This window comes from Pseudomonas sp. 22085, from assembly GCF_052045815.1.
In the GTDB taxonomy this organism is placed as follows: Bacteria; Pseudomonadota; Gammaproteobacteria; order Pseudomonadales; family Pseudomonadaceae; genus Aquipseudomonas; species Aquipseudomonas glycinae.
In genome coordinates, this window is record NZ_JBQEQA010000005.1 from 71298 (window position 1) to 128968 (window position 57671).

The 57671-nt window shown below is 62.5% G+C and carries 50 protein-coding genes and 1 tRNA gene (2 of these 51 cut by a window edge); 37 read left to right on the forward strand and 14 right to left on the reverse strand.

Features of this window, described 5'->3' with window-relative positions:
* The 5 genes from ACTJK7_RS07135 to ACTJK7_RS07155 form a co-directional block, all read right to left on the reverse strand.
* On the reverse strand, positions 1-192 hold the start of the coding sequence (locus tag ACTJK7_RS07135) for a hypothetical protein (protein WP_011331866.1). It extends 582 nt beyond the left edge of the window; 192 of the gene's 774 nt are visible here — the first part of the coding sequence; its start codon is at positions 190-192; the stop codon falls past the left edge of the window.
* Positions 189-1037, reverse strand: coding sequence for a DUF4123 domain-containing protein (locus ACTJK7_RS07140; protein WP_440780446.1), 849 nt, complete (start codon positions 1035-1037; stop codon positions 189-191). The genes ACTJK7_RS07135 and ACTJK7_RS07140 overlap by 4 nt, the downstream gene beginning before the upstream one ends.
* Positions 1034-3103 carry a type VI secretion system Vgr family protein gene (locus tag ACTJK7_RS07145; RefSeq protein WP_323151214.1) on the reverse strand — a complete coding sequence of 690 codons (2070 nt, stop codon included), beginning with the start codon at positions 3101-3103 and terminating at the stop codon, positions 1034-1036. The genes ACTJK7_RS07140 and ACTJK7_RS07145 overlap by 4 nt, the downstream gene beginning before the upstream one ends.
* A 161-nt stretch (positions 3104-3264) precedes the next feature.
* Positions 3265-3576, reverse strand: coding sequence for a DUF6916 family protein (locus ACTJK7_RS07150; RefSeq protein WP_011331869.1), 312 nt, complete (start codon positions 3574-3576; stop codon positions 3265-3267).
* Between the two features lie 56 nt (positions 3577-3632).
* Positions 3633-4220, reverse strand: coding sequence for a phage tail protein (locus tag ACTJK7_RS07155; RefSeq protein WP_011331870.1), 588 nt, complete (start codon positions 4218-4220; stop codon positions 3633-3635).
* A 240-nt stretch (positions 4221-4460) separates the two neighbouring features.
* On the opposite strand from ACTJK7_RS07155, the gene ACTJK7_RS07160 reads away from it, so the two are divergent.
* The 7 genes from ACTJK7_RS07160 (at position 4461) to ACTJK7_RS07190 (ending at position 17375) form a co-directional block, all read left to right on the forward strand.
* Positions 4461-6056, forward strand: coding sequence for a glycosyltransferase family 39 protein (locus ACTJK7_RS07160; protein ID WP_285357551.1), 1596 nt, complete (start codon positions 4461-4463; stop codon positions 6054-6056).
* Positions 6057-6193: 137 nt separating this feature from the next.
* Positions 6194-7039, forward strand: a complete 846-nt coding sequence (locus ACTJK7_RS07165; RefSeq protein ID WP_011331872.1) for a sulfotransferase family protein — start codon at positions 6194-6196, stop codon at positions 7037-7039.
* Between the two features lie 55 nt (positions 7040-7094).
* On the forward strand, positions 7095-13481 hold the full coding sequence (locus tag ACTJK7_RS07170) for an Ig-like domain-containing protein (RefSeq protein ID WP_440780447.1): 6387 nt from the start codon (positions 7095-7097) through the stop codon (positions 13479-13481).
* 46 nt (positions 13482-13527) lie between these two features.
* Positions 13528-15042 (forward strand): TolC family protein, encoded by a 1515-nt coding sequence (locus ACTJK7_RS07175; RefSeq protein ID WP_323150567.1) that lies wholly within the window; start codon positions 13528-13530, stop codon positions 15040-15042.
* Complete coding sequence (gene cysC, locus ACTJK7_RS07180; protein ID WP_108559004.1) at positions 15026-15631, forward strand: adenylyl-sulfate kinase; 606 nt, start codon at positions 15026-15028, stop codon at positions 15629-15631. The genes ACTJK7_RS07175 and cysC overlap by 17 nt, the downstream gene beginning before the upstream one ends.
* Positions 15628-16413 carry an aspartyl/asparaginyl beta-hydroxylase domain-containing protein gene (locus tag ACTJK7_RS07185; protein WP_064382672.1) on the forward strand — a complete coding sequence of 262 codons (786 nt, stop codon included), beginning with the start codon at positions 15628-15630 and terminating at the stop codon, positions 16411-16413. Before cysC ends, ACTJK7_RS07185 begins: the two co-directional genes overlap by 4 nt.
* Positions 16401-17375, forward strand: a complete 975-nt coding sequence (locus tag ACTJK7_RS07190; protein WP_108559006.1) for a sulfotransferase family protein — start codon at positions 16401-16403, stop codon at positions 17373-17375. Before ACTJK7_RS07185 ends, ACTJK7_RS07190 begins: the two co-directional genes overlap by 13 nt.
* Here the strand turns inward: ACTJK7_RS07190 and ACTJK7_RS07195 are convergent.
* Together ACTJK7_RS07195 and ACTJK7_RS07200 are read right to left on the reverse strand one after the other, a co-directional pair.
* Complete coding sequence (locus tag ACTJK7_RS07195) at positions 17341-18099, reverse strand: slipin family protein (RefSeq protein ID WP_007957673.1); 759 nt, start codon at positions 18097-18099, stop codon at positions 17341-17343. The two genes, ACTJK7_RS07190 and ACTJK7_RS07195, sit on opposite strands and share 35 nt — an antisense overlap.
* A 2-nt stretch (positions 18100-18101) precedes the next feature.
* Positions 18102-18629: an NfeD family protein gene (locus ACTJK7_RS07200; RefSeq protein WP_108559008.1), complete on the reverse strand. Its 528-nt coding sequence runs from the start codon at positions 18627-18629 to the stop codon at positions 18102-18104.
* 196 nt (positions 18630-18825) lie between these two features.
* On the opposite strand from ACTJK7_RS07200, the gene ACTJK7_RS07205 reads away from it, so the two are divergent.
* From ACTJK7_RS07205 to pgaD, 13 genes are all read left to right on the forward strand, one after another.
* Positions 18826-19287 carry an aminoacyl-tRNA deacylase gene (locus ACTJK7_RS07205; RefSeq protein WP_007957669.1) on the forward strand — a complete coding sequence of 154 codons (462 nt, stop codon included), beginning with the start codon at positions 18826-18828 and terminating at the stop codon, positions 19285-19287.
* 129 nt (positions 19288-19416) lie between these two features.
* Complete coding sequence (locus ACTJK7_RS07210) at positions 19417-19662, forward strand: DUF2789 domain-containing protein (protein WP_440780449.1); 246 nt, start codon at positions 19417-19419, stop codon at positions 19660-19662.
* 213 nt (positions 19663-19875) lie between these two features.
* Entirely contained in the window at positions 19876-20304 is a 429-nt protein-coding gene (locus ACTJK7_RS07215; protein ID WP_011331882.1) for a MarR family winged helix-turn-helix transcriptional regulator, read from the forward strand.
* On the forward strand, positions 20301-22364 hold the full coding sequence (locus tag ACTJK7_RS07220) for an FUSC family protein (RefSeq protein ID WP_102687449.1): 2064 nt from the start codon (positions 20301-20303) through the stop codon (positions 22362-22364). The genes ACTJK7_RS07215 and ACTJK7_RS07220 overlap by 4 nt, the downstream gene beginning before the upstream one ends.
* Entirely contained in the window at positions 22361-22570 is a 210-nt protein-coding gene (locus tag ACTJK7_RS07225; protein ID WP_007957657.1) for a DUF1656 domain-containing protein, read from the forward strand. The genes ACTJK7_RS07220 and ACTJK7_RS07225 overlap by 4 nt, the downstream gene beginning before the upstream one ends.
* Complete coding sequence (locus ACTJK7_RS07230; protein WP_085667626.1) at positions 22567-23454, forward strand: efflux RND transporter periplasmic adaptor subunit; 888 nt, start codon at positions 22567-22569, stop codon at positions 23452-23454. Before ACTJK7_RS07225 ends, ACTJK7_RS07230 begins: the two co-directional genes overlap by 4 nt.
* Positions 23451-24893 carry an efflux transporter outer membrane subunit gene (locus ACTJK7_RS07235; protein ID WP_440780451.1) on the forward strand — a complete coding sequence of 481 codons (1443 nt, stop codon included), beginning with the start codon at positions 23451-23453 and terminating at the stop codon, positions 24891-24893. Before ACTJK7_RS07230 ends, ACTJK7_RS07235 begins: the two co-directional genes overlap by 4 nt.
* 93 nt (positions 24894-24986) lie before the next feature.
* Positions 24987-25622: a hypothetical protein gene (locus tag ACTJK7_RS07240; protein WP_011331886.1), complete on the forward strand. Its 636-nt coding sequence runs from the start codon at positions 24987-24989 to the stop codon at positions 25620-25622.
* Positions 25623-25821: 199 nt separating this feature from the next.
* Positions 25822-27327, forward strand: coding sequence for a YdgA family protein (locus ACTJK7_RS07245; RefSeq protein WP_440780452.1), 1506 nt, complete (start codon positions 25822-25824; stop codon positions 27325-27327).
* Between the two features lie 256 nt (positions 27328-27583).
* Positions 27584-30064 (forward strand): poly-beta-1,6 N-acetyl-D-glucosamine export porin PgaA, encoded by a 2481-nt coding sequence (gene pgaA / locus ACTJK7_RS07250; protein WP_440780453.1) that lies wholly within the window; start codon positions 27584-27586, stop codon positions 30062-30064.
* 12 nt (positions 30065-30076) lie between these two features.
* The gene (gene pgaB, locus ACTJK7_RS07255) at positions 30077-32074 is read left to right on the forward strand and encodes a poly-beta-1,6-N-acetyl-D-glucosamine N-deacetylase PgaB (RefSeq protein ID WP_323150570.1); all 1998 of its coding nucleotides are present in this window, start codon (positions 30077-30079) and stop codon (positions 32072-32074) included.
* 1 nt (position 32075) lies between these two features.
* The gene (gene pgaC / locus ACTJK7_RS07260) at positions 32076-33431 is read left to right on the forward strand and encodes a poly-beta-1,6-N-acetyl-D-glucosamine synthase (RefSeq protein ID WP_197870248.1); all 1356 of its coding nucleotides are present in this window, start codon (positions 32076-32078) and stop codon (positions 33429-33431) included.
* The gene (gene pgaD, locus ACTJK7_RS07265; RefSeq protein ID WP_440780454.1) at positions 33428-33961 is read left to right on the forward strand and encodes a poly-beta-1,6-N-acetyl-D-glucosamine biosynthesis protein PgaD; all 534 of its coding nucleotides are present in this window, start codon (positions 33428-33430) and stop codon (positions 33959-33961) included. The genes pgaC and pgaD overlap by 4 nt, the downstream gene beginning before the upstream one ends.
* Here the strand turns inward: pgaD and ACTJK7_RS07270 are convergent.
* Positions 33954-35483, reverse strand: a complete 1530-nt coding sequence (locus ACTJK7_RS07270; protein WP_440780456.1) for an FAD-dependent oxidoreductase — start codon at positions 35481-35483, stop codon at positions 33954-33956. The genes pgaD and ACTJK7_RS07270 overlap by 8 nt on opposite strands.
* A 139-nt stretch (positions 35484-35622) precedes the next feature.
* Here ACTJK7_RS07270 and ACTJK7_RS07275 point away from each other — a divergent pair, with 139 nt between their 5' ends.
* The 5 genes from ACTJK7_RS07275 to ACTJK7_RS07295 all read left to right on the forward strand — a co-directional run bounded on the left by ACTJK7_RS07275 (position 35623) and on the right by ACTJK7_RS07295 (position 39474).
* A complete protein-coding gene (locus tag ACTJK7_RS07275) occupies positions 35623-36183 on the forward strand; it encodes a YbhB/YbcL family Raf kinase inhibitor-like protein (RefSeq protein WP_102687455.1) in 561 nt (186 codons plus the stop codon).
* Positions 36184-36270: 87 nt separating this feature from the next.
* Positions 36271-37962: a vWA domain-containing protein gene (locus tag ACTJK7_RS07280; protein WP_440780458.1), complete on the forward strand. Its 1692-nt coding sequence runs from the start codon at positions 36271-36273 to the stop codon at positions 37960-37962.
* Positions 37963-37991: 29 nt separating this feature from the next.
* Entirely contained in the window at positions 37992-38573 is a 582-nt protein-coding gene (locus ACTJK7_RS07285; RefSeq protein WP_223290703.1) for an RNA polymerase sigma factor, read from the forward strand.
* Complete coding sequence (locus ACTJK7_RS07290) at positions 38570-39184, forward strand: hypothetical protein (protein ID WP_064382690.1); 615 nt, start codon at positions 38570-38572, stop codon at positions 39182-39184. The genes ACTJK7_RS07285 and ACTJK7_RS07290 overlap by 4 nt, the downstream gene beginning before the upstream one ends.
* Positions 39185-39204: 20 nt before the next feature.
* Positions 39205-39474, forward strand: coding sequence for a hypothetical protein (locus ACTJK7_RS07295; RefSeq protein ID WP_223290656.1), 270 nt, complete (start codon positions 39205-39207; stop codon positions 39472-39474).
* Positions 39475-39541: 67 nt separating this feature from the next.
* Here ACTJK7_RS07295 and ACTJK7_RS07300 read toward each other — a convergent pair.
* A tRNA-Arg gene (locus ACTJK7_RS07300) sits at positions 39542-39618 on the reverse strand.
* Positions 39619-40061: 443 nt separating this feature from the next.
* Between ACTJK7_RS07300 and gabD the strand changes: the two genes are divergently transcribed.
* The 3 genes from gabD to ACTJK7_RS07315 all read left to right on the forward strand — a co-directional run bounded on the left by gabD (position 40062) and on the right by ACTJK7_RS07315 (position 44320).
* Entirely contained in the window at positions 40062-41504 is a 1443-nt protein-coding gene (gene gabD / locus ACTJK7_RS07305) for an NADP-dependent succinate-semialdehyde dehydrogenase (RefSeq protein ID WP_064382691.1), read from the forward strand.
* A gap of 186 nt (positions 41505-41690) precedes the next feature.
* Positions 41691-42968 carry a 4-aminobutyrate--2-oxoglutarate transaminase gene (gene gabT, locus ACTJK7_RS07310; protein ID WP_007957613.1) on the forward strand — a complete coding sequence of 426 codons (1278 nt, stop codon included), beginning with the start codon at positions 41691-41693 and terminating at the stop codon, positions 42966-42968.
* Between the two features lie 140 nt (positions 42969-43108).
* Positions 43109-44320, forward strand: a complete 1212-nt coding sequence (locus ACTJK7_RS07315) for a response regulator (RefSeq protein WP_011331900.1) — start codon at positions 43109-43111, stop codon at positions 44318-44320.
* 136 nt (positions 44321-44456) lie between these two features.
* Here the strand turns inward: ACTJK7_RS07315 and ACTJK7_RS07320 are convergent, their stop codons facing one another.
* Positions 44457-45446 (reverse strand): GGDEF domain-containing protein, encoded by a 990-nt coding sequence (locus ACTJK7_RS07320; protein ID WP_440780460.1) that lies wholly within the window; start codon positions 45444-45446, stop codon positions 44457-44459.
* Between the two features lie 146 nt (positions 45447-45592).
* Positions 45593-46777, reverse strand: coding sequence for a delta-9 fatty acid desaturase DesA (gene desA, locus ACTJK7_RS07325; RefSeq protein ID WP_108559029.1), 1185 nt, complete (start codon positions 46775-46777; stop codon positions 45593-45595).
* 146 nt (positions 46778-46923) lie between these two features.
* On the opposite strand from desA, the gene dibA reads away from it, so the two are divergent.
* The 6 genes from dibA to ACTJK7_RS07355 all read left to right on the forward strand — a co-directional run bounded on the left by dibA (position 46924) and on the right by ACTJK7_RS07355 (position 53131).
* Positions 46924-48843: a phosphodiesterase DibA gene (dibA, locus tag ACTJK7_RS07330; protein WP_064382694.1), complete on the forward strand. Its 1920-nt coding sequence runs from the start codon at positions 46924-46926 to the stop codon at positions 48841-48843.
* Between the two features lie 190 nt (positions 48844-49033).
* Complete coding sequence (oscA, locus tag ACTJK7_RS07335; protein WP_007952821.1) at positions 49034-49216, forward strand: sulfur starvation response protein OscA; 183 nt, start codon at positions 49034-49036, stop codon at positions 49214-49216.
* A 132-nt stretch (positions 49217-49348) separates the two neighbouring features.
* Positions 49349-50362 (forward strand): sulfate ABC transporter substrate-binding protein, encoded by a 1014-nt coding sequence (locus tag ACTJK7_RS07340; protein WP_011331904.1) that lies wholly within the window; start codon positions 49349-49351, stop codon positions 50360-50362.
* 71 nt (positions 50363-50433) lie between these two features.
* Positions 50434-51252 carry a sulfate ABC transporter permease subunit CysT gene (cysT, locus tag ACTJK7_RS07345; protein ID WP_007952818.1) on the forward strand — a complete coding sequence of 273 codons (819 nt, stop codon included), beginning with the start codon at positions 50434-50436 and terminating at the stop codon, positions 51250-51252.
* Between the two features lie 13 nt (positions 51253-51265).
* Positions 51266-52138: a sulfate ABC transporter permease subunit CysW gene (gene cysW, locus ACTJK7_RS07350; RefSeq protein WP_011331905.1), complete on the forward strand. Its 873-nt coding sequence runs from the start codon at positions 51266-51268 to the stop codon at positions 52136-52138.
* Positions 52139-52141: 3 nt separating this feature from the next.
* Entirely contained in the window at positions 52142-53131 is a 990-nt protein-coding gene (locus tag ACTJK7_RS07355) for a sulfate/molybdate ABC transporter ATP-binding protein (RefSeq protein ID WP_064382696.1), read from the forward strand.
* A 123-nt stretch (positions 53132-53254) separates the two neighbouring features.
* On the opposite strand, the gene ACTJK7_RS07360 is transcribed toward ACTJK7_RS07355, so the two are convergent.
* Positions 53255-53779 carry an Mpo1 family 2-hydroxy fatty acid dioxygenase gene (locus tag ACTJK7_RS07360; protein ID WP_236197136.1) on the reverse strand — a complete coding sequence of 175 codons (525 nt, stop codon included), beginning with the start codon at positions 53777-53779 and terminating at the stop codon, positions 53255-53257.
* A gap of 85 nt (positions 53780-53864) precedes the next feature.
* Here ACTJK7_RS07360 and ACTJK7_RS07365 point away from each other — a divergent pair, with 85 nt between their 5' ends.
* The gene (locus ACTJK7_RS07365) at positions 53865-54548 is read left to right on the forward strand and encodes a Crp/Fnr family transcriptional regulator (protein ID WP_323150574.1); all 684 of its coding nucleotides are present in this window, start codon (positions 53865-53867) and stop codon (positions 54546-54548) included.
* Positions 54549-54671: 123 nt separating this feature from the next.
* Here ACTJK7_RS07365 and uraH read toward each other — a convergent pair whose 3' ends face one another.
* Both uraH and ACTJK7_RS07375 read right to left on the reverse strand, forming a co-directional pair.
* The gene (gene uraH, locus ACTJK7_RS07370; RefSeq protein WP_108559034.1) at positions 54672-55082 is read right to left on the reverse strand and encodes a hydroxyisourate hydrolase; all 411 of its coding nucleotides are present in this window, start codon (positions 55080-55082) and stop codon (positions 54672-54674) included.
* 16 nt (positions 55083-55098) lie between these two features.
* Positions 55099-55581 (reverse strand): GlcG/HbpS family heme-binding protein, encoded by a 483-nt coding sequence (locus ACTJK7_RS07375; RefSeq protein WP_323150575.1) that lies wholly within the window; start codon positions 55579-55581, stop codon positions 55099-55101.
* Positions 55582-55717: 136 nt separating this feature from the next.
* Here ACTJK7_RS07375 and ACTJK7_RS07380 point away from each other — a divergent pair, with 136 nt between their 5' ends.
* Both ACTJK7_RS07380 and ACTJK7_RS07385 read left to right on the forward strand, forming a co-directional pair.
* Entirely contained in the window at positions 55718-56398 is a 681-nt protein-coding gene (locus tag ACTJK7_RS07380; RefSeq protein WP_039772967.1) for a heavy metal response regulator transcription factor, read from the forward strand.
* Positions 56388-57671 carry the 5' portion of a heavy metal sensor histidine kinase gene (locus ACTJK7_RS07385; protein ID WP_440780462.1) on the forward strand. It continues 105 nt past the right edge of the window, so only the first 1284 of its 1389 coding nucleotides appear in the window; the start codon lies at positions 56388-56390; its stop codon lies beyond the right edge, outside the window. Before ACTJK7_RS07380 ends, ACTJK7_RS07385 begins: the two co-directional genes overlap by 11 nt.

Consider the following 57671-nt stretch of genomic DNA (forward strand, 5'->3'; position numbering starts at 1 on the left):
CGGGGCAAGGTTGTCGCGTCTCTCGAGGGTGCAGGTCTTACCTTTTTCGGGTGCGTAATAAACCGCTGCGACGTAGGCAAACCCCGGTGGTAGATCGGCTGTGAATTTGAAGGTGTTGGGCGGTTTGCCCTGGCAACCCCCCAGTGCCGCGAAGGCGCTGATCAGGACGATGCTCTTGAGCTGAATCTTCATGAAGGCATCTCCCCGCTCCAGCTCTTCGAAAGCAGGTAAACCCGATCAAAGTGTTCATCCGGCGTTTCGTCCGGTCGGGGTTGCCAGTGAGGCACGAGGGTCGGGGTGTGCAGGCTCTGGATCAGCAGAAATTCCAGCCGCTCCGGCGCCAGCCAGCCCCAGGCCTGGGCCTGAGCCAGTCGCTCACGTAGCCAGATGTGCGGATCCTGCGTGCACGCCAATCCGGCGTAGGCCTGCACATGCTCGGCCAGCAGAAAGCGGTGGGCGTTGGCCAGCCGGATTTCCATGGCTTGCTCGTCGGGCATCGGCAGGTGCAGCCAAGGCGGCGAGTCCGGCAGCGGGTAAGTGCCGGGCGCAGGATTGTCAGTGCTCTGCCAGTGCGAACCCTGCCAGTAAGACACACTGATCGCCGGCCCGAGATACGCCGGTAGCGCCTCGGACGGCAGATGCTCCAGCGCTCGGGCCAGTACCCGGTTGTCGTGAAAGCGGTACAGCGCCTGATGCGGACGGGTGCCGACGAGCAGCCGCTCCTGCCAGTGCCTGACCCATGCGTTCAGTTCGCCCTGGCCCAGGCTGGCGAGCCAGCCCCAATGGCTGTCGGGCCTGTCGAGCAGGGCGTCGAGGCGACGGTCGTCGGGCTGGTCGAAGGTGAACAGGAACGGGCCGGTGTCCGCCAGTTCGGCGACCACGGTTTCACCGTAGACACTGGCGTACTGTTCGTAACGGCTGCTCTTCAGCCAGCGCTGGCGCATGTCGCGTTCGTTCTGCGAGTCGAGCACCAGGCACAGGAGACGATCGGCATGGTGCTGTTCAAACAGCCAGCGTTGTACAACCGGGTCGGTCATGCAGCGGCCTCCGCAATGGCGCACTCGCCCGCGCGGCAGGCTTCGCAGATCGGGCAGAAATCCGCGCCCAGGCTTTTGCTCGCGGCCATCAATGCCTGTTGTGAGGGCGCCACCAGTGGCGGCAAGGGCGCGGGCGCCGACAAGTCTTCAATGTCTTCGGGCTGCAACAATCGGGCGCGCAGGAACGGTATGGGCACGCCGCCGATCAGCAGGTCGCTGCTCCCGAAAAGACCGCCGTGATCGAGCACGAAATGCTCGCCACCGACTTTCAGGCTGATGCTCTTTCCGGCCTCCAGCACCAAATGATCCCCGGCACTGAAACAGAGCTGCCGCCCGACTTCCATCGTCAGTGATTGCCCGATCCGGGTGTGACTGCTGTCGCTGACGTGCAGATGATCGCTGGCCTTGAGATGGGTCTTGCGATGACCGGTGAGGGTGCGGTGTTCTTCTGCGTGCAGCAGGCTGACGCTGTTGCCACGGATGCTTTCCCGACGTTCGTTGCCGACCTCCAGGTGACTGTCGTGCTCGATCTTCTGCTGCAGATCACGCTGGGCGCGCAGATAGATCAGCTCCTGACCGGCGCGGTCTTCGATCATCAGCTCATTGAAGCCATTGCTGTCGGGCGTGCTGCGGGACCGGAACACGCTGCGGGTCTTGTGCGCCGGCAATTCATAGGGCACCGGGTTGGCGCTGTTGGCCAGGCAACCGCTGATCACCGGATGGTCGGGATCACCGTTGAGAAACGTCACCAGCACCTCCATGCCCACGCGCGGAATGATCACGCTGCCATGGGCGTTGCCGGCCCAGTTCGTGGTGGTCCGCAACCAGCAACTGCTCTTGTCGTTGTGCCGGCCTTCGCGGTCCCAGAAAAACTGCACCTTGACCCGGCCATAGGCGTCGCAATGGATATCTTCGCCTTCCGGGCCGGTAACCACGGCAGTCTGAGTACAGCCGATGGAAGGTTTGTCGTAGCGCAATGACGGGCGATAGATCGCATCCCATGGCGTGACTTCGAAATGGTTCCGATAGCCCTGGACGAAGTCGCTTTGATCCTTCACGGCGATGTCGCTACCGCTTTCTTCAAGTACTTGAGGCTGCTTGCCTTCATGACGGATTCCGGTCAGCAGCCAGAGGTCATTTAACGCGGGGTCGGGGTGTTCTGACAGCGACAGAAAATGCCCCGACACCAGCGCTGGTTCGTCGCTGTCGCCTTCGCCCGTGAGCTCATCGCTGCGATGGCGTTCCAGAGCCCGCCGGGTCAGCAGTTTGCCGTGCTCACGGTTGAGGACCCGGTCCGGATACAGGTAGTCCTCCAGATCAGGCTGGCGGGGTTCGTTCGGTATTCGCGCCTCGGACTCCAGCACGAGGTGCGCCTTTTTGAAATCGTAGGCGCGCCGACGGGTGCGATTGGTGCGGGTATTTCGCCCACACTCGAAACGGTGAATCACCGGCCTGTCGGCCACCATCGCGTTGCGCTTTTTGAATGGTGTCGGCCGGGCCAGTCTGGGAAATACGGTCTGATCATCGCCAAATACCAGCAGGTGCCTGTCGAGGCTGTGGCGAAAGTGATAGTGCAGGCCGTCTTCCTGGCACAGGCGCTGGATGAAATGCAGATCGGACTCGTTGTATTGAACGCAATATTCGCGATCCGGCAGGGCCTGGCCGATCTGAAACAGATAGCCATCTGCGTGGATGCCATGTTCCTGAAGAATTTGCCCGATGATTTGCGCAATGCTCAGGTTCTGAAAAATCCGCTGATTGAAACGATGGCCCAGGTTCGCCAGGCATGGCGCGAGGGTCAGGTGGTATTGGGTCAACCGGTGCCCGATATCGCCCCGGCCAATGTGCTGGATCTGTCCATGGACGCCATGCCCGTTGTCATCGAAGGCCAGAAAGGCCTGCCGGTGCATGAGGTCGGGAAGATCGATGTCCGGTCTCGAGCTGACCAGTTTGACGTTGAAGCAATATGGCTGGCTGATGGATTCGGTGCCGGTGAAGGACAGCACCTGCAGATCGTGATCGAGGTCGTCGGTATTGAGGCGCAAACGAGCATTGGCATTGAACATCCGTTGTTCCTTGTCCTGTGACAGATTCGGAACAACGCTAACAAGATGGCCAGCGAATTTATGTCGGACGTTTCCCAAGAAAATGGGTTTAAAAACACAGCCTACAAGGACTGCGGCCTAATCCTACTGACATGTCCTACGTGGTTTTACACTTTGTCGAATCAGTTGAAGGAAATGCAGAAATAACCCAACTGCGGATCCCGTCCCAGCGCCGGCACCCGCGACACGAAGATGTCCTCTACCCGACCGAGTTCCGGCAGGTCCAGCGCGCACAAACCGTCGACAAACTCGGTCGGTACCAGGCTGTTGAATTCCAGGCAGAAGGGCATGCGTTCGCTGTAGCGGGTTTTCGCCGCGGGAACCTCATCAAGGTATTCGATCCGAATCGGCAAGGCCGTGCCATCGGGCAGGTAAAGCGTGCGTTGCTGTCCCAGCAACGGCTGGACATGTTGGATCTGCACCGCTTGCAGCATGGTTTGACTCCAGTGAAAAAAGAACGGCCGGGGGCCATCAAGCCCCCGGCGTTTACTCAGTTGCGCGACGGGAACAGACCGTTCAGGGCAATGCTGAAGTTAAGGACCAGGGCCGGGTTCAGGATCGGCAGTGGCTGGCTGCCGCCGGTGGAGGAAATGTCCCCGGTGACGGTGGTGGTCACACCCTTGAGCGGTACCGGTGTGGCACCTTGGGCGTCGGAATAGATATTCGCCGAACCAGGGCCGCCGCCGGACGCGCCGATGTACGAATTGGTGGCGGTGGGCACAGTCGCCGGATTGCTGGCGGGTACTGCCAGCGAAAGGGCGGTGTTGGCCGTCAGGCCGGTCATGGCGTGGGTGTGGTTGGGCATGTTGGCGATGGTGGCGGTGACGTTTTCGGTGCCGTACACCTGACCGATGACGCGCGGCGTCAGGCCCAGTCCGGTGCCTTGTGCGACGGGCACGCGACCTTGCAGGTTGGGCAGTTGAAAGTTGGTCGTGCCATTGCCGCCGTAGTAAGTGCCCAGCAAGGCGAACAGCGCCTGGTATTGCGAGATGCCCAGGATTTGCCCGTTGCACAAGGCCCAGCCACTCGGGGCGAAGTTGAAGGCGAACGGTTGAATCGTACCCATAAAGACTTCCATGGTTCCTCATCCTTCTGTTGTGTGGTCGGCGCGCCGCGCGGTCGCCCTTGTTGTCGGGCCGGTCGAAACGTTGTGCTGACTCCTTCCTTTTGCGCGGGCAGGTCACGCCACGCCGTAGCGTAGACCCGGATCGACGGACTTGCCGGACGTCGTCGTGGCCGCGCGTCGACTTCGGTGCTGGCCTACAGTGTTGGCAGTTGATGACGCAATTGTGTTCGCAAAAACGCTGAGGGGAGGTTGATGGAGGTCCTTCGCGAGACACCGCTGGGAGATACTCAGGATCCGTTCGCCGCACCGAATGCCGGTGTCCGGCGCCTGTTGCGCTGGGCGCGCGAGCACTGGTTGATACCGATCCTGCTGCTGGCCACGGCGGTGCGCTTTTATGATCTGACCGCTGCCGCGATCTGGGGCGATGAAGGTTCGAGCCTGCTGCTGGCGCGCTATTCGCCGGGCGTGATCTGGACGCATGCCGCGTTCGATGTGCATCCGCCGCTGTACTTCATGTTGCTGCACGGCTGGATCGGGTTGTTCGGCGACGGCCTCTTGGCCATTCGCAGTTTCAGTGCGCTGGCCGGCATCGCCACGGTCGGACTCGGCGTGAGCCTGGTCGACCGGCTGGCCACTCGCCGCGCGGCGATCATCGCCGGGGTGTTGCTGGCGCTGTTGCCGACGGCGGTACGCTACAGCCAGGAAGTGCGCATGTACGCGTTGCTTGGCTTGCTCCTGATCGGTGCGACGCTGGTGCTGGTCAAGTGGATCCGGCGCCCGCAGCGTCACCGCTATCTGCTGATCTACGCGCTGCTGATGACGGCGGCGTTGTACACCCACTACTTCGCCGTGCTGGCGGCGCTGAGCCATTGGCTGTATCTGGGGCTGATCCGCCTGTTGCCGGGTTATCGCCTGAAGCATCTCCAGCGCAAGGACTGGTGGCTGGCCAATCTCGCCATCGTCGTGCTCTACCTGCCGTGGCTACCGAACCTGATCGACCTGCTGCAACACATGGACGCGCTCAAGGCCGGCGGCGATGTAGGCTGGGAAGATCCGGTGACCCTGTCTTCGCTGCCGTCGATGATCTGGCTCTGGTTGATTCAGGACGAGGGCGAACATCTCCCGTTGCTGCTGTTCGGCGGTGTGCCCCTGGCTTTGCTGGTGCTGGCGGGGGTCGCCGTTGCCCGTGATCGCAGCGTGAACCATGGCAGCGTGCTGCTGGCGGTCTACACCGGCATGCCGTTGTTGCTGGTGTTCGCCGTGTCTTTCATTACGCCGGTGTTCATCGAGCGTTACCTGACTGCCTACGCGCTGGGGCTGCCGATGCTGGCGGCGCTGGGCATCGACCGGCTCTGCAGCAGCGTGCGCGTGCTGGCGATGGCGGTGCTGCTGTCGCTGGTCGGGGTCGAGATGATCGGGGTGAACAACAACGCCACGGTCGACCGCAACGACCAGTTCAACGTCATGGTCGATTACGTCAACCGCCACTTCGCCAGCGGCGACCGCATCGTCACCAGCGACATGCTCTGGTACCTCAGTTACGTCTATTACAACCGCACTGAGGCTCAAGTCCGGCTGTTTACGCCGCCCACTGCCGAGGGACGCTCGACTCGCCCGAACCATTACGGTTTCGGCACGCTGGTGTCCGATGAGGTTTACCTTGATCGGTTGGGCGACCTGCCGAAGGACAGTGCCCGGGTCTGGTTGATCGGCGATCAGGACGTGGATGTACCCGATCCATTCCTGCCCTTGCCAGCGGCCTGGCACTTGCGGGATCAGGTGCAGGCGGGTGGTGCGAAAGCGCGACTTTTTTCGTTGCAGACGCCCAATGGAGCGGGAGAAAACTGACTTAAACGCTTCACCATTTTATTCGCGATAAATACGAAGTTTTTAAGTCCGTTTTGCTCTTTTCTGATATCAAAACACTACTAGTCGAATGGGTATTGTTGGATTACGCTCATCAGACAAAAGGACTTACAAATACGGTGAAGGGATTGCAGCAGTTCCACTTTATCTCCGGCTTGCCGCGCTCAGGTTCTACCCTCCTTTCTGCAATCCTCCTGCAGAACCCGCGTTTTCATGCCGGCATGACCAGTCCGGTCGGCGCGCTGTTCTCCGGTGTCCTTGAACAATGCAGTGCCGGCAGCGAATTCGGCGCGGTGATCGATACCGACATGCGCCGCCGCCTGTTGCGCGGCCTGTTCGATTCCTACTACGCCGACAAGGCCGACAAACCGGTGGTGTTCGACACCAACCGCCAGTGGTCTGCGCGACTGCCGGCCATCAACGATTTGTTCCCACAAGCCAAGGTCATCGCCTGTGTGCGCAACGTCGCCTGGGTGATGGACAGCCTCGAGCGGCTGTACCGCGCCAATCCTTTTGAAAACACCAAGCTGTTCGGCGATGCGGTCGAGCGCAACACCGTCTACAGCCGCTGCGAAACCCTGGCCCAGCGCAATCGCCTGGTGGGTTTTGCCTGGGCGGCGCTCAAGGAAGCCTATTACGGCGAGCACGCCGATTCGCTGTTGATCGTCGATTATGACCTGCTGACCCAGGCCCCGGAGCGGGTGCTGCGGCTGGTCTACGACTTCATCGGCGAACCCTGGTTCGAGCACGATTTCGAGCACCTGGCCTATGACGCGCCGGAGTTCGACCAGGCCTTGGGCGTGGCCGGCCTGCACAAGGTCAAACCCAAGGTCGCCCTGCAGTCGCGGCGCACGATCCTGCCGCCGGACCTGTTCAAGCAATACGCCGATCTGTCCTTCTGGCTCGATGGCTCAGCCAGCGCTGCCAATGTCATTCGTATGAAGTCCGACGCCGCGATCAGCTGATCGCGGCGTTTTTCATTGATGCGTCAACAACTGTGTTCGAGTCCGGGTGAGCAACATGTGGTGGAGCAAGCAGAAGTCGCGGGTTACCGAAGGCCAACGGACGCTGGCGGCGCCCATGATCATGTCGCTCGAACCGCGCATGCTGTTCGACGGCGCCGTCGCGGCCACCGTCGCCGACACCGCCGCCCAGGCTGACAGCCATGCCACCGCCGATGCCGCGAAAGCACCGGCCGCCGACCACCCGAGCGCCAGCAAGGACACCCATGGCCAGGCCGACGCCACGCCCGCTGCCAGCCCGGTCGCGGTGCCGGGGCAGAGCGTGGTGTTCGTCGATTCCCGGGTCAAGGATACCGACAGCCTGCTCAAGGGCGTGGCCCCCGGCACCCAAGTGGTCAAGCTCGATGCGGGCAAGGACGGTTTGCAGCAGATCGCCGATTACCTCGATCAGCATCAGGGCGTGAGCTCGGTGCAGATCATCGCCCACGGAAACGCCGGTGACCTGTGGCTGGGCAACAGTTATCTGTCGGCCGACAACGTCGCCCAGCGCAGCGCGATCCTGGCGGAAATCGGCAAGGACATGAACGCTGGCGGCGACATCCTGATCTACGGCTGCTACACCGCCGAAGGGGATCGTGGCCTGAGCTTCGTCGACTCGCTGGCGCAATTGACCGGCCGCGATGTGGCCGCGTCGAACAACCGCACCGGGATAGGCGGCGACTGGGACCTGGAGATCGCCACCGGCACCATCGAAAGCGCCAACGTGCTGTCGACCCAGGCGATGAGCGAATACCAGTGGGGCCTGGCCACCTGGACCGCCACCAACAATGCCAACACCGGGGTCGGCTCGCTGCGCGCAGCGCTGGCGTCGGCGCAGAACGGCGACATCGTGACCTTCAGCTCCGGGATGACGGTGCAGCTCACCTCGGAATTGCTGATCAACAAGAACGTCACCGTCGATGGTGACCTGAACAACGACGGGGTTGCCGACGTCACGCTCGATGGCCAATACCGGACCCGAGTGGTGGAAATAACCTCCGGCAGCACGGTGACCCTGGATGGTCTGGTCATTACCCGTGGCCTGGTTTCGGGCAACGGCGGTAATGGCGGCTACGGCGCAACCGGCGCCATGGGCGGCGGGATCTTCAACGCCGGCATCCTGACCCTGAACAACGTCTCGGTCACCGGCAACGCGGCGGCCGGTGGCGGCGGTGGCGGTGGTGTCACCGGTGCGTTCTACGGCGGTGCCGGTGGTGGTGGCGGTGGTCTTGGCGGTCAGGGCGGTGGTCATGGCGGTACGGCCGGGCCGGGCACCGGTACGCTGGGCGGCCAGGCCGGCAGCGCTGGTGTCGGCGGCTACGGCGGTGGCTACGACGCGACGCACATGGGCGGGCGCGGCGGCTCGACCACTGGCGGCGCGGGCGGTGTGGGCGTGTCCTATTACAGCAACGGCGGCAATGGCGGCACGGCCAGCAACGGTACGATTTCCATCGGTGGCGGCGGTGGCGGCGCCGGTTGGGACAAGGTCGGCGGCGCCGGCGGCAATGCCGCCGGTGGCATTTACAACGCTTCCACCGGCACGCTGAAAATCGTCGGCACCTCGGTCATCAGCAACAACATCGGCGCGGGTGGCGGTGGCGGTGGTGGCAGTGGCCAGGGTAGCAATAACCTGAACGGCGGCGACGGCGGACGAGGTGTCGGCGCGATCTGGAACCAGGGCGGCACGGTACTGATCACCGCCGCCAACTTCAGCGCCATCAGCGGCAACGCGGCCGGCAGCGGCTCCGGTGGTGCAGAACTGGGTGGCGGCGTGACGGGCTCTGTACCACTGGCCTTCGCGGCGATCTATAACAACGGCGGCACGCTCAACACCGCTTACGTAGAGCCGCCGACCGCGACCATCGTGATGGCCGACACGGCCCTGAAAATCGGCGAAACCTCGCTGGTGACCATTACCTTCAGCCGAGCGGTCACCGGCTTCACCAACGCCGACCTGACGATTGCCAACGGCACGCTGACAGCGGTCAGCAGCAGCGATGGCGGCCTGACCTGGACGGCGACCTTCACGCCGACCAACAACATCACCGACAGCACCAACCTGATCACCCTCGACAACACCGGGGTGACCGCGATCAACGACGGCGTGGCGGGTGTCGGTACGACCAACTCCGTCAACTACGCCATCGACACCGCGCGGCCGACCGTGACCATCGTGATGTCCGATACGGCGTTGAAGATCGGCGATACGTCGCTGGTGACTTTCACCTTCAGTGAAGCGGTGACCGGTTTCACCAACGCCGATCTGTCTATCGCCAACGGCACGTTGAGCGCAGTGAGCAGCAGCGACGGCGGCATCACCTGGACCGGAACGTTCACCCCGACCGCCAGCATCAGCGATACCACCAACCTGATTACCCTGGACAACACCGGTATCGCCGACCTTGCCGGTAACGCCGGCACCGGCACCACCGATTCGGTCAATTATGCGATCGATACCGTGCGGCCGACGGCAACCATTGTGGTGTCCGACACCAATCTGGCGGCCGGTGAAACCTCGCTGGTGACCATCACTTTCAGCGAAGCCGTCAGCGGTTTCACCACCGCCGACCTGACCGTGGCCAACGGCACCCTGAGCGGTTTGAGCAGCAGTGACGGCGGCATCACCTGGACCGCCACGCTGACGCCGACCACCAACATTACCGACAGCACCAACCTGGTCACCCTGGATAACACCGGGGTTGTCGATCTCGCCGGCAACGCCGGCAGTGGCACCACCAACTCCAACAACTTTGCGATCGACACCGCGCGTCCGACCGCGACCATTGTGGTCGCAGACACCGCGCTGAAAATCGGCGAAACCTCGCTGGTGACCATCACCTTCAGCGAAGCGGTGACCGGTTTCACCAACGCCGACCTGACCATTGCCAACGGCACGCTGACTGCCGTGAGCAGCAGCGACGGCGGCATTACCTGGACCGCGACGTTCACGCCGACCGCCAGCATCACCGACGCGACCAACCTGATCACGCTGAACAACACCGGCATCGCTGATCTGAACGGCAACGCCGGCAGCGGGACCACCGACTCCAACAACTACGCCATCGATACCGTGCGCCCGACCGCGACCATCGTGGTGGCCGACAACAACCTGCGGATCGGTGAAACCTCGCTGGTGACCATCACATTCAGTGAAGCGGTCGGCGGTTTCACCAATGCCGATCTGACGATTGCCAACGGCACCTTGAGCGCAGTCAGCAGCAGCGACGGCGGCATCACCTGGACGGCGACGTTCACCCCGAGCGCCAGCATCAGCGATACCACCAACCTGATCACCCTGGACAACACCGGCATCGTCGACCTGGCGGGCAACGCCGGTAGCGGCACCACCGATTCGAACAATTATGCGATCGATACGGTGCGGCCCACCGCGACCATCGTGGTGGCCGACAGCAATCTCACTGCCGGTGAAACCTCGCTGGTGACCATCACCTTCAGCGAAGCGGTCAGCGGTTTCACCAACGCCGACCTGACGATTGCCAACGGTACGCTGACCGCCGTGAGCAGCAGTGACGGCGGCATCACCTGGACGGCGACGTTCACGCCGAACGTGGGCGTCAATGACGCGACCAACCTGATCACCCTGGCCAATACCGGCATCGCCGACCTTTCGGGCAACACCGGCAGCGGCACGACCAACTCCAACAACTACACCATCGACACCGTGGTGCCGACCGCGACCATCATCGTGGCGGACTCCAGCCTGAAAATCGGCGAAACCTCGCTGGTGACCATCACCTTCAGTGAGGCCGTGACCGGTTTCACCAACGCCGACCTGACCATCGCCAACGGCACGCTCAGCGCGGTCAGCAGCAGCGACGGCGGCATTACCTGGACGGCCACGTTCACGCCGACCACCAACATCACCGACGCCACCAACCTGATCACGCTGGACAACACTGGCGTGCAGAACCTGTCGGGCAATGCCGGCAGCGGCACCACCGATTCGAACAACTATTCAATCGACACGGTGCGTCCGACCGCCACCATCGTGGTCGCCGACACAGCACTCGGCGTCGGCCAGACGAGCCTGGTGACCATCACCTTCAGCGAAGCCGTGACCGGTTTCACCAACGCTGACCTGACGATCGCCAACGGTACGCTGAGCGCGGTCAGCAGCAGCGACGGCGGCATCACCTGGACGGCGACGTTCACGCCGGCGGCGGGCATCACCGATACCACCAACCTGATCACCCTGGATAACACCGGCATCACCGACCTGGCAGGCAACGCCGGCAGCGGCACCACCGATTCCAACAACTATGCGGTCGACAGTCAGCGTCCGACGGCGACCATCGTCATGAGCGACATTGACCTGCGTCCCGGCGAAACCGCGCTGGTGACCATCACCTTCAGCGAGGCGGTGACCGGTTTCGACAACTCCGACCTGAGCGTCGCCAACGGCACCCTGAGCAATGTCTCGTCGAGCGACGGCGGCCTCACCTGGACGGCCACCTTCACGCCGAACATCGGTGTCAGCGACCTGACCAACCTGATTGTCCTGAACAACACCGGTACCACCGACCTGGCCGGCAACACCGGCACTGGCACCACCAACTCGGCCAATTACCAAGTGCAGACCCAGGTGCCGACTGCCACCATCGTGGTAGCCGACCCTGCGCTCAAGGCCGGGGAAACCTCGCTGGTGACCATCACTTTCAGCGAAGCGGTCAGTGGGTTCGACAACAGTGACCTGACCATCGCCAACGGCACGCTGAGCAACGTCAGCAGCAGTGACGGCGGCATCACCTGGACCGCGACGTTCACCCCGACTGCCAATGTCACTGACGCCACCAACCTGATCAGCCTGAACAATGCCGGAGTGACCAACGTCTCAGGCAACAGCGGTATCGGCACCACCGATTCCAACAACTTCGCCATCGACACCGCGCGGCCAACCGCCACCATTGTGGTTGCCGATAACCGCCTCGGTATCGGTGAAACCACCACCGTGACCTTCACCTTCAACGAAGCGGTGATCGGGTTCGATCTGGGGGACATCAGCGTCGCCAATGGTTCGTTGTCAAACCTGACCAGCAGCGACGGCGGCGTGACCTGGACCGCAACCTTCACGCCGACAGCCAACGTCAACGATCCGACCAACCTGATCCTGATCGACACTGGCGGCGTCCAGGACCTGGCCGGCAACCTCGGGGCGAGCATCGCCATCTCCAACAACTACATTCTCGACGCGACCCGGCCGACGGTGAACATCGTGGTCGCCAATCCGAATCTGGGCATCGGTCAGAGCACCACGGTGACCTTCACCTTCAGCGAGGCGGTGAGCAATTTCGACCTGTCCGACCTTAGCGTGACCAACGGTGACCTCAGCAACCTGACCAGCAGTGACGGCGGCAAGACCTGGACCGCGACTTTCACGCCGACCGCGAATGTCACCGACCCGAGCAACTTCATCGCGCTGGACACCAGCAACGTCACCGACCTTGCGGGCAACGCCGGCAGCACGGTGGCGGTGTCGAACAACTACGCCCTCGACAGCGAACGGCCGACCGCCACGGTGGTGATCGCCAATCCGAACCTGGGCGTCGGTCAGACTTCGCAGGTGACCATCACCTTCAACGAAGCGGTCAGCGGTTTCGACCTGTCGGACCTCAGCGTGGCCAACGGCACTCTGTCCAACCTGAGCAGCAGCGACGGTGGCAAGACCTGGACCGCGACCCTGACGCCGAACGCCAACGTCAACAGCGCCAGCAATGCGATCAGCATCAACACGGCCGGGGTCAGCGACCTGTCGGGCAACAGCGGCAGCAGCGTCAGCAGTTCCGGCAATTACGTGATCAACACGGTGCCTGTGCCTCCTGTGACACCGACTACTCCGTTGATCGTGGTGACACCGGATCCGGAGTTCCGCAGCAGCGATCCGGTCGCGCCGCCGCCACCGCCGAACGTTCCGCTGCAGCCGATCGTCTTCACCGCGCCCACTGGCGACCTCGGTTCACCGCTGACTTTCGCGCCGTTGTTCGAGCAACGGGTGATCGGCAACGGCATCCGTCCACTGGGGGATATTTTCATCAATCGCGGTGCGCTGAGCCCGAGCTTCATTGCCCAGGTGTTCACCAGCAGTGACAACGGCGGTGACGGCTCCGGTCATGGCTTCCTCGGGTTTGGCGGTGGCGATGGCGGGGTGTTTGGCAGCAGCACGCTGTCGAGTCTGTTCAATCAGGACAGCAGCGCCGAGCGTGATTCGCTGAATGCCTTCGGCAGCCAGTCGATCAAGGGCGGCGATATTTCCCAGGGCCTGCGCGGTGTGTTCGGCGCGCCGACCCTTGGCCAGCAACTGCAACAGATCAAGGACAGCGAGCAGCACCGGGTCGACAACCTGGCGGCGGCGCTGCAACAGGTCGGCATCAGCGAAATGCCGGCCTGACCAACATTACAACTCAATATATGTGGGACCTAGGGGCGATCCAGGGATGAAGAAAAGTCAGAAGTTGTTCGGCGCCAGCCTGCTGGCGCTGGCGATCAGCGGATGTGCAGTGACCAGTGAACCGATCGAGCGCAGTGTCAGCGAACAAAGGGCCCGGGCCGACCTGCAAAGCATGTACAAGGGCCAGGAACCGCTGAGCGGGCCGCTGACCCTGCACCAGGCGATGGCCCGCGCGGTGAAATACAACCTCGAAGGCCGCCTGAAAATCATGGAGGAAGCGCTGGCCAAGCGGCAGCTCGACCTCGCCAGTTTCGACATGCTGCCGCGCATGGCGCTGGACGCCGGTTACGTCGGGCGTAACAACGTCAGCGCCTCCAGCAGCCAGAGTGTGCGTACCGGCACTCAGTCTCTGGAACCGTCGACCTCACAGGACCGCGACCGTGACGTCGCCGACCTGACCATGGTCTGGAACGTCCTCGATTTCGGTGTCAGCTACATCAGCGCCAAGCAGCAGGGCGACCAGCGCCTGATCGTTCAGGAGCGCCGACGCAAGGTGATCAACACCATCGTTCAGGACGTGCGCTCGGCCTATTGGCGGGCGATGGCCGCCGAACGTCTGCTCAAGCAGATCGACAGCCTGATGGCGCGAGTCGACACCGCCCGTCGTAACAGCGAAAGCATGAGCGAACAGCGCATCGGTGATCCGGTGCAGTCGCTCGGTTATCAGCGTTCGCTGATCGAAGCGACCCGGCAACTGGAAGAACAACGCCGCGCGCTGTCGCTGGCGAAAACCGAACTGGCGACCCTGATCAACCTGCCGCTGGGCACCAACCTGACCCTGGCCACCGATGACGGTTACCGGATCCCGGAACTCAAGGTCGATCTGAGCAAACTCGAGCAGGAAGCCCTGACCAGCCGTCCGGAACTGCGCGAGCAGGATTACCAGACCCGGATCAGCGCCGCCGAAACCCGCAAGGCCATGCTGCGTCTGCTGCCGGGTCTGGAGTTCTCCGCCGGCGGGCATTACGACAGCAACTCGTTCCTGGTCGAGCAGGGCTGGGCCGACTACGGCGTCAAAGTCACCTGGAACCTGTTCAACGTGATCTCTGCCCCGGCGGCTATCGATGTGGCGAAGGCCGGTGAAGAAGTGGCTGCCGCGCGGCGTCAGGCGATGTCGATTGCAGTGCTGGCGCAGCTCTACGTGGCCAACGCCAACTATCAGGAGGCGCTGCGCCAGTTCAAGACCAACCAGCAACTGTCGGACATCGACGGGCAAATCGTCGGTCAGTTGCGCAACCGTCGTCAGGCCGACGGCATTGGTGAGCTGGACCTGATTCAGGGCGAACTCAACACCTTGCAGGCCGATCTGCGTCGCGACCTGTCCTACGCCGATCTGCGCAATGCTTACGGCCAGATCTTCGCCAGCGCCGGCCTCGATCCGCTGCCGGACCAGGTGCAGTCGACCGAAGTGCAGTCGATCGCCACCGCGCTGGCCAACCGCGAAGCCGCGTGGGCGTCAGGGGATATTTCGCTGCCGGTGGCCCATGCCTCCGCGCAGTGACGTATTGGCGCCGACCGCCAGCATCAGCCGTGCCCAACGCGAGGCCCGCAACGGCCATCGCGGCACGGCAATGCTGCTGACCGGCTTGCCGGCGGCGGGCAAATCGACCCTTGCCCAGGCGTTGCATGCCGAGTTGTTCAGTCGTGGTCTGCAAAGTGTGGTGCTCGATGGCGATGGCCTGCGCGTCGGGCTCAACCGTGACTTGGGTTTTACTGATGCCGACCGCCTGGAAAACATCCGCCGCGCCAGTGAGCTGGCGGCGTTGCTGGTGGAGAACGGGCAGATCGTGATTCTGGCGATGATCGCGCCGTTGGCGGAACTGCGCGAAGTGTTTGCCCGCCGTTTGGGCGAGGACTATTGCGAGGTCTGGTGCAGCGCCGCGCTGGCGGTGTGCGAGCAGCGCGATCCGAAAGGGCATTACGCCCGGGCCCGGCGTGGCGAACTCGCCGGGTTCACCGGCGTGTCGGCGTCTTACGAGGCGCCGGCCCAGGCTTCGCTGGTGCTCGACACCGGCACGCTGACGGTCGAAGCCTGTCTGGACCGGTTGCTGACCTGGCTCGGCGAATCCGCGGTGTTGCCCAAGGCATGAGCCGGCCGGCGTTCTCGCGATTGCCGCTGACCGCGGATCTGCCATTGCTGTTGCAGGCGCTGGCGGCGATTGACGACGCTGCCTGGCGCGGTCATTTCAACACCGCTTATTTCGCCGGCGACTGGAGCGGCGTGGCGCTGATTTCTGCCGCCGATGCGCTGACCGAACTGTCCCCCGGCAGTGCCGAACCCGTAAAGCGCAATCCTTGGCTGAATGACCGTCGCTGGCAGCAGGCCCTGCGGGATCTGCCACTGGACATCGTCAGTGCGCGGCTGTTGCGACTGGGGCCGGGCGGGCAGATTCATGAACATCGCGACTACGACCTTGAGGGCGTGGACGCCGATTTGCGCCTGCACATTCCGCTGCTCAGTCCGCCTGCCGTGGACTTCTGGCTCGACGGCCAGCGGATGCCGATGAGGGCCGGGGAATGCTGGTTTCTTGATCTTGCCCGGCCGCATCGGGTCGACAATCGCGACCGCACGGCACGGATTCATCTGGTGCTCGATTGCCGCCCCTCGCCCTGGCTGGAGCAGATGATTGCCAACGGTTTGCCGAGCACTCCGCTGCCTGATGCCACGGAAACAGCGCTTCAGCGCTTTCAACGATTGCTTGTCACAGAACCGCTGTTGTCCGCCGCGTTGCAGGCATTGCAGGACCGCGAAGCATTCACCGACCAGACACTGACGCTGGCTGCTGAACGCGGTCTGCATTTTTCCCGGGAAGAACTGCTGGCGGCGATGCGCAACGGTCGTCGGTCATGGAACGAACAATGGCGCCTGTGAATTTCGACGGCTGGTTGCCGATCCGCGTCTGGAAAACCGCCGGGCAATGGCAGGTCGACTGGTGCTGGTTTGGCGACACGCCGCTGCATCAGCCGTTTTTTCGTGAGGCTGTCGAAGACGCGTTGCACCTGCCGTTCAATCAGGCGTTTCGCCGGCAAACACCTTTGTCGGCGCTCATGGATTGGCAAACGCTCAGTCCGGGGCTGCTGCCGAGCGCGTTCATCCTGCACGCCTCGCGGTGTGGCTCGACGCTGATCAGTCAGATGCTCGCCCGGCTCGATGATCACATCGTGGTCTCGGAGCCGCCTCCCCTTGATGCCTTGTTGCGCAGCGATCTGCCGGACGAAGAGCGCCGCGCGGCCATCGTCGGACTGCTCTCGGCGTACGGTCAGCGTCGGCGCGGCACGGAGCAGCGACTGGTGATCAAACTCGACGCCTGGAACATCGGCGAATGGCCGCTGCTGCGCGAGTGTTTTGCCGATACGCCGTGGCTGTTTGTCTATCGCGATCCACTGGAAATCGCCGTCTCGCACCTGCGTCGCCCCGGCCTGCACATGGTGCCGGGTGCGCTCGGCGATTGTGTGCTGGACGACGATTTGCCGTTCGAGGGCCGCGAGGACTTCATCGCCCGGCGCCTGGGGCGTCTGCTGGAGGCCGGGTGCGTGCATTGTCGTGAGTCTGCCGGGCTGGCGGTCAATTACAGCGAATTGCCCGACGCGATGAGCGGGCGGCTGGCGCGGTTTTTCGGGCTCAGCGCCACGCAGTGTGAACAGGCGCTGACAGCGACGGCGCAGCACGCGAAGCAGCCGTCACAACCCTTTGTCGTCGATGGCGAACACAAACGCCGGGAGGCATCGGCGCTGTTGCAGGCACGGATCGAAGATTGCGCCCGTGCGCCCTATGCCGCGCTGGAACGCTTGCGCGCGCTTACGATTTCGCCGACAGATCCGCCATCCCCTTGAGCAGTTCGATCGGCAACGGAAAGACGATGGTCGAGCTCTTGTCGCCGGCGATCGAACTCAAGGTCTGCATGTAGCGCAGTTGCATGGCGCCGGGCTGGCGACCAAGCATTTCGGCAGCCTGCATAAGTTTTTCCGAGGCCTGCAATTCGCCTTCGGCGTGGATCACCTTGGCTCGCCGCTCCCGCTCGGCTTCGGCCTGTTTGGCGATGGCGCGCACCATCGATTCGTTGAGGTCGACGTGCTTGATTTCGACGTTGGCGACCTTGATCCCCCAGGCGTCGGTCTGGGCGTCGAGCACTTGCTGGATGTCGATGTTCAGGCGTTCGCGTTCGGCCAGCAGTTCGTCCAGCTCATGTTTGCCGAGCACCGCGCGCAGGGTGGTCTGGGCCAGTTGGCTGGTGGCCATGAGGAAGTCCTCGACCTGGATGATCGCTTTCTGCGGGTCGAGCACGCGAAAGTACAGCACCGCGTTGACCTTGACCGAAACGTTGTCGCGGGTGATCACATCCTGCGGCGGCACGTCGAGGACGATGGTGCGCAGATCGACCCGGACCATTTGCTGCACCACCGGGATCAGTAGGATCAGCCCTGGCCCCTTGACCTGCCAGAAGCGCCCGAGCTGGAACACCACCCCGCGTTCGTATTCGCGCAGGATGCGGAACGTCGAGCCGGCCAGGGCGATCAGCAACAGCAGCAGCGCGACAAAACCGATTTGCAGACCCATGATCACTCTCCGAGCGGTGCCGCGTCAGTCGCGGCCACTTGCAGCAACAGACCCTTGCGCCCGACCACCCGCACCGGTTGCCCGGTGTGCAGCGGCGTGGCGCTCAGCACCTGCCAGCGTTCTCCCTGCAACTGCACCCAGCCGTTGCGGCTGTCTTCCGGTTGCACCACGGTCACCGCCGTGACACTGCCGAGCAGGCCGGCATCGCCGCTGACCGGGTGGCGCGGTCGGGTTTTCAGGGCGCGGATCAACAGTGCGATCAGCAACAGTGCACTGACCAGCCCGAGGCCGATCATCATCGGTACCGGCAGTTCGGCGTTGCTCAGGATCAGCGCGCCGATCACGAACATGACGATGCCGCCGAGGCCGATCACCCCGTAGTTGGGCAGCGCGGCTTCGGCGATCAGAAACGTGATGCCCAAGGTGATCAGCCACAGACCAACCGGGCTGGCGGCGGTAAACGGGTTGTCCGCCGCAATCACCGATCCACTCAGCAGCAACAGGGCAAGCGCACAGCAACGGATGTTCACGTGACCCTCCGCGAGAGTCAGGACTTGTTCTTACAGTCTAGTTGAGGCTGCGGCTGGATGAATTTTGATCAATTTTCCCGCCCCGCCAGTGGGCGGATTTCCCGGTGCTCGTGGCTTGCCGGACTAGACTTTGAAGGACAGCCACAGCGTTTCATTACCGTCCGCCGCGCAGCGTCGGCGGGCACCGAGGTGCATCATGCGTATGGCCAAGAAAGTGCAGAGCAGCCTCAACCGGGCGCAATGCGAATATGACATCGTCACCCACCCGCACTCGTCCAGCAGCCTGGAAACGGCGCGGGTCTCCGGGATTGCCGCAGAGCGGGTGGCCAAATCGGTGATCCTGGACGACCGTCACGGGCACTACCTGATGGCGGTGCTGCCCGCCAGCCGCCACCTGGACTTGAGCAAGGTGCGCAGCAGCGGCGAATGGCAGATCACCCGCGAAAGCAATCTGGCGCACATTTTCGACGACTGCGAACGCGGTGCCGTACCGCCACTGGGCGACTCCTACGGCCTGGACATGGTCATCGACCCGCTGCTGACCCGGCAGAAAGACATCTACCTGGAAGCCGGCAACCACAACAACCTGCTGCACATGAGCATGCCCGAGTTCCTGAAAATGGTGCCGCATGCGCAGGTGCGGGAGTTGAGTCAGTAGCTTTTTTAGCGTCTGTGCCGACGCCAATCGCGAGCAAGCTCGCTCCCACAGGTTCTGCGCTAGACCTGGGGGAGCGGGCCTGCTCGCGAAAAATCTTTCACACCCTATAAATCTCGCAGGAGTTCCGACATGGAAAACCCGACGCACAGCCTCCCATCCCTGTTCAAGCAACTCGGCCTGGACAGCGACCCGGTCAGCATCGACCAGTTCATCGCCACCCATTCCCCGCTCAAACCCGAACTGCACCTGTGTGACGCGTTTTTCTGGAGCAAGAGCCAGGCGGATTTCCTGCGGGACGAGATTCTCGATGATGCAGATTGGGCGGAGGTGGTGGATCAGTTGGATGTGATGTTGAGGAAGGGGCGGGGAATGTAAAAAAAATGATCGAAAAGACCGAAATGTAAAAAAAATTTGTGAGTTGTAAAAAAATCAGCGCAAAAGTCAGGTTGAGATAGTTTTTCTGAATTCGCCTTCGGACATGAATTTGTTTCAAAACTTGACTGAATTTCCCCACCAATGCGATATTGATAGTTAGCAAACTAACAGTGTGTGCATTCCCTCGTGCCGAATAACCTCGACGCTCTCCAGATGAACATCAGCAGTGCCATGGTGGTGGCCGCCAGGCATTGGCGGAAGATCTGCCAGACCACGCTGGTCAATTATGGAATTTCCGAAGCCTGCGCCGTCCCGTTGTTGATGATCGGGCGGCTGGGCGAGGGTGTGCGCCAGGTGCAGGTGGCGCAGGCAGCAGGGATGGAGTCGCCGTCGCTGGTGCGCCTGCTCGATCAGTTGTGTCACGCCGGTTTTGTCTGCCGCACCGAAGATGCCCAGGACCGTCGCGCCAAATGCCTGAGCCTGACCGACACCGGCCGTGAGCTGGTGCAAGCGGTGGAGGCGCAACTGGTGCGTCTGCGTCATGAAGTGCTCGAAGGCATCGACCAGCGCGATCTGGAGGCTACGCTTCGAGTACTGAGAGCTTTCGAGGCGGCCACTCCGCCAACGGTGATCAATCCGTGAACGGGTTCTTTTCCGGCATGCCCCCCGCGCGGGACTGGTTCTACGGGATCCGCACGTTCGCGGCCTCGATGACCGCGCTGTACATCGCCTTGCTCATGCAGATGCCGCGTCCGTACTGGGCGATGGCCACGGTGTACATCGTTTCCAGCCCTTTCCTCGGGCCGACCAGTTCCAAGGCGTTGTATCGGGCGATCGGCACGTTTCTCGGTGCTGCGGCGGCGGTGCTGTTCGTGCCGATGTTCGTCCAGAGCCCGTATGTGCTGGTGGTGGTCATCGCCTTGTGGACGGGGATTTTGCTGTTCCTGTCCCTGCACCTGCGCACCGCCAACAACTACGCGCTGATGCTGGCAGGCTACACCTTGCCGCTGATCGCCCTGCCGGTGGTGGATAACCCGCTGGCGGTGTGGGACGTGGCCGAGTCGCGGACCGAGGAAATCTTTCTCGGCATCGCCGTGGCGGCGGTGGTCGGCGCGATGTTCTGGCCACGGCGCCTGGCACCGGTGTTCAACGATGCCGTGGGCAAGTGGTTCGCCGACGCCACAACTTACAGTCTGAAATTCCTCAGCCGCGACGTGCAGCCCGAAGAGGTTGCAGCCCTGCGCATGGCGATGGTCGGCAGTTTCAACAGCCTGGAGTTGATGATCGGCCAGTTGCCGCACGAAGGTGCGCGGCCGCAAACCGTACGCAACACCAAGGAACTGCGCGGGCGGATGATTCACCTGCTGCCGGTGATCGATGCCCTTGAAGATTCACTTTACGCCCTCGAACGGCGCACGCCGGAACTGGTGGAAAAATTCGCCCCGCTGCTCACCGCGACTCGTGAATGGCTCGGCCACAAAGACGCCGATCTGGAACGCTGGCAAGCCCTGCGGGATCAGCTCGAAGCGCTGCAACCGAGCGCCGAAGCCCTGGAAGATCGCAAACAGTTGCTGTTTTCCAACGCGCTGTATCGCCTCGGCGAATTCATCGATCTGTGGCAGGACTGCCGCAGTCTGCAGGACGCGATCCTGTGCGAGCGCCAGGACAGCTGGCGCGCGGTCTATCGCCACTGGCGCCTCGGTCGCCTGACGCCATTCATCGACCGCGGGCTGATGCTGTATTCGGTGGCCTCGACCATTCTGGCCATCATCGTTGCCTCGGTGTTGTGGATCCTGCTGGGCTGGACCGACGGCGGCAGCGCGGTGATTCTGGCGGCGGTCTCGTGCAGCTTCTTCGCCTCGATGGACGACCCGGCGCCGCAGATCTACCGGTTCTTCTTCTGGACCGGGATGTCGGTGCTGTTCGCCAGCCTGTACCTGTTTCTGGTGCTGCCGAACCTGCATGACTTTCCGATGCTGGTGCTGGCGTTCGCGGTGCCGTTCATCTGTGTCGGCACCCTGACGGTGCAGCCACGCTTCTACCTCGGCATGCTGCTGACGCTGGTCAACACCTCGTCGTTCATCAGCATTTCCGGTGCTTACGACGCGGACTTCTTTGCCTTCGTCAATTCCAACCTGGCGGGCCCGATTGGGTTGTTGTTCGCGTTTATCTGGACCCTGATCGCCCGGCCGTTCGGCGCCGAACTGGCGGCCAAGCGCCTGACCCGTTTCAGCTGGAAAGACATCGTCAGCATGACCGAACCGGCCAACCTCGCCGAACACCGACAGCTTGGCGTGCAACTGCTCGACCGCCTGATGCAGCACCTGCCGCGTCTGGCGCTGACCGGGCAGGACACCGGCATCGCCATGCGCGAAGTGCGCGTGGGGCTGAACCTGCTCGACCTGCTCGCCTACACGCCGCGAGTGACGGGCGCGCCGAACGCACTGCTCAAGCAAGTGGTGGCAGAGGTCGGTGAATATTTCCGGGCCTGCCTCAAGGCCGGCGAACGCCTGCCGGCACCGAGCGCCTTGCTGATGACCATGGATCGCACCCGACGCGCGCTCAACGGCCACGGCGATGAAGAAACCCGGCTCAACCTGTTGCATGCCTTGAGCGGTTTGCGCCTGGCGCTGTTGCCCGGTGTGGAATTCGTTTCCAACGCAGAGCCCGAAGAACCGCTGCCCGAAGGAGCGCCCCTATGATCGGTGATCTGGATATCAGCGGCATTTTCCTGCCGACCCTGCTGGTGTTGATGGGCATCACTTATGTGCTGTTTGTGTTGGTACACGGCGTGCTCACACGCCTGCATTTCTACCGTCTGGTCTGGCACCGGGCATTGTTCAACGTGGCTCTCTACGCCGTGATGCTGTACGGCGTGGATTCACTCAGTCGATACCTGATGACATGAAAAAACCGTTTCTGACCCTCGGTCGCGTCGTCCTGACGCTGCTGATCGTGACTTTCGCCGTCGTCGTGGTCTGGCGCATGGTGATGTATTACATGTTCGCGCCCTGGACCCGCGACGGCCACATTCGCGCCGACATCGTGCAGATCGCCCCGGACGTGTCCGGGCTGATCCAGCAGGTCGAAGTGAAGGACAACCAGTTGGTGAAACGCGGCCAGGTGCTGTTCAGCATCGACCAGGACCGTTTCAAACTGGCGCTGCGCCAGGCTAAGGCCGCGGTAGCCGATCGCGAAGAAACCCTGGCTCAGGCGCAGCGTGAAGCCAAGCGTAACCGAGGTCTGGGCAATCTGGTGCCGGCCGAACAGCTGGAAGAAAGCCTGTCGAAAGTGGCCCGCGCGCAATCGGCCCTGGCCGAAGCGCTGGTGGCGGTGGACAGCGCTCAGCTCAACCTCGACCGCTCGGTGATCCGCAGTCCGGTGGACGGCTACGTCAACGACCGTGCGCCGCGCTCGCAGGAGTTCGTCACCGCCGGGCGTCCGGTGTTGTCGGTGGTCGACAGCAATTCGTTCCACATCGACGGCTATTTCGAAGAGACCAAACTCGACGGCATCCACATCGGGCAGTCGGTGGATATCCGCGTGATCGGCGACCGCGCTCGCCTGCGCGGGCACGTCGAAAGCATCGTCGCCGGTATCGAAGACCGTGACCGTTCGAGCGGCAGCAACCTGCTGCCCAACGTCAATCCGGCGTTCAGCTGGGTGCGCCTGGCGCAACGGATTCCGGTGCGCATTGCCTTCGACGACGTGCCGGATGACTTCCGCATGATCGCCGGGCGTACCGCCACCGTGTCGATCATCGACGATCAACCGCAGGAGCCCGCGCAATGAGCAGGGCTTTGATTATCGTCGGGCTGGGCGTGATGCTGTCGGCCTGCTCGATGGTCGGGCCGGATTATCACGTGCCCGAAGACGCGGCGATCCAGCGCAAGGATTTCCAGGGCGACCTGGCGGTGGCCGGCAAACCGGTGGTGTCGGCCCCGGTGCCGGCGGACTGGTGGCGGCTGTATCAGGATCCGCGTCTGGATCAACTGGTGCAGCAGGCCATGGCGTCCAACACCGATCTGCGGGTGGCGGCGGCGAACCTGTCGCGGGCCCGGGCGCAGGTCGATGAAGCCGAGGCGGCCGGTGGCTGGAGTGGCGGCGTGAAGATGGGCGCGCAACGCTTGCAGGAATCCGGCGAGGCGTTCCTGCTGCCGGAAAAAGTGCCGGTGGCCAACATCGGTGATATCGGTATCAGCGCGTCCTACCAGTTCGATCTGTGGGGCACGCTGCAACGCGGGATCGAAGCGGCCAAAGCCAACGCCGATGCGACTCAGGCCGCTGCCGACACGGCGCGCATCACCCTGGTCGCTGACGTGGTGCGGGCCTACACCCAGGTCTGCGCGGCGAACGAGGAGCGGGAAATCGCCCAGCATTCTCTCGACCTGCAATCCCAGAGCACCACCCTGATCCAGCGCCTGCGCGATGCCGGCCGTGGCGACGAAATCCAGGTCACCCGTTCGCAGACCCAATTCAAATCCTTGCGCGCCGACATGCCGCGTTATGAGGCGGCGCGTCAGGCCGGGTTGTTCCGGCTGTCGATGCTGCTGGCCAAGCCTGTCGATCAACTGCCGGCCGGCACCGCGACCTGTGCCGAGCTGCCGAAAATCGCCCAACTGGTGCCGGTCGGGGATGGCGCCGCGCTGCTCAAGCGTCGGCCGGACATCCGCCAGGCCGAGCGGCGTCTGGCGGCCGCGACCGCCGGGATCGGCATCGCCACCGGCGAGCTGTACCCGGACATCAGTTTCGGCGCGACCATCGGCACCGTCGGTATTCTCGACAACCTTGGCAAACCGTCCACCAACCGCTGGGGCTTCGGTCCGTCGCTGAGCTGGAGTGTGCCGACCAACGGCGCCCGGGCCCGGATCCGCGAAGCCGAAGCCACGACCCAGGGCGCACTGGCGCATTTCGACGGTGTAGTGCTGAATGCCATCCGCGAAACCCAGACCGGCCTGTCCCAGTATTCCGCACTGCTGCAACGCCGCGATGCGCTGGCCGATGCCGAGCAGTCGGCGAAACTGGCGGCGGACCAGACGCACCGCTTCTTCCAGGCCGGCCGCGAGTCGTTCCTCGCCGATCTGCAAGCCACCCGCACCTACACCGACGTCACCGCGCAACTGGCCGCCGCCAACACCCAGGTTGCCATGAGCCAGATCGATTTGTTCCTCGCCCTGGGCGGCGGTTGGGAAAGCGGACGAACGCAAGCCTCGAGCGCCAGCAAACCCTGAGGCCGTTGCTATGCTTTGAAGTATTGAAAGGGCGCCCCGAACCAGGCGCCTTTTCAGTGCACATCGCTAGCGCAGGTCTAGGGGAAACCAATAATGAAAAACCCTTACGCTCTTGGCTTCTGGTGCGCCCTGGTAGCCCTGGTGCTGCTGTCGGCCACCTATTTCTACGGCATCATGCTGGCTCATCAGATTGACAAGGCAATGGTCTTCCTCGACAGCACCGTGGCGTTGATCGCGGTCATGGCGATCGTGGTCGTGGCGTCGGCCCTGGTGCAGACCCAACGACTCAAGAAACGTCAGCTCGAGCAAAGCAAGACACTGCTGCTGATCTGGGACACCAAAGTTGCGCTGCGCAAAGTCGAAACCGTATTCGACCGCTACTTCTGGGGCGGCTACTGGCAGCCGGGGCGTACCTTCGCCGAAGTCATGGGCGAGCTCACCGGCACGCCGCTGGAAAAAAGCCTCGAAGCCCTGAAAAAACAATGTCTGGCCCTCGACCGGCAAGTCGCCGGCGACGGCTGGCACTGGCTCAACAACGCCCGTGAACTCTCGGACGTCGCCACCGCCATGGCCCGCGAGCGTTATCAACTGGACTTCTGCGACCCGCGCAGCGACGGGCCGGGCGGGGCGGTGATCGACCGGGATTTCGAAGTGCTGGTGTACACCTGGACCGCACGGCTGAAAAGCTTCGACCATCAGCTGGACGAGATCGAGGTTCAATACTCCTGAGCCCGAAAAGATCGCCGAACCCGGCGATCTTTTTGTTTGTCCATGTCATGTCGACACTCTTTAACCTTTAAACATTGGGCCGCGTTGCACTGCCAGTGCTAATCTCCACCGCTAAATTCAGCGGAGTCGCGCCACGGCCCGGTCACGGGTTCAGGGAAGACGACCACACTTTCAGCCACGGAAATCGATCAGGTCATTCATGAATAAATCAGCAGGCGTGCTTCTCGGAATTGTTGTGGCCATTGGCGCCATCAGCGTAGGCGGGGCCTGGTACACCGGCACCAAAATCGAAGGCGTGCTGAACAATGCCGTCGCCAATGCCAACAGCGAGTTGCAGACCGCCATGGCCGGCTCCAACGGCAGTGCATCGCTGGAGCTGGTGTCGCTGGAGCGCAACACCTTCAGCAGCACCGCGCACTATCGCCTAAAGGGCGAGGGTGAAATGTTCGGCGAAGCACCGGTCGAGCTGCTGTTCGTCGACCACATCGAACACGGCCCGCTGCCGTTCTCGCGTCTGGTGTCGCTGAAATGGCTGCCGGTCATGGCCACCAGTCACTTCGAGCTGGAAAAGACCCCGATCACCGAAAAATGGTTTGCCGCCACCAAGGGCGCCGCGCCGCTCAAAGGCGTGGTCAACATCGGCTACGACCAGTCCACCACCGGCAACCTCGAACTGCTGCCACTGGAAACTGCGCTGGATGACAAGTCGAAGCTGAAGTTTTCCGGCCTGAACATGGACATTTCCGCCAGCGCCCAGGCCCAGAAGGTCAAGGCCGACGGCTACATGGACAGCCTGCACCTGACCACGGTCGCCGAAGACCAGACGCCGGTGCAGATCGAACTCAATGGCCTGACCCTGGCCAGCAATCTCGCCAAGAGCACTTACGGCTACTACACCGGCGAAAACACCCTGGAACTGACCAGCAGCAAGACCACCTTCGGCGCCAAGCAGTCGGTGCTGGGTGTGAAGAACTTCGAAATGAAGAACCGTACCGAAGAGAACGGCAGCAACGCCTCCGGCCGTGCCGACTACAAGGTCGCTGAAGTGACCCTCAACGACAAGAAGATCGGATCGGCCAATCTGGCCATGAGCCTGAAAAACCTCGACATTCCGTCGGCCATGTCGCTGATGCAGATCTACCAGACCAAGCTGCAGCCTTACGAGAAAGCCGCCGCCGAAGCTGCCGCCGCCGGCCAGCCGGCACCGGAGCTGAACCTGACCGAGGCCGAGTCCACCCAGGTCAAGGCCGACCTGCAGAAACTGCTGGCGGCCGGGCCGCAATTGGCGCTGGAAGACTTGTCGCTGAAAACCGCCAACGGCGAAAGCAGGGCGAATCTGGTGCTCGACCTGACCAAACCTGCGTCGATGGACCTGCCACCGGATCAATTGGGCAAACAGTTGATCGCGCTGCTGGACATCAATGTGCTGGTGTCCAAGCCGATGCTGGTCGATCTGCTCAGTGTGCAGGCGCAAATCGATGGTCAGACCGATGCCAAGGCCATCGTTGACCAGGCCAGCGCGGGTGCCGACATGTTCGCCGGCATGGCCGTCGGTTCGCAGCTGGCGACCCTGGATGGCACCAACGTTGTCACCAAGCTGCATTACGCCGCCAATCAGGTGGAATTCAACGGCCAGAAGATGACCGTCGAGCAGTTCGTGGGCTTCCTGATGAGCAAGTTCGGCAGTATCGAACAGCCTCAGTAAACGCCCCGCGCTTCACCGAAACGCCCGGCCTCTGCACCCGCAGACGCCGGGCGTTTTGCTGCCTGGCATCCGGCTGAACGGTTAGCCGGGGCCCGTCATCGTCACGAATCTGAACAATTATTGTGTTCTGAATATTGATCTGCACATGCGTGCAAGACTGCTTGGATAGCTTGGCCAGGTGAGTCGATCTGGCCTTCGTTACGAATTTGGCAAAGGGGGCACTGCTACCCGGCTGGCCATGTAAGGATGCTGACGAATGCCGCGTATTGATGGTCCTGTATTACATCGTGGTTTACGCCCATTGTTTCGAGTCGCGTTGTGCAGCCAGTTGCTCTGGCCCGTGCTCGCGTTCGGCGACACAGCCTACGATCAAATGGTGCTCGACGCCCGGGCCGGGCATTACACCCCTGCTTTGACGGTGCTGCGTCAGGTGCCTGCGGCCCAGGCCACCACCGGGCAGGTCAGCGATCACCTGCAAATCGCCGGTTGGGCGGGGCTCGACGCCGAAGTGGTTCAGGTCTACGAAGCTCAGGGCCGCAACCGGGTGCTACCCGTTCAGGCGCTGACCGCCACCGCCCGGGCCTATCGCAACCTCAAGCGCTGGGATCAGGCGATCCAGGTCTACAACAAGGCTCTGGCGCTGGAGCCGGACAACGCCGACCTGCAACTCGGTCTGGCGCTGACCCAGGCCGACTCCAGCAAGCCCGACGAAGGGGTGATCCGCGCCCGCTCCCTGGTCGCCGCCAAACCCGATGACCCTTCCCGCCGACTGGCGCTGGGCTACGCCCTGAATCGCGCCGGCAAGCCCTACGACGCGCTGTTCGAATACGACCAGGCCTTTATTCGCGCCGGCAACAAACCGGAAGTGGCCCGCGAATACGTGGTCGCCCTGCAAAAGGCGCGTCTGCCGGAGCCGGCGCTGCGTCTTGCCAGACAGCGTCCGGGGTTGATCGATCCCGTCACCTTGCGGCGTCTGGAAGGCGATCTGGCCGCCGAACGCGTGCGACTCGCCGAACTGGCCACCCGCAGTGAAAAAGAACGCTACGTGATCGCCGACCGCGCCCTGGCCGACTACGACCAGTTGCTCGCCACCTGGACCCCGGACGCCAGCGCCCACGACGACGTGACCCGCTGGCGCATCGACCGCATGGGCGCACTCAAGGCCCGGGCGCGTACCGCCGAAGTGATAAGCGAATACCAGAAGCTGCAAGGTGAAGGCGTAAAGATCCCGACCTACGCCCAGCGCTGGGTGGCGGCGTCCTATCTGGATCAGCGCCAGCCGGAAATTGCCACCGATCTTTACCGTCAGGTACTGGCGGCACCGGACGCCGATGTCGGCGACCGACTCGAAGACACCACGGCGCTGTATTACTCGCTGCTGGAAAGCGACCGTGCCGAAGAGGCACGCAAGGTCGCCGAAGATCAGGCCAAGGCGCAGAAGCCGCGTGTCGAACTCAAGGGCTTGCCGATCGGCAACCCCAACGACGAATGGATGGACGCCCAGCAACTGGCGGCACAGGCCGGCACCTATGGCTCCGACCTGCCTCACGGCGAAGAGCGCTTGCAGACTCTGGTGGATCAGGCACCGGGCAACATCGGCCTGCGCCTGGCCCAGGCCGATCTGTACCTGGCCCGCAACTGGCCGCGCCGCGCGGAAAGCCAGCTCAAGGAAACCGAGAGCACCGCACCGCGCGACATGGGCCTGGAAGTGGCGCAGGCCCGTACCGCGATGGACTTGCAGGAATGGCGGCAAATGGATGCGCTGACCGATGATGTGGTGGCGCGCTTCCCCGACAACCGTCAGGTCCAGCGTCTGGCCCGCGAGCGCGAAGTGCACCACATGTCCGAGCTGCGCGTCGAGGCCTATGGCGGCAAGGCCAACGGTGGCAGCGGTGGCGATGCCGGTGCGGTCTCCGGCAGCCGCGATTTCGGCATCCAGACCACCCTTTACAGCCCGCCGATCGATGAGGACTGGCGAGTGTTCGCCGGAGCCGGATACGCCACTGGCGATTTCGCCGAAGGCACCGGCCACCACCGTTTCCAGCGTGTCGGTCTGGAGCGTCGTACCCGCGACATGACCCTTGAAGCCGAGGTGTCGAACCATTCCTATGGTTTCGGCGACAAGCAGGGCGCTCGCCTGGCGATTGCCCGCGACATCGACGATCACTGGCAATACGGCGGCAGCCTTGAATACCTCTCGGCCGAGACCCCGCTGCGGGCATTGAACAGCGACATCAAGGCCAACGGCGGCAGCGGTTTCATTCGCTGGCGTGCCAACGAGAGCCGCGAGTGGCGGCTGGCGGTCAGCCCGTCGCACTTCAGCGACGGCAACAACCGCGTCGAAGCCTTGCTGACCGGCAAAGAGGGCGTCTACAGCGCGCCGAACCTGCAAGTCGATGCGGGCCTGGAAGTGGGCACCAGCCACAACTCCAAGTCCGATGACGTGCCGTACTTCAACCCGAAGTCGGACTTCAGCGTCATGCCGCTGCTCAACGTCAATCACGTGCTGTACCACCGCTACGAAACGGTCTGGAGCCAGCAATTCCAGGCCGGCGCGGGTACCTACAGCCAGCGTGACCACGGCACCGGCGGCATGGCCTTGCTCGGTTACGGCCAGCGCTACGCCTGGAACGATGTGTTCGAGGTGGGCGGTTTGTTCAGCGTGATCAACCGGCCCTACGACGGTGACCGGGAAACCGATCTGCGTCTGCTCGTCGACCTCACTTTCCGCTTCTAGAAGAGTTTGAAGATGCCTTTGATTTCGCGTTTCATCCTTCTGCTGGGAGTGCTGCTGGTCAGCGCCTGCGCCCAGCAAGCCCCGGCCTTCGTGCCGCCGTCCGAGCGACCGGTGGCAGCCAATGAAAAGCCCTGGCCGAAAAACCACGTGCTGGGCATTGCCTACCACGACGTCGAAGACCGTGATCCCGATCAGGCGGTGGTGGCGGTGCGCACCGAGCGGCTGCTCGAACAGCTCGCCTGGCTGCGGGAAAACAACTACCAACCGGTGACGGTCGACCAGATCATGGCCGCGCGCAAGGGCGGGCCGGAACTGCCGCCCAAGGCGATCCTGCTCAGTTTCGACGACGGTTACTCAAGCTTCTACACACGTGTGCTGCCGGTGTTGCGCGCCTACAACTGGCATGCGCTGCTGGCGCCGGTCGGCACCTGGATCGATACGCCGCTGAACCAACCGGTGGACTTCGCTGGCACGCCGCGTCCGCGCTCGGACTTCCTGACCTGGGCTCAGGTGCGGGAAATCTCGCAATCGGGCCTGGTGGAAATCGCCGCCCACACCGACGCCAGCCACAAAGGCATCCTCGCCAACCCGCAAGGCAACCTGCAGCCGGCGGCCGCGACCCGACGCTACGATCCAGTGAGCAAACGCTACGAATCCGAAGCCGATTTCCAGGCGCGGATCCGCGCCGACGTGCAGGCGATCTCGGAGAAGATCCGCAAGAACACCGGGAAGAAACCGCGCGTCTGGGTCTGGCCTTACGGCACGGCGGACGGCACGTCGCTGACCGTGGTGAGTGAGGAAGGCTATGAAATGGCCCTGACCCTCGATGACGGCCTCGATGCTCTCGACAACCTGATGAGCGGGCCGCGTTTCCTGGTGGCTTCCGACCCTGACGGCGAGCACTTCGCCAACAGCGTAGTCGGCGTGCAATCGGATTTCACCATGCGCGTGGTGCACGTGGATCTGGACAACGTCTACGACCCGGACCCGGCGCAGCAGGAAATCAACCTCGGCAAACTGATCCAGCGCATGGCCGACATGGGCGCCAATACCGTGTTCCTGCAAGCCTTCGCCGATCCGAAGGGCGATGGCCTGGTGCATTCGCTGTACTTCCCCAACCGTCATCTGCCGATGCGCGCCGACCTGTTCGACCGTGTCGCCTGGCAATTGCGCACCCGGGCTCACGTGAAGGTCTTTGCCTGGATGCCGGTGCTGAGTTTCGAGCTGGATTCGAAGCTGCCACGGGTGACGCGCTGGGATCCGAAGACGGGTACGAGCGCTGTCGACCCGGATCAATACAAACGCCTGTCGCCGTTCGATCCCGAAGTGCGGCGGATCATCGGCGAGATCTACGAAGACGTGGCACGCCTGACTTCGGTCGACGGTGTCCTCTACCACGATGATGCGGTGCTTTCGGACTTCGAAGACGCCGGCCCTCAGGCGCTGAAGACCTATGTCGCCAACGGCTTGCCGGGCTCGATCGCCGCTCTGCGTGACGATCCAGCGGCGATGCAGCGCTGGACGCGCTTCAAGAGCCGCTACCTGATCGACTTCACCAACGAACTCACCGCCAAGGTGCGCGCGATTCGTGGCCCGCAGGTGCTCACCGCGCGCAACATCTTCGCCGAGCCGGTGCTCAATCCGCACAGCGAAGCGTGGTTTGCGCAGAACCTCGACGACTTCCTCGGGACTTACGACTGGACGGCGCCGATGGCCATGCCGCTCATGGAAAAACAGACCTATGCGCAGTCCGGCCTGTGGCTCGAAGAACTGGTGGCGAAGATCAAACAGCGCCCCGGCGCGCTGGATCGCACGGTGTTCGAACTGCAGGCCCGGGACTGGACGAAAAAGGACCAGGCCGACATCGACGGCGCGCAACTGGCCGACTGGATGAGCCGCCTCAAACGTCAGGGCGCCACCAGCTTTGGCTACTACCCGGACAACTTTCTCGAGAACCTGCCGGACCTGAAAACGGTGCGGCCTGCGCTCTCAAACAAATGGAACCCATGACATGCTGGATAGATTGCTGGCCCTGCTTGTTCTGGCGCTCGTCCTCGGCGTTCCGCTGGGGCTGATCTTCCTGGTCACCGGGCAATTTCTGATGGACTTCGTGTTCTTCTACCCGCTGTTCATGTCCGGGTTGTGGATTTCCGGTGGTCTGTATTTCTGGCTGCACTGGGAACGGCACTGGCCGTGGAAGGACGACACCCTGCCGCCACCGCTGGAAGGCGAACCGCTGATTTCGATCCTGATCCCTTGCTACAACGAGGGCGACAACGCCGCCGACACCATCCACGCGGCGCTGGCGCAGCACTACCCGAACATCGAAGTCATCGCGATCAACGACGGCTCCAGGGACAACACCGCCGAAGTGCTGGATGCGCTGGCCAAGGAAGACCCGCGGCTGCGCGTGCTGCACCTGGCGGAAAACCAGGGCAAGGCCGTGGCCCTGCGCATGGGCGCCATCGCGGCGCGCAGCGAATATCTGGTGTGCATCGACGGTGATGCGCTGCTGGCGCCGAATACCGCCGCTTACCTCGTCGCGCCGATGCTCGACAACGCACGACTGGGTGCGGTGACCGGCAACCCGCGGATCCGCACGCGCTCGACCCTGGTCGGGCGGGTTCAGGTCGGCGAGTTCTCGTCGATCATCGGGCTGATCAAACGCACCCAGCGGGTGTTCGGGCGGATCTTCACCGTGTCGGGGGTGATCGTCGCGTTCCGCCGTACGGCGCTGAACCGGGTCGGCTACTGGAGCCCGGACATGATCACCGAAGACATCGACATCAGCTGGAAGCTGCAACTGGATCACTGGAGCATTTTCTACGAGCCCCGTGCCCTGTGCTGGATCCTGATGCCGGAAACCCTGCGCGGTCTGTGGAAACAGCGCCTGCGCTGGGCTCAGGGCGGCGCCGAGGTGCTGTTCAAGAACATTCGCGGGATCTGGCAGTACCGTCACCGTTACCTGTGGCCGCTGCTGTTCGAATACTGCCTGTCGACCGGCTGGGCGTTCACGTTCCTGTTGTCGGTGATCTTCTGGGCCGTCGGCAAGTTCGTGGTCATGCCTGAGGCGATTGCCGTCGATCACCTGATGCCGCCAGCCTTCACCGGTTTGCTGCTGGCCTTTGTCTGCCTGGTGCAGTTCGCGGTCAGCATCGTCATCGACCGGCGTTATGAGCCGGGCCTGGGCAGGACCATGTTCTGGGTGGTGTGGTATCCGATCGCGTTCTGGCTCGTCAGCCTGCTGACCACGCTGGTCAGTTTCCCCAAAGTCTTGTTCGGCCAACACCAGAAACGTGCGCGCTGGGTCAGTCCCGACCGGGGTATCAAGCCGCTCGGGGACGATGAAGAGGAGGTTATCAAATGAAAATCATCCGGACCCGGCAACGACCGTTTCTGGTGCTGCTCGATGCGTTCTTCACTGTGCTGGCGTGGATCGGCCTGCTGTATCTGCTGGTACGCGGTCTGTGGCCGCTGATTGATACTCACGAAGGTGGGCCACGCCTCGACAACCCGGCGTTCCAAGCCCTCGGCACCTTGCAGATTTATCTGTGGGTGGCGGTGGTCAACGCGGTGATCCTGATCGGCTGGGCGCGCTATCAGCAACGCAAGAGCCGAAGCTACGCCCAGCGCCGCTTGCCCTCCCCGGTAGTCGACGATGAGGGACTGAGCCGCAGCTTCAAACTGAATGACGACCGCTTTCAGAAGCTGCGCGGGCCGGGCGTGATGACCATCCACAACGATCAGGACGGCGATGTCAGTCATGTGGTGCCGCATCTGTGGCCGGCTCAGCCGCAAGAGCTGCCGCCACCGCTGGCGCCGCTGGAGCGTCCTCGGGTGATCTTCCTGGGCGCCGAGGACGACGACAACCGCGAGCCGTTGAACCGGATCACCTGACGGCGCGAATCAGCCGCCAGGCTTCATCCATCGGCAGTGGTTGTTTCATGCGTTCGGCCAGCAGCGCCATCGCCCGCTCCTGCTCACAGGCGATCGCCGCCACCACCACGCCCTTGCTCCCGAACAGCCCGATAAACGGCGGCTGTTCGGGTTCGCCGATAAATTCGACTTCGTCCCACCGCTCGGCGTGACCGAGGTAGTCGTAGTTACGGCCGAAATGCCAGGTCCAGAAATACGGCACATCGAGGTAATGCTCATCGCCACCGAGCAGGTTGGCGGCGGCGATCCGCGCGTGCTGCTGGGCCAGGCGCCAGTGCTCGATACGCTGCGCCTGGCCGTTCAACGGGAAGGTGGCGATATCGCCAATGGCCCACAGGCTCTCGGTGACGCGCAGGCTGGCATCGACCAACAGTGATTGATCGTTCTCGCGCGGCAGATCGCCGAACACTTCGGTGGCCGGGTGCACGCCGATTCCCGCCAACACCAGATCCGCCGACAGGCGCAGGCCATTGTCGAGCAACACCGCCTCGACCTTGCCGTCGCCGGTGATCTCCCTGGCTTCGTGATCGATGATGAATTTCACGCCGTTGTCTTCGTGCAGTGCCCGGATCGCCTTGCCGACGGCTTCTCCGAACTGCGCCGCGAACGGAATTGCGTGACGCGCCAGCACCGTCACCTCTAGACCGTGCTGGCGCAGGGCCGAAGCGCATTCAAGGGCAATGAAGCTGTCACCGATGATCACCGCGCGCTGTCCCGGTTGAGCAGCGTCCATGATGGATTGCGCCTGGGCTTTTGAGCGCAGGACAAACACCTGGGGCAGGTCGGCGCCGGGTAGTTCCAGCGCGTTGGGCGTTGCGCCGGTGGCCAGCACCGCCGCGTCGTAATGCAGTGTGCGGCCATCGCTCAGGTGAAGAGTCTTGGCTTCGGTATCGAGCCCGCTGACCTCGCCTGAAACCCGGTTGATGTGCTGCTCGCGGTAAAAGACCTCATCGCGCAGCGGCGGGGTTTCCGCCGACGGCATTTCCCCGGACAGCACGAATTTGCTCAGCACCGTTCGGTCGTAGCCGGCGTCCGGCTCGCGGTCGATCAGCACGATCCGCCCGCCGAAGCCTTTTTCCCGCAGGGCGGCAGCGCAGGCCGTTCCCCCGGCACCGGCGCCGACGATGACAAAGGTGCGCGGATCGTCCTGCGGCGGGGTGTGCGGATCCGGCAGCGGCTGGTCATCGACCCACACCTCTTCGCCGCGCAGTTCCAGCGGATAGCGCTTGAGGCTGTCCAGCGCCGGAGGCTCGCACAAGGCGCCATCCTCGGCGCGAAAAGCTGCCTTGTGCCACGGGCAGATCAGTCGGTCGTGGCACAACGCGCCTTCCGCCAGCGGCGCACCGGCGTGCGGGCATTGCCCCTGAAAGGCGCGCAATTGGCCGGCAACGCGCAGCAGAACAATCTTGCAGTCGCCGATCTTTACCTCCAGGCCACGGTCTTCAGGCACATCGGCGAAACGGGCGACACGGTGCAGGGTCATGGTCGTGCTCCTCACAGGCATTTCTCTTACGAGTTTGGGCCGCATTGCGAGGTTCAGCCATTTGCCACTGCCACGGCACGAACGGTACGGCTATAGTTTGCAGGCCGACGAAGGCCCAACTGCACAAGGTGCTCCCGGAATGACCCGATTGACCTCTCTCAACCCTTGGCTGGCGGCCGTTGCCGTCGCCCTTTGCGTGCAGTTTCCGGCGCAGGCCCAGGAGCGTTTCACCCTCAGCATTCCCGGCGTGTCGGATAACCGTCTGTTCACCTCGGCGGCGGCCAGCGATGCGGCCGGTTGCGGCGGCAAGAACCAGTCGCCGGCCCTGAGCTGGAATGCCGGCCCCAGCGGAACCCTGAGCTACGCCATCGTCATGCACGATCCGGACGGCCAGAAAGGCTCGGGCGTCGATCACTGGATTCACTACGGGATCAAGGCCACGACCCGGCAGATTCCGGCCGGCGTCGGCGCCAAATCGGCCCTCGAAGGCGTCGGTGGCACCAACAGCAAAGGCACCACCAGCTACATCGGCCCATGCCCACCGGTGGGCGACAGCGCGCACCACTACATCATCCAGATCTACGCTCTGGATCTGGCTCCGGACGCCTTGCCTGCCGGCCTGACCCGCGCCCAGCTGATGGAAAAAATCAAAGGCCACGTGTTGCGCAACAGCAGTGCGGTGCGGCGTTATCACCGCTGAAAAAATTTTGGCGAGGTTTAACCCGAACTGACAGGGCTGCCCGTCTCAGGGGATGAATGGATCAATTCATCCCCGAGGTCAGCCCCCATGTCCCTTCCTTCCACGCTTCTGTGCCCCCTTGCTGCCAGTGTGTTGCTGGTGGTTGCCGGTTGCGGTGTTTCTTCCAGCCCGGAAACCACCGTCGCGCCGCCTCCGGCGCAGACCGAGCTGAAATCCTCCGTGCAGTCCGAAGCGATCATGGCCGATAGCGCGATGGCCAAACGCAGTGTACGGGCAGCGCCGATCGCCAGTTTTGCACCGCTGCCGGCCGCTGAAAGTTATCCACAAGGCTATCGCGACGAGCAGCGCGAGCAGTACGCCAAGCTGGCCGACAACCCGATCCACAGCGTCGCCGAAACTCCTGTCTCGACCTTCAGTGCCGACGTCGACACCGGCGCTTACGCCAATGTGCGGAGGCTGCTCAACCAGGGTCGCCTGCCGCCGGAGGGCGCGGTGCGGCTGGAAGAGATGGTCAATTACTTTCCCTACGATTATGCGCTGCCGAGCGATGGCTCGCCCTTCGGCGTGACGACCGAACTGGCTGCCTCACCGTGGAACCCGCACACCCGCTTGCTGCGTATCGGCATCAAGGCGTCCGACCGCGCGGTGGCGGAACTGGCCCCGGCCAATCTGGTGTTTCTGGTGGATGTATCGGGCTCGATGGACCGCCCCGAAGGCTTGCCACGGGTCAAAAGCACCCTGAAGTTGCTGGTCGATCAATTGCGCGAGCAGGATCGGGTATCGCTGGTGGTGTATGCCGGCGAATCCAGAGTGGTGCTGGAGCCGACTTCCGGACGGGAAAAGGCGAAAATTCGCACAGCCATCGAGCAATTGACCGCCGGTGGCTCGACTGCGGGCGCTTCAGGCATCGAACTGGCTTACCAGATGGCGCAGCAGGCGTTCATCCCCAAAGGCATCAACCGCATCCTGTTGGCCACCGACGGTGACTTCAACGTCGGCATCAGCGACTTCGATAGCCTGAAACAAATGGCTGTGGATAAACGCAAGACCGGGATTTCCCTGACCACCCTGGGTTTCGGTGTGGATAACTACAATGAACACCTGATGGAACAACTGGCCGATGCCGGTGACGGCAACTACGCCTACATCGACAACCTGCGCGAAGCGCGCAAGGTGCTGGTGGATCAACTCGGTTCGACCCTCGCCGTGGTGGCGAAAAACGTCAAGTTGCAGGTCGAGTTCAACCCGGCGCAGGTCAGCGAGTACCGGCTGCTCGGTTACGAGAACCGCGCGTTGAAGCGTGAGGATTTCAGCAATGACAAGGTCGATGCCGGTGAAATCGGTGCAGGCCATACGGTGACGGCGTTGTATGAAATTGTCCCGACAGGCGAGAAGGGCTGGCTGGAACCGCTGCGTTACGGAAAAACCGATGCAGTGGTTTCCGAGAAGAAAGGAGAATTGGCCATGCTGCGTGTGCGATATCAAAGGCCTGAGGGTGGGAAAAGTCTGCTGATCGAGCGGCCGATTGCCAGTCAGGTTGCACCGGCCAGTGAAGACCTGCGCTTTGCTGCCGCCGTCGCCGCGTTTTCCCAGCAACTCAAGGACGGTCGCTACACCGGCGATTTCAGCCTCAAGGACACCGAAGCCCTGGCCCGCGGTGCCCGTGGCGATGACCGCTTCGGCCTGCGCAACGAGTTCGTGCAGCTGGTGGAACTTGCGCAGAGCCTGCGTACCTCCACTGCCTCCAACGGAATGTCCACTGAGCGACGGATTGAATAGTGAGCCGCCTCAAAGGCTTTATCACACAGCTGTTTGCTTCCGCCGACAGCCTTGAGGCCAGCAGCGACGAATCGCTGCTGGCCCGTTATCGCGAGGGTGACGGCAAGGCGTTCGAGATCCTGTACGCCCGCCATCGGCAGAGTCTTTACCGGTTTCTGCTCGGTTTGAGCGGCAAACCGGAACTGGCCGACGAGGTTTTCCAGGAGACCTGGCTGAGCCTGATCCGCAGTAGCAGTCAGCCACAAGGCCGGGCGACCTTTCGTACGTGGTTGTTCCAGATTGCCCGCAATCGCCTGATTGACCACTGGCGCAAGCACGGAGCCCGACAACCGCTGCATGACAGCTACGACGAGCAATTCCACGCCGTCAGCGACGACGCCTCCGATCCCGAACAACTGCTCAACCTCAGCCGCGACAGCCAGCGCCTGGAGAGCGCCCTGCAATCCTTGCCCGCCGACCAGCGCGAAGTGTTCCTGCTGCGCGCCCACGGCGACCTCGACCTGGCGCAAATCGCCAGCCTCACCGGAACACCGCTGGATACCGTCAAGAGCCGCTTGCGCTACGCCCAGCAAAAACTGCGTCGGCTGCTGGCCGAGGAGGTACTGACATGACGGACGCCCGCCCGACACCCGAAGAGCAATTGCTCAAGCACGTGCGCGAACAGCACAACGCCGAGCCGCCGGCGCATCTCGATGCGCTGATCCTCAACGCCGCCCGTCATGAAACCCCGGCACCACGGCAGAGCCTGTGGCAACGCTGGCTCAAGGCCTGCCAGCAACCGCGCTATCAGGTGGCTTTTGCCAGTCTGGTCGGCATCGCGCTGATGCTGTCGCTGGTGCAACGCGTGCCGGAGCCCGTTGCTCAATACGATTTCGCCCCTGCTGCCAAACCGGCCGCGCCTGTGGTCCGTCAGGAGGCCCGATCATTGTCGGCGCCCGCCGGCGCGCTTTCCGCGCCTGCACCCGCAATGGCTCCCGCGCCAATGGCGGAAATGGCTGCACCGATGCAGAGCGAATCGATCAGCGCCGACACGGCGGACGACGCCAAGGTCAGCAAGCGCGCCGCCGCCCCGGTCAACGGTCTTGACGCGCAACTGCGTGAAGTCCTGCGCCTGCGCGAGTCCGGCCAGTCGCAAGCGGCCGACAGCCTGTTCAACAACTTGCACAAGCGCTATCCGAACGTGAATCTCGATCTGCGACTGGAAAAAATCCGCAAGAACTGACCGTATCAGCCATCCGCCATTTGGCATTGACCCGCAAAAACGCGCACTATCGGGTCATTGCCGATGCGCTGGAGGATGCCGTGGCCCAAAAAATCGACCGCATCGCCCAAATGCTCAACTGCCCGGTGAAGGGGGAGGAACTGCGGCGGGCAGTGACGGAGAGTCGTAAGGAGTTTCTTCTGGCCAAGCAGGCCGAAGAGGATCTGGAGGAAGGCGTTCTCGATGATGAGTTGATCGAGGACGAAGAAGACGATGATGAATATGACGAGTTTGACTGGACGACGGAGTGAGTCGCCAGTCGGCAGCCACAAAAAAGCCCCGGACCATCACAGTCCGGGGCTTTCTCGTTTAAATCAATGGCGCACCAGGCGGGATTCGAACCCACGACCCCTGCCTTCGGAGGGCAGTACTCTATCCAGCTGAGCTACTGGTGCAGCGGGCGACATCATACCTAGGTCGGCTCGGGGCGTCCATGCCGGGTTTTGGCGTGGATTGTCAGTGCAAGTGTCGGTTGAAAAGCACTGCATTCCATAAAGCTGTAACGTCCTGCAAAAGGCTCGCTTGGCGCTTTTGAGAGGCTGTTCTATGGTTTCCCTGCGACCCGAGCTGTTGGTACGTTGATCTGAAATGTTCCGCAATTGCGGCGTTTTTGTTCTTTTTTTCGAACGCCCTATTGTCCTTCAACCCCTTTGAACCTAGGATTCGTTTGAGATTTCAAACGCTCCTTATCCAGGTGCTGAGCCGCACGCGTTTTGAGTCGTGCGCTATTGATGTGCCAGCCCGGTGAATGATTTCCCTGACGGCAGCCTTGCGAGGCGCCTTTCTACAATCATAATTTTGCTCCGCGCCTTGCGCGGTGCTGTTAAGGAAAGCCGACATGCAGCTTAAAGACACCCAGTTGTTCCGCCAGCAAGCCTTCATCGATGGCGCATGGGTCGACGCGGACAACGGTCAGACGATCAAGGTCAACAACCCGGCCACCGGCGAGATTCTGGGCACCGTGCCGAAGATGGGCGCAGCCGAAACCCGCCGTGCCATCGAAGCCGCCGACAAGGCGTTGCCGGCCTGGCGTGCACTGACCGCCAAGGAGCGTGCAGGCAAGCTGCGTCGCTGGTTCGAACTGATGATCGAGCACCAGGACGACCTCGCTCGCCTGATGACCCTCGAGCAGGGCAAGCCACTGGCCGAAGCCAAGGGCGAAATCGTTTACGCCGCTTCGTTCATCGAGTGGTTCGCCGAAGAAGCCAAGCGCATCTACGGCGACGTGATTCCGGGCCACCAGCCGGACAAGCGCCTGATCGTGATCAAGCAACCGATCGGCGTTACCGCTGCCATCACCCCGTGGAACTTCCCGGCGGCGATGATCACTCGTAAAGCAGGTCCGGCGCTGGCCGCCGGTTGCACCATGGTGCTCAAGCCTGCTTCGCAAACCCCGTTCTCTGCATTTGCCTTGGCCGAACTGGCCCAGCGCGCCGGCATCCCTAAAGGCGTGTTCAGCGTGGTGTCCGGCAGCGCCGGCGACATCGGCAGCGAGCTGACCAGCAACCCGATCGTGCGCAAACTGTCCTTCACCGGCTCGACCGAAATCGGCCGTCAGCTGATGTCGGAATGCGCCAAGGACATCAAGAAAGTCTCCCTGGAACTGGGCGGCAACGCCCCATTCATCGTGTTCGACGACGCGGACCTGGATAAGGCCGTCGAAGGCGCGATCATTTCCAAGTACCGCAACAACGGCCAGACCTGCGTCTGCGCCAACCGTCTGTACATTCAGGATTCGGTCTACGACGCGTTCGCCGAGAAGCTGAAAGTGGCAGTCGCCAAGCTGAAGATCGGCAACGGTCTGGAAGAAGGCACCACCACGGGTCCGCTGATCGACGAGAAAGCCGTGGCCAAGGTGCAAGAGCATATCGCTGACGCGGTGAGCAAAGGCGCAACCGTTCTGGCCGGCGGCAAGCCGATGGAAGGCAACTTCTTCGAGCCGACCATCCTGACCAACGTGCCGAAAGACGCTGCCGTGGCCAAGGAAGAAACCTTCGGTCCGCTGGCGCCGCTGTTCCGCTTCAAAGACGAAGCCGACGTGATCGCGATGTCGAACGACACCGAGTTCGGTCTGGCCTCGTACTTCTACGCTCGCGACCTGGGCCGTGTGTTCCGTGTGGCTGAAGCCCTGGAATACGGCATGGTCGGCGTCAACACCGGGCTGATCTCCAACGAAGTCGCGCCGTTCGGCGGCATCAAGGCCTCGGGCCTGGGCCGTGAAGGCTCCAAGTACGGCATCGAAGATTACCTGGAAATCAAATACCTCTGCCTGGGCATCTAAGCCTCGGTAGAAGATCGCTGTAAACGCAAAGGGCACGAGAGCGCTGTCCCTTTGCGTCGTTTCAAACCGGAATTTTCTCTGCGGCCGGGAACGCCGTGGCAGTCGATCATCGCATGCTGCCACCGCCGATTCCTCCCGCTTTATCCTTGAACCACGCCGCCCGATGAGCGGCGAATGAGGACTGTAATGAGCAAGACTAACGCTGAACTGATGGCCCGTCGTACCGCAGCTGTTCCACGGGGTGTTGGCCAGATTCACCCGATCTTCGCCGAGTCCGCGAAGAACGCGACCGTAACCGACGTTGAAGGGCGTGAATTCATTGACTTCGCTGGCGGTATCGCTGTACTGAACACCGGCCACGTGCACCCGAAAATCATCGCCGCCGTGACCGAGCAGTTGAACAAGCTGACTCACACCTGCTTCCAGGTTCTGGCTTATGAGCCGTACGTTGAGCTGTGCGAGAAAATCAACGCTCGCGTACCGGGCGACTTCGCCAAGAAAACCCTGCTGGTGACCACCGGTTCCGAAGCCGTTGAAAACGCCGTGAAGATCGCTCGTGCCGCCACTGGCCGCGCTGGCGTGATCGCCTTCACCGGCGCTTACCACGGTCGCACCATGATGACCCTGGGCCTGACCGGTAAAGTCGTGCCTTACTCGGCCGGCATGGGCCTGATGCCAGGCGGCATCTTCCGCGCGCTGTACCCGAACGAACTGCACGGCGTGAGCATCGACGACTCGATCGCTTCCATCGAACGCATCTTCAAGAACGACGCAGAGCCGAAAGACATCGCCGCGATCATCATCGAGCCTGTGCAGGGTGAAGGTGGTTTCTACGTCGCACCGAAAGAATTCATGAAGCGCCTGCGCGCTCTTTGCGACCAGCACGGCATTCTGCTGATCGCTGACGAAGTGCAGACCGGCGCTGGCCGTACCGGCACGTTCTTCGCCATGGAACAGATGGGCGTTGCTGCCGACCTGACCACCTTCGCCAAATCCATCGCTGGCGGCTTCCCGCTGGCCGGTGTGTGCGGCAAGGCCGAATACATGGACGCCATCGCGCCAGGCGGCCTGGGCGGCACCTACGCCGGTAGCCCGATCGCTTGCGCCGCGGCCCTGGCCGTGATGGAAGTGTTCGAAGAAGAAAAACTGCTGGACCGCTGCAAGGCTGTCGGCGAGCGTCTGGTCACCGGCCTGAAAGCCATCCAGGCCAAGTACCCGGTGATCGGTGAAGTCCGTGCCCTGGGCGCGATGATTGCCGTCGAGCTGTTCGAAAACGGCGACAGCCACAAGCCAAACCCGACCGCCGTCGCGGCTGTCGTGGCCAAGGCGCGTGACAAGGGCCTGATCCTGCTGTCCTGCGGCACCTACGGCAACGTGCTGCGCGTCCTGGTACCGCTGACCTCGCCGGACGAGCAACTGGACAAAGGTCTGGCGATCATCGAAGAGTGCTTCTCGGAGCTGTAATCCGTAGCACCGTGTGATCGGATCGACAAAAAACCCGCTTCGGCGGGTTTTTTCATGCCCGGGAAACACCTGCGCGGTTTTCAGGTTGTACCGAAACGCCAGCATTGGCTAAGGTTCAAGCATTGCAAGGGAGGGCGAGCATGACGGCCGTCGATTTACCCGCTGTACCGAGAGTCCTGATTGCCGAGGCCGACCCGTGGTCTCGTGACCTGCTCAAACAAGTGTTGCTGAATGTGCGCTGCGATGCGCGGCTGGACTTGTGCGCCGATGGCCAGGAGGCAATGACGCTGCTCAGCGAAGTGCCCTATGACCTGGCGATCGTCGACTGGGAGTTGCCCGGCGTCGATGGCTTGAGCGTGTTGCGCAGCGTACGCCAGCGCAAACGCAATCCGCCGCTGCCCTTCATTCTGATGAGCAGCCGCAACGACAGCGCCAGCGTGCGCGAAGCCTTGCCGCTGGCGCCGACCGCTTATCTTGCCAAACCCCTGAACATGGAAAGCCTGACCGAGCGTTTGCAGGGGCTGCTGCTCAATGCCGGCGAAGAAGTGTTCTGTGAAGTACCCGCACTGGCGCCGGGCATGACGCTGTCGGTATTCCTCGAACGTCGCCGCGAGCAGGCCGACGGCGCACCGCTGATGACTGACGTGCAGGTGGCGGTCAAACGCAGCCTCAACCCCAACGGCCTGGACCTGAAGCTGCTGGAAGAGGAAATCCGCACCGATCCGCAGATCACCGCCGTGTTGATCGCCGCCGCCAACAGCGCCGCTCAGCATCATGGCGCGCCAGTGCAGACTCTGGCGCAGGCGCTGCATCGACTGGGCACCGGGCAGAGCATGAACCTGATTCTTGGCCTGGCACTCAAGCGCAGTGCCCGACTGAGCGACCCGTGTCTGGCCGACTACGCCGAGCGCTATTGGGGCCTGTCACTGCACACCGCCGAGTACGCCCGCACCTTGGCGCGGCTGCTCGATCTGGATCAGGAGCGCTGCTACTGCGCCGGCATGCTCCATCGCCTCGGCGATCTGGCGTTGCTGCGTTGTCTGCAGGAATGGAAGCAGGCCGGCGGCGAGTTGGACGAGCTGGAGGAAGTCGGCGATGCACTGGCCGAATTCGGTGCGGCCTATGGTTCGGCGTTGCGTACTCGCTGGCGTCTGCCGCTGGAGTTGCGCGAGCTGATTGCCTCGGTCTACCAGCTCGGGGGCGGGGTGTACTCCCGCGAGGCGCTTGTGATGAACATGGCGGCGCAAATGGCCCGTCTGACCGAGCATGAAGGCGTCGAGGAGCTGGCCAAGAGCCGTACAGCGCGCTTGCTCAAGATCGGCTTGCCGGAGCTGATGCGGATGCGCAAGTAACCAGTGGGAGCGGGCTTGCCCGCGATGGCGTCGGCAATGCCAATAATTTTATTGAATGCTGCTGGCCTCATCGTCGGATCGCCGCCCGGACCAAGCCCGCTCCCACAGGGTTGTGTGTCGAGTCGAAAATCCGGGTTCAGGCGGAAATGATCCGGTTCTTGCCCTGCCGCTTGGCCTCGTACATCGCCGCATCCGCGCGGGCGAACAGGGTGTCGAGGCTTTCATCTTCCGGGGTGAGGCTGGTCAGGCCCTGGCTGACGGTGATGCCGAACGTTTGTTCACCGTAATTGAAATTCAGCCGCTGAATTTCCCGTTGCAGCCGCTCGGCCACCTGCATGGCCATGTCCGGCGCACATCCCGGGAAAACTGCAGCAAACTCCTCACCGCCAATCCGCCCGAACAGGTCGCCCCGGCGTAATGAGGCACGACCGCATTCGGCGATCCGTTGCAGCACGTTGTCGCCTTCGGGGTGGCCGTAGGTATCGTTGATCACTTTGAAGTCATCGATGTCCAGCAGCAGGAACGCCATTTGCGCGCCTTGCAGGCGGGCTTGTTCAAATTCCCGGTGGGCGCATTCGAAAAAGTGCCGGCGATTGCTGCTCTGGGTCAGCACGTCAGTGGTGGCCAGGCGTTGCAGCTCGGTTTCCATTTGCTTCTTGTCGGTGATGTCTTCGGCGATACCGACGATGATCACCGGTTGCCCCGGTTCGTCCTGACGGTTGATGAAGCACTTGTCGCTGATCCAGCGTACCTGGCCGTCGGCGGCGATGATCCGGTATTCGCGGTCTTCCACAGCGCCTTTGTGCAGCACTTCGGCGAGGCTGCGTTCGGCGTATTCCAGATCGTCCGGGTAGATGCTGTCGCGCCACTGGTTGTAGTCGGCCAACAGCAGGGCGGCGGAGCGGCCGAAGATCCGCTCGTAAGCAGGGCTGACGTAAAGCACCTGCCGGGTTTCCCAGTTGAAGGCCCAAAGCACGGCATTGACGCTGACCAGCAGCGAGCTGAACAGCTGCTCGCGTTCGCTCAGGCGGGCGACTTCGCCCTGGGCATGCATCAATGCCATCAGGGTTTGCGCGGCCTCGGGCCACTGGGGAGGGGATGATTGATTTTGATTGTTGTTGACCATCGACACGAATCTCAAAGGGCGTGTCGATCTATCGACAACGGCCACGGGAAAACCCGCCGGGGGTGGCGAAGTGTCTTTGAGATAGGGGATCGAGGGTGAAGTTCCGAAGGGTGCGCCCGGGAACCGGGCGCACCGATCAACGGCACTCAGACGGCGACAGGGCGCAGCGAGTAGGTTTTCAACTGGTTGGCGAATTCACGCAGGGACTGGATGCCGCTGGCCTCGGCCTCGTGGACCCATTCCTTGATGGCGGCGAGCATGTCGTGGCCATTCGCGCTGGTCTTGACCCAGATCTGCTGCAGGGCCAGGCGTTTCTCGTAGATTACCTTCAGCGCCTGGCTGTGCTCGAGCATGTTCTGGATGCGCGCGTGGTGGCGATCTTCCAACAGGCTGGTTTCCCGCGAGAGCAGACGTTTGGCCCGATGGAACTGGTGGCGTACCGAATGATCGACCTTGGCCAGTTCCTGCTTGACCAGCGGGCCGATCACCAGCTTGCGGTACTGGGCCATGATCTGGAAGCGGTTGTTGAGGATCGCCATGGCAGTGTCCATGTCCAGACTGCCCTTGCCTTCGACGCGGTGGGCGATCGGGGCGACACGCTGGACCTTGGCCAGACGCAGGAAGCTGAAGATCTGGATCCACGCCCAGCCGAGGTCGAACTCCCACTTCTTGACCGACAGCTTGGCCGAGTTGGGGTAGGTGTGATGGTTGTTGTGCAGTTCTTCGCCGCCGATCAGGATGCCCCATGGCACCAGATTGGTCGCCGCGTCGCGGCATTCGAAGTTGCGGTAGCCGACGGCATGCCCGAGGCCGTTGACCACACCGGCCGCCCAGACCGGGATCCACATCATCTGGATCGCCCAGATGGTGATGCCGATGGTGCCGAACAGCAGCAGATCGACGACCGCCATGATCGCCACGCCCAGCAACCGGTAGCGGCTGTAAAGGTTGCGCTCGATCCAGTCTTCGGGGCAGTTCTTGCCGTAGATGCGCAGGGTTTCCGGGTTCTGTGCTTCTTCGCGGTACAGCTCTGCGCCTTTGCGCAGGACGGTGGACAGACCCTTGACGACCGGACTGTGCGGGTCGTCTTCGGTTTCGCATTTGGCGTGGTGTTTGCGGTGGATGGCAGTCCACTCGCGGGTGTTCTGCGCCGTGGTCAGCCACAGCCAGAAACGGAAGAAATGCTTCAGGCCGGCATTCAGCTCCAGGGAGCGATGGGCCGAGTAGCGGTGCAAGTAGACCGTGACGGCAACGATCGTCACGTGGGTCATCACCAGGGTGACGGCGACCAGCGACCAGGCCGACAAGCCAAGAAAACCTTCGTACCACATAGGCTATAGGGCCCTCGATAAAGAAAAAACAGCCGTTGCATTATCACCAAGCACACAGATAAAACCAGTCGCCCTTTCAGATAAGAGATGGCTGGATGTTTCTTGACCTATAATCCCGACATTTTTGTAGGGACATGGACGGCCGAATGTCTGCCACATACCGCGATGCTTTGCGTGCAGCGCTGCTTTACCTGGTCCTTGCCGTGGTCTGGCTGCAAGGCACTGGTTATTTATTGAACAGTTTCTTCGATAGCTCTGACGAGTTGCTGCGCTGGCAACTGATCAACGGCTACCTGTTCGTAGCGCTCAGCGCCGGGTTGATCTTCCTGGCCCGGGCGCGGTTGTTTGAGTGCCTGGGCATCGGCGCCCGCTTGCGTGAACGCCAGGCGGATCGCGAACGCCTGCGTCAGGCCGCTGCGGTATTCGATTGCACCCGCGAAGGCGTGCTGGTCACGGACCGGCAGGGGCTGATCGTGCACGTCAATCGCGCGTTCATGGAAATCACCGGTTATCAGCGTGACGAAGTGATAGGTCAGCAGCCCAGCCTGTTCAAGTCCGGGCACCATCCGCCGGGGTTCTATCAGGCGATGTTCGCTTCTTTACAGGCGCGGGACGAATGGAGCGGCGAGATCTGGAACCGGCGCAAGAGTGGTGAAATCTACCCGCAATGGCAGACGATCCGGGTCATTCGTGACGATGACAACCGGCTCAGCCATTACGTCGCGGTGTTTTCCGACATCAGCGCGATCAAGGATTCCGAGCACGAACTCAAGCACCTGGCCCACCACGATCCGCTGACTGACCTGCCCAACCGTCTGCTGTTCAGCGACCGCGCCGAACAGGCGCTGGCATCGGCGCAGACCCACAAGCGCGGCTGCGCGCTGCTGATGATCGATCTGGACCATTTCAAACTGATCAACGACAGCCTTGGCCACACTATCGGTGACCGTTTGCTCAAGGCGGTCGCCGCGCGTTTGCAGGCGTTGTTCGGGCCGGGCATCACCCTGGCGCGGCTGGGCGGCGATGAGTTCGCGGTCCTGCTGGAAAGTTGTCCACAACCGGCGCAGGCGGCAGCATTGGCTCAGCGCATTCTCGATGCGCTTAAAGAGCCGTTCTGCCTCGACGGCCATGAACTGTTCATCAACGCCAGCCTCGGCATCAGTCTGTTTCCCAGCGATGCGCTGAGCGCCGAACAACTGTTGCGCAACGCCGATGCGGCGCTGTTCAAGGCCAAAAGCAGCGGTCGCAACGGTTACGCGCTGTACACCGAAGAGCTTACAGCCCACGCCCAGCAGCGGGTCGAAATCGCCTTCGAATTACGTCGCGCGCTGGAGCAGCAGGAACTGCGGGTCTACTACCAACCGGTGCACGACCTGCAAACCAGTCGCCTGATCGGCGTCGAGGCGCTGGTGCGCTGGGAGCATCCGCAGCGAGGCCTGGTGTCGCCGGCGGAGTTCATCCCGATTGCCGAGCGCACCGGGCTGATCTCGGAAATCGACGCCTGGGTCATGCAGCAGGCCTGTCGGCAGATGTGCCAATGGCAGCAGGCCGGGGTGGTGCTGTCGTTTGTCGCGGTCAACGTGTCCTCGCGGTTGTTTGCCCGCCGCGAGTTGTATCAGCAGGTGGCGCAGGTGCTGCACGACACCGGCCTGGATCCGGCCTATCTGGAACTGGAGGTCACCGAAAGCGCGGTGATGGACGATCCGGAAGTCGCGCTGGAACAAATGCATCGTCTGCGCGAGCTGGGGATACGTCTGGCCATCGATGACTTCGGCACCGGGTATTCGTCGCTGCTGCGGCTCAAACGCCTGCCGGTGCAGAAGCTCAAGATCGACCAGGGTTTTGTTGCCGGACTGCCGTGGGACGAGGACGATGCGGCGATCGTCCGGGTGATCATCGCCCTGGCCCGCAGCATGGGCATGCAGGTGCATGCCGAGGGCATCGAGCAGGTGGAACAGGCGGCGTTCCTGCTGGGCCAGGCCTGTGATCTGGGGCAAGGCTACTGGTTTGGGCGGCCGGTTCCGGAAGCGCAAATCGACTGGAACCGGGCGCCTTTGATCGGTTGATGGCCGCGTAGGGCGGGTTTGCCAGTGAGCAAATCCGCCGCAAACCCTTGCTGCATCACATAATGTTTTCCAGTTATATAAACATTCTTAAATAGTCTTTTTAAGAATATCCGTGCCTCTCTTATATTGCTCCCACGCCGAACGCAGTGCCGCCCACTGCCAGGCATATCCCATACAAAGGAGCAGCACCATGAGCGCATCCCTGCGTAGCGTTGACGGTCAGGACGAAAGCACCATCTTGCGCGAAATCCAGAGCGCCTTGCGCGACCTGCGTTTCGGCGCGGTGGAAATCACTGTGCATAACGCCCAAGTGGTCCAGATCGAACGCAAAGAGAAATTCCGTCTGCAGCAACCGGGTAACAAACCGGCCTGATTCGTAGTCTGCGGCAGCTCCTGCGGGGAGTTGTTGGCAGAAGCTGCCACAGGCTGCGGTCATTGAATGAGCAACCCGATTCCAGCAATCCATAAGAAAAAGCCACCACCAAGAATTCCAGGAGCTTTCACCATGTCGTCGATTCGCCGTTACGCTTTGGCCGCCCTGGCCAGTGCTGTGTTTGCCGGTTCCGCGGTTGCCAAGGATTACGAACTGCTCAACGTGTCGTATGACCCGACGCGCGAGCTGTATCAGGATTACAACGCCGAATTCGTGAAGTACTGGCAGTCGGAGCACGCCGGCGACACCGTGAAAATCCAGCAATCCCACGGCGGTTCGGGCAAGCAGGGCCGTGCGGTGATCGACGGTCTGCGCGCCGACGTCGTGACCCTGGCCCTGGCCGGCGACATCGACGAAATTGCCAAGCTCGGCAAGACCCTGCCGGCCGACTGGCAGAAGCGTCTGCCGGACGCCAGCACTCCTTACACCTCGACCATCGTGTTCCTGGTGCGCAAGGGCAACCCGAAAGGCATCAAGGACTGGGGCGATCTGATCAAGAATGACGTCTCGGTGATCACCCCGAACCCGAAAACCTCCGGCGGTGCGCGCTGGAACTTCCTCGCGGCGTGGGCCTACGGCCTGAAAGCCAACGGCGGCAACGAAGCCAAAGCCAAGGAATACGTACAAACCCTGTTCAAACATGTACCGGTTCTGGACACCGGCGCCCGTGGCTCGACCATCACCTTCGTCAACAACGGTCAGGGTGACGTGTTGCTGGCCTGGGAAAACGAAGCCTTCCTGGCGCTGAAAGAAGACGGCGGCAAAGACAAGTTCGACATCGTCGTGCCTTCGCTGTCGATCCTTGCCGAACCACCGGTGGCCGTGGTCGACAAGAACGCCGAGAAGAAGGGCAACGAGCAGATCGCCGAAGCCTACCTCAAGCACCTGTACAGCCCGGCCGGCCAGGAAATCGCAGCGAAGAATTTCTACCGTCCGCGTGACAAGGACGTGGCGGCGAAGTACGCCCAGCAGTTCCCTAAACTGGAGCTGGTGACCATCGACAAGGACTTCGGCGGCTGGAAAACCGCGCAGCCGAAATTCTTCAACGACGGTGGCGTGTTCGACCAGATCTATCAGGCGCAGTAATCTGAAATAGGTCATAAACGAGCCCCGATTTAACCGTCGGGGCTTTGCGCGTTCTCAAACCAAGGACTTTTATGTCGCGTCGTATCTCCCCCGTCATACCCGGCTTCGGGCTGACGCTGGGCTACACCTTGGTGTACCTCAGCCTGATTGTGCTTATCCCGCTGGCGGCGATGTTCGTCCACGCCGCCCAACTCACCTGGGACCAGTTCTGGACGATCATCTCCGCGCCCCGCGTCCTCGCCGCACTGAAGCTGAGCTTCGGCACTGCGCTGTGCGCCGCGATCATCAACGGCATCATCGGCACGCTGCTGGCCTGGGTGCTGGTGCGTTACACGTTCCCGGGGCGCAAGGTGATCGACGCGATGATCGATCTGCCATTCGCCCTGCCGACCGCCGTGGCCGGTATTGCGCTGACGGCGCTGTACACGCCGACCGGGCTGGTCGGGCAGTTCGCCGCCGACCTCGGTTTCAAGATCGCCTACACCCCGCTCGGGATCACCCTGGCACTGACCTTCGTGACCCTGCCGTTCGTGGTGCGCACGGTGCAGCCGGTGCTGGCCGACATCCCGCGTGAAGTCGAAGAAGCGGCGGCATGCCTGGGTGCCAAACCGTTGCAGGTGTTCCGTCACATTCTGCTGCCGGCGCTGTTGCCGGCCTGGCTGACCGGTTTTGCCCTGGCGTTTGCCCGGGGCGTTGGCGAGTACGGTTCGGTGATTTTCATCGCCGGCAACATGCCGATGAAAACCGAGATCCTGCCGCTGCTGATCATGGTCAAGCTCGACCAGTACGATTACACCGGCGCTACCTCCATCGGCGTGTTGATGCTGGTGGTTTCCTTCGTCCTGTTGCTGCTGATCAACTTGCTGCAGCGGCGCATCGAAACCCCATAAGGAGGCGCGAACCATGTCCCAATCGTCTATTGCGGCCGCGTCCTCGGCCAACGCCGCCCGCCGTGGCAGCGCCACTTCGCGGCGGATCCTGATCGGCCTCGGCTGGTTGATTTTCTTCCTGTTTCTGCTGCTGCCGCTGTTCATCGTGGTGTCGCAGGGATTGAAGAACGGCCTCGGCGCATTCTTCACTGCGATCTTTGAACCGGATGCCTTGTCGGCGCTGAAACTCACCGTGATTGCGGTGCTGGTGTCGGTGCCGCTGAACCTGGTGTTCGGTGTCAGCGCCGCGTGGTGCGTGAGCAAATACTCGTTCCGCGGCAAGAGCATGCTGGTGACGCTGATCGACCTGCCGTTCTCGGTGTCGCCGGTGATCGCTGGTCTGGTCTACGTGTTGATGTTCGGTGCCCAGGGCCTGTTCGGGCCGTGGCTGCAGGATCACGACATCCAGATCGTCTTCGCCCTGCCGGGCATCGTGCTGGCGACGATCTTCGTCACCGTGCCATTCGTGGCCCGTGAGCTGATCCCGCTGATGCAGGAACAAGGCACTCAGGAAGAGGAAGCCGCGCGCCTGCTCGGCGCCAACGGCTGGCAGATGTTCTGGCACGTGACCGTCCCCAACATCAAATGGGGCCTGATCTATGGCGTGGTGCTGTGTACCGCGCGGGCCATGGGTGAGTTCGGTGCGGTGTCGGTGGTCTCCGGGCACATTCGCGGGGTGACCAACACCTTGCCGCTGCACGTCGAGATCCTCTACAACGAATACAACCACGTGGCCGCGTTCGCCGTGGCGAGCCTGTTGCTGATCCTGGCGCTCTTCATCCTGCTGCTCAAGCAGTGGAGCGAAAACCGTATCAACCGCCTGCGCGCCAGCGCCGCGGAGGAATAATTCATGTCGATCGAAGTGCGTAACGTCAGCAAGAATTTCAATGCGTTCAAGGCGCTGGACAACATCAGCCTGGACATCCACAGCGGTGAACTGGTGGCATTGCTCGGCCCGTCCGGGTGCGGCAAGACCACCCTGCTGCGCATCATTGCCGGCCTGGAAACCCCGGATAACGGCAACATCGTGTTCCACGGCGAAGACGTGTCCGGCCACGACGTGCGGGATCGCAACGTCGGTTTCGTGTTCCAGCACTACGCGCTGTTCCGCCACATGACGGTGTTCGACAACGTCGCGTTCGGCCTGCGCATGAAGCCGAAAAACCAGCGCCCGACTGAAAGCCAGATCGCGACCAAGGTTCACGAGCTGCTGAACATGGTGCAACTGGACTGGCTGTCGGATCGTTATCCGGAGCAACTGTCCGGCGGCCAGCGTCAGCGGATCGCCCTGGCCCGCGCTTTGGCGGTAGAGCCGAAAGTGCTGCTGCTCGACGAGCCGTTCGGCGCCCTCGACGCCAAGGTGCGTAAGGAGCTGCGCCGCTGGCTGGCGCGCCTGCACGAAGACATCAACCTGACCTCGGTGTTCGTGACCCACGACCAGGAAGAGGCGATGGAAGTGGCCGATCGCATCGTGGTGATGAACAAGGGTGTGATCGAGCAGATCGGCTCACCGGGCGACGTCTACGAAAATCCGGCCAGCGATTTCGTCTATCACTTCCTCGGCGATTCGAACCGTCTGCATCTGGGCGATGACAACCACGTGCTGTTCCGCCCGCACGAAGTGTCGCTGTCGCGGCATGAACTGGAGGATCACCACGCCGCTGAAGTACGTGACATCCGACCGTTGGGCGCGACCACGCGGGTGACGTTGAAGGTTGAGGGGCAGACTGATCTGATCGAGGCGGAAGTGGTGAAAGACCACGACAGCCTGACCGGGTTGGCGAAGGGTGAGACGTTGTTCTTCAAGCCGAAGGTCTGGCAGAAAGTCGCCAACGTTTGATCTCGCTCGTTCCCACGCTCAGCGTGGGAACGCCGCTATGGACGCTCCGCGTCCACTGTGACGCGGAGCGTCACGGAATGCATTCCCACGCAGTGCGTGGGAACGAGCGAATCAGCCTGTGGTTCAGACAGCCGCGCGATTTGGACTGACCCGCACCACACCCGCCCGCGCCTCGATCTGCTCTTTCAGCTCCTGGCGCATCCCGAGCAGGAACGCCAGTTCGGCCACCACAAACAGCGGCCCGACAATCAACCCGCTCAAGTCATCCACAAACGCCGGTTTGCGCCCTTCATAGTGGTGCCCGACAAACTGGATCACCCAGCCGATCACAAACATCGCAAGACCGCTGCTGAGCCAGACCATGGTGCTCAGCTGCGCCAATACATGCCCGGCCCAGACCGACAGCCCCATCAACACGGTCATCAAAGCCCCAAGCTTCAGCTCCAGGCGCAGGTAAAACCACGCCGACGCAAGGGCGGCAATCACCGCCGGGGAAATCCACAATCCACCCACCGACCATTCCGGCCGCGACAACAGCACGGCCACCGCCACCACAATCAGCGGAATCCCGATAAAGTGGCTGGCGATGTTGCGCGGGTCACGGTGGTAAGCGGCGTATTGACTCAAATGATCGACGAGGCTTTTCATTGTTGTTCCTCCTGTAGGGTGATCGAATCATGCCCCGGGTTCATGGCTCGCTCTGTCAGGCAGGCGACAATCTTTCGGAGAACGCATGGATAAGCTCTGGCGCGAGCGCCTCCTGACCGGGCAATGGTTCAGTCATCTGCCTTCGTCCTTTCAGGATAGTCTGCTGGCGGCGGCCAGGGAGCGGCGGCTGTCGGCGGGGCAGAGGTTGTTTCAGCGCGGTGATGCGCCGTGCGGGTTGTACGCGGTGCTCGATGGTGCGGTGCGTATCGGCGCGGTCAGCGAGCAGGGCAAGGAGGCGTTACTGAGCCTGGTGGAAGCGCCGCACTGGTTCGGCGAAATCTGCCTGTTCGACGGCCAGCCCCGCACCCACGATGCCTACGCGGTCGGGCCTTGCACCTTGCTGAACATTCCCCAGGCCACGCTGCTGAAAATGCTCGACGAGCAACCCGTCTACTGGCGGCATCTCGCTCTGTTGATGAGCCACAAACTGCGCCTGACCTTCATCAATCTCGAACAGCTGAGCCTGCTGCCGGCCCCGGCGCGTCTGGCTCATCGCTTGCTGATGATCGCCGAAGGCTACGGCGAACTCGATCCGCCACGCCGCGTGCTGCAACTGCCCCAGGAACAGCTGGCGTCGATGCTGTCGCTGTCGCGGCAGACCACCAACCAGATCCTCAAGGAGTTGCAGGGGCAGGGGATTATCGGACTGAGTTATGGCGAGATCGAAATCCTCGACGCTGTGCGATTGCGCGCGCTCGCCACACTTTAGTGCTCAACACTGTCCCTGTGGGAGCGGGCTTGCCCGCGATTGAGGTCGGTCAGTTGTCTTCTATGTTGACTGACACGACGCCATCGCGGGCAAGCCCGCTCCCACAGGGGAATTGTACGTGGCCTACGAACCGCGATAGGTAGAGAAACCATACGGGCTGAGCAGCAACGGAATGTGGTAGTGCTGATCCGTCTGCTGCACTTTAAAGATCACCGGAATCTCCGGAAAAAACGTCTCGTGCTTCGTCTTCTCGAAGTACTCACCGGTCTTGAAGACCACCCGATACTCACCGGCCTCGAACTGTTTGTTCGCCGGGAACAATTCGGCGATCCGTCCCTGTTCATTGGTGGTGCCCTGCGCCAGCGGCTGCCAGTCCTGGCCGACATGACGTTCCAGCGTCACGTTAATGCCCGGCGATGGCAGGCCGTTTTCCAGGTTGAGTACGTGTACGCTCAGCGGGTTGCCGGCGGCCAGCGCCAGGCTCGAAAAGGCGCTCAATCCAAGCGCGGTGAAAGTCATGCGCAGTGGGGGCATGGTGATGCTCCTGGGTTCAAATTCGGTTGATGGAAAGACCGCCAGCTTCGGCCGCCTTCGTCGCACAGCTTTCGTCCTGTTCGCCGCCGCCGGAACCGGCCACGCCCATGGCGCCGACCAGTTCTTTCCCGACAAACAAAGGGATGCCACCGCCGAGCAACAGCAACTCGTCCAGCGTGTTGAGGTTGGCGGTTTCCGGGTTGTTGCGGGCGCGCTCGGCGAACAATCGAGTCGGGGTTTTCGTCGATAGCGCGGTGTAGGCCTTGCGTTGGCTGGCGGCGGTGTTGTGCGGGCCGATACCGTCGACACGCAAGGTCACCAGCAGATTGCCGCCACGGTCGAGCACCGACACCGTGGCGGTGCAGTTTTCCAGCGCCGCGTCGGCCAGCAGCCGCGCGGTTTTCAGATCGAGATCGGCGTGACGGGGCAGGTCGGGCGCAGCAAACGCAGCGCTGCTGAGGCCGATTGTCAGGCTGGCAATCAAGTATTTGACGGTCATGGGCAGGCTCCAAAAGCGAAGGCCATCACCTTATCCGCCGGTCCCCGTCGAAACCTCGTCAGTCGGATTACAAGTTTGTAATGGGCAATGTCGCCGAAGGGGCCTAGCCTGTGACTCTGATCAATCGAGGTGTGCCATGCGTTTGCTGGTCGTAGAAGATGAAGCCAAAACCGCGAACTTCATCGCCAAAGGGCTGGGTGAGTCGGGTTTTGCCGTGGACGTGGCGCTGAATGGCCTCGACGGTCGCTACTTTATTGAGCAGCAGGAATATGACCTGATCATCCTCGACGTGATGCTGCCGGGCCTCAACGGCTGGCAATTGCTCCAGCTGATCCGCCAGCGCGGCGCCACGCCGGTGCTGTTCCTGACGGCGAAGGACGCCATCGAAGACCGCGTGCGCGGCCTCGAACTGGGGGCCGATGACTATTTGCTCAAGCCGTTCGCCTTCGCCGAATTGCTGGCGCGGGTGCGCACGTTGTTGCGGCGCGGGCCGATGCGTGAAGCCGAGTCGTACAGCATCGCCGATCTGGAAATCGACGTGCTGCGCCGCCGGGTCAGCCGTGGTGGCCAGCGCATCGCCCTGACCAACAAGGAATTCGCCCTGCTGCATCTGCTCGCCAGCCGTCAGGGTGAAGTGCTGTCGCGCACGCTGATCGCTTCGCAGGTGTGGAACCTGAATTTCGACAGCGACACCAACATGGTCGAAGTCGCGGTGCGCCGCTTGCGTTCGAAAGTCGATGATCCGTACATGCCCAAACTGATCCACACCGTGCGCGGGGTCGGCTATCAACTCGAAGCGCCCGACGATGCGCGCTAGATCCATCGCCTGGCGCCTGGCCCTGGCGTTCGCTGCCGTCTGCGCGCTGGTACTCAGCGCGATTGGCGTGTTCCTGTATCGCTCGCTGGCCTCGGAAATCGCCTGGCGCGACGACATGGCGTTACTCGGTCGCCTGGAACAGGTGCGCGCGCTGCTCGCCGACAGTGACAGCCTCGACGCCTTGCAGGCGCGGCCACGGCTGTACCAGAACATGCTTGGCAATCTCGACAGTCTGCTGCTGGTGCAACGCGCGGACGGCTCGAATGTGATCACGATCAACCCTCGCCAACGCGCACTGCCGCCCGTGCAGGCCATCCCCCGGGATCAACCGCCGCAACGCAGCGATGTGCTGACCTGGCAGGCGGCGGACGGTGTCGAGCTGGCCCTGTTGTCAGGTCAGGCCCAAGGGCCGAACGGCGAAGCGCTGACCGTGATTGCCGGCAAGGTGCTGAGCGAGCGCGAACAGATGCTCGGCAGCTATCGCCTGCGCCTGTATCTGGCCGTCGGCCTCGGAGCGTTGCTCGCCTTCACGCTGGGCCTGTTGCTGTTGCGCCGTGGTTTGCGGCCTCTGCGCAAGCTGAGTGAAGCACTGCGCGGCATCGACCTGCGCAGCCTCGACCAACGCGTTCCCACTGACGGCACGCCAGCGGAATTGCTGGAGCCGGTACACGCGCTGAACGGCATGCTGGTGCGGCTGGACGACGGCTTCCAGCGCCTCTCACAGTTTTCCGCCGACCTCGCCCACGAAATTCGCACGCCCCTGCACACCCTGCTCGCCAGCAATGGTCAGGCATTGAATCACCCGCGCAGCAGCACCGAGTATCAGGAAGTGCTGGCGTCGAACATGGAAGAATTCGAACGGCTCAAGCGCATGGCCGAGAACCTGATGTTTCTCGCCCGCGCCGAGCAAGCTGAGCGAGCGCTCGATCTGCGCACGCTGGAACTGCACGAAATCGGCGATGAGTTGTGCGACTACTTCGAAGCCCTGGCCGATGACCGGGGAATTCGCCTGGCAAACACGTTCAGTGGAAAGTTGCTGGCGGATCAGCAACTGCTGCAACGCGCCTTGGGCAATCTGCTGGCCAACGCCGTACGCCATGCCGACGCCGATTCGGTCATCAGCCTGCGCCGACGCGATGAGCCAGGCCTGTGCTGGCTACAAGTCCACAACCTCGGCCCGGTCATCGCGGATGAGCATCTGGGCAAACTGTTCGACCGCTTCTACCGCGTCGACCCATCCCGTGCGGAGCCGGGAGATTCCGGCGGCTTGGGA

Coding starts and splice junctions, on each gene's coding strand:
- ACTJK7_RS07140 (WP_440780446.1), bottom strand. CDS start 1,037: ATGACCGACCCGGTTGTACAACGCTGGCTGTTTGAACAGCACCATGCC.
- ACTJK7_RS07145 (WP_323151214.1), bottom strand. CDS start 3,103: ATGTTCAATGCCAATGCTCGTTTGCGCCTCAATACCGACGACCTCGAT.
- ACTJK7_RS07150 (WP_011331869.1), bottom strand. CDS start 3,576: ATGCTGCAAGCGGTGCAGATCCAACATGTCCAGCCGTTGCTGGGACAG.
- ACTJK7_RS07155 (WP_011331870.1), bottom strand. CDS start 4,220: ATGGAAGTCTTTATGGGTACGATTCAACCGTTCGCCTTCAACTTCGCC.
- ACTJK7_RS07160 (WP_285357551.1), top strand. CDS start 4,461: ATGGAGGTCCTTCGCGAGACACCGCTGGGAGATACTCAGGATCCGTTC.
- ACTJK7_RS07170 (WP_440780447.1), top strand. CDS start 7,095: ATGTGGTGGAGCAAGCAGAAGTCGCGGGTTACCGAAGGCCAACGGACG.
- ACTJK7_RS07175 (WP_323150567.1), top strand. CDS start 13,528: ATGAAGAAAAGTCAGAAGTTGTTCGGCGCCAGCCTGCTGGCGCTGGCG.
- cysC (WP_108559004.1), top strand. CDS start 15,026: ATGCCTCCGCGCAGTGACGTATTGGCGCCGACCGCCAGCATCAGCCGT.
- ACTJK7_RS07185 (WP_064382672.1), top strand. CDS start 15,628: ATGAGCCGGCCGGCGTTCTCGCGATTGCCGCTGACCGCGGATCTGCCA.
- ACTJK7_RS07190 (WP_108559006.1), top strand. CDS start 16,401: ATGGCGCCTGTGAATTTCGACGGCTGGTTGCCGATCCGCGTCTGGAAA.
- ACTJK7_RS07195 (WP_007957673.1), bottom strand. CDS start 18,099: ATGGGTCTGCAAATCGGTTTTGTCGCGCTGCTGCTGTTGCTGATCGCC.
- ACTJK7_RS07205 (WP_007957669.1), top strand. CDS start 18,826: ATGCGTATGGCCAAGAAAGTGCAGAGCAGCCTCAACCGGGCGCAATGC.
- ACTJK7_RS07210 (WP_440780449.1), top strand. CDS start 19,417: ATGGAAAACCCGACGCACAGCCTCCCATCCCTGTTCAAGCAACTCGGC.
- ACTJK7_RS07215 (WP_011331882.1), top strand. CDS start 19,876: ATGAACATCAGCAGTGCCATGGTGGTGGCCGCCAGGCATTGGCGGAAG.
- ACTJK7_RS07225 (WP_007957657.1), top strand. CDS start 22,361: ATGATCGGTGATCTGGATATCAGCGGCATTTTCCTGCCGACCCTGCTG.
- ACTJK7_RS07230 (WP_085667626.1), top strand. CDS start 22,567: ATGAAAAAACCGTTTCTGACCCTCGGTCGCGTCGTCCTGACGCTGCTG.
- ACTJK7_RS07235 (WP_440780451.1), top strand. CDS start 23,451: ATGAGCAGGGCTTTGATTATCGTCGGGCTGGGCGTGATGCTGTCGGCC.
- ACTJK7_RS07240 (WP_011331886.1), top strand. CDS start 24,987: ATGAAAAACCCTTACGCTCTTGGCTTCTGGTGCGCCCTGGTAGCCCTG.
- ACTJK7_RS07245 (WP_440780452.1), top strand. CDS start 25,822: ATGAATAAATCAGCAGGCGTGCTTCTCGGAATTGTTGTGGCCATTGGC.
- pgaA (WP_440780453.1), top strand. CDS start 27,584: ATGCCGCGTATTGATGGTCCTGTATTACATCGTGGTTTACGCCCATTG.
- pgaB (WP_323150570.1), top strand. CDS start 30,077: ATGCCTTTGATTTCGCGTTTCATCCTTCTGCTGGGAGTGCTGCTGGTC.
- pgaC (WP_197870248.1), top strand. CDS start 32,076: ATGCTGGATAGATTGCTGGCCCTGCTTGTTCTGGCGCTCGTCCTCGGC.
- pgaD (WP_440780454.1), top strand. CDS start 33,428: ATGAAAATCATCCGGACCCGGCAACGACCGTTTCTGGTGCTGCTCGAT.
- ACTJK7_RS07270 (WP_440780456.1), bottom strand. CDS start 35,483: ATGACCCTGCACCGTGTCGCCCGTTTCGCCGATGTGCCTGAAGACCGT.
- ACTJK7_RS07275 (WP_102687455.1), top strand. CDS start 35,623: ATGACCCGATTGACCTCTCTCAACCCTTGGCTGGCGGCCGTTGCCGTC.
- ACTJK7_RS07280 (WP_440780458.1), top strand. CDS start 36,271: ATGTCCCTTCCTTCCACGCTTCTGTGCCCCCTTGCTGCCAGTGTGTTG.
- ACTJK7_RS07290 (WP_064382690.1), top strand. CDS start 38,570: ATGACGGACGCCCGCCCGACACCCGAAGAGCAATTGCTCAAGCACGTG.
- gabD (WP_064382691.1), top strand. CDS start 40,062: ATGCAGCTTAAAGACACCCAGTTGTTCCGCCAGCAAGCCTTCATCGAT.
- gabT (WP_007957613.1), top strand. CDS start 41,691: ATGAGCAAGACTAACGCTGAACTGATGGCCCGTCGTACCGCAGCTGTT.
- ACTJK7_RS07315 (WP_011331900.1), top strand. CDS start 43,109: ATGACGGCCGTCGATTTACCCGCTGTACCGAGAGTCCTGATTGCCGAG.
- ACTJK7_RS07320 (WP_440780460.1), bottom strand. CDS start 45,446: ATGGTCAACAACAATCAAAATCAATCATCCCCTCCCCAGTGGCCCGAG.
- desA (WP_108559029.1), bottom strand. CDS start 46,777: ATGTGGTACGAAGGTTTTCTTGGCTTGTCGGCCTGGTCGCTGGTCGCC.
- dibA (WP_064382694.1), top strand. CDS start 46,924: ATGTCTGCCACATACCGCGATGCTTTGCGTGCAGCGCTGCTTTACCTG.
- oscA (WP_007952821.1), top strand. CDS start 49,034: ATGAGCGCATCCCTGCGTAGCGTTGACGGTCAGGACGAAAGCACCATC.
- ACTJK7_RS07340 (WP_011331904.1), top strand. CDS start 49,349: ATGTCGTCGATTCGCCGTTACGCTTTGGCCGCCCTGGCCAGTGCTGTG.
- cysT (WP_007952818.1), top strand. CDS start 50,434: ATGTCGCGTCGTATCTCCCCCGTCATACCCGGCTTCGGGCTGACGCTG.
- cysW (WP_011331905.1), top strand. CDS start 51,266: ATGTCCCAATCGTCTATTGCGGCCGCGTCCTCGGCCAACGCCGCCCGC.
- ACTJK7_RS07355 (WP_064382696.1), top strand. CDS start 52,142: ATGTCGATCGAAGTGCGTAACGTCAGCAAGAATTTCAATGCGTTCAAG.
- ACTJK7_RS07360 (WP_236197136.1), bottom strand. CDS start 53,779: ATGAAAAGCCTCGTCGATCATTTGAGTCAATACGCCGCTTACCACCGT.
- ACTJK7_RS07365 (WP_323150574.1), top strand. CDS start 53,865: ATGGATAAGCTCTGGCGCGAGCGCCTCCTGACCGGGCAATGGTTCAGT.
- uraH (WP_108559034.1), bottom strand. CDS start 55,082: ATGCCCCCACTGCGCATGACTTTCACCGCGCTTGGATTGAGCGCCTTT.
- ACTJK7_RS07375 (WP_323150575.1), bottom strand. CDS start 55,581: ATGACCGTCAAATACTTGATTGCCAGCCTGACAATCGGCCTCAGCAGC.
- ACTJK7_RS07380 (WP_039772967.1), top strand. CDS start 55,718: ATGCGTTTGCTGGTCGTAGAAGATGAAGCCAAAACCGCGAACTTCATC.